This window comes from Auraticoccus cholistanensis (genome assembly GCF_009742705.1).
Lineage (GTDB): Bacteria > Actinomycetota > Actinomycetes > Propionibacteriales > Propionibacteriaceae > Auraticoccus > Auraticoccus cholistanensis.
Genome location: NZ_WPCU01000003.1, coordinates 194933 through 251947, shown reverse-complemented (window position 1 = coordinate 251947; position 57015 = coordinate 194933). Strand labels below are relative to the sequence as shown.

General features: G+C 74.2%; 49 protein-coding genes, 1 tRNA gene and 1 riboswitch (1 of these 51 running past the window's edge). Of the genes, 21 read left to right on the top strand and 29 right to left on the bottom strand.

Annotated features, from left to right (window positions below):
- On the bottom strand, positions 1-1433 hold the 5' portion of the coding sequence (locus tag GC722_RS02140; protein WP_156607497.1) for an ABC transporter ATP-binding protein. The gene continues 526 nt to the left of window position 1, outside the view; the window shows 1433 of its 1959 coding nt (coding positions 1-1433); its start codon is at positions 1431-1433; its stop codon lies off the left edge, out of view.
- Positions 1426-3288, bottom strand: coding sequence for an ABC transporter ATP-binding protein (locus GC722_RS02135; protein ID WP_156607495.1), 1863 nt, complete (start codon positions 3286-3288; stop codon positions 1426-1428). The genes GC722_RS02140 and GC722_RS02135 overlap by 8 nt, the downstream gene beginning before the upstream one ends.
- 119 nt (positions 3289-3407) lie before the next feature.
- On the opposite strand from GC722_RS02135, the gene GC722_RS02130 reads away from it, so the two are divergent.
- The gene (locus tag GC722_RS02130; RefSeq protein WP_331714305.1) at positions 3408-3980 is read left to right on the top strand and encodes a GNAT family N-acetyltransferase; all 573 of its coding nucleotides are present in this window, start codon (positions 3408-3410) and stop codon (positions 3978-3980) included.
- A gap of 12 nt (positions 3981-3992) precedes the next feature.
- Here the strand turns inward: GC722_RS02130 and GC722_RS02125 are convergent, their stop codons facing one another.
- Together GC722_RS02125 and GC722_RS02120 are read right to left on the bottom strand one after the other, a co-directional pair.
- A complete protein-coding gene (locus GC722_RS02125) occupies positions 3993-4454 on the bottom strand; it encodes an AAA family ATPase (protein ID WP_197429699.1) in 462 nt (153 codons plus the stop codon).
- Between the two features lie 53 nt (positions 4455-4507).
- Positions 4508-5032, bottom strand: a complete 525-nt coding sequence (locus GC722_RS02120) for a 2'-5' RNA ligase family protein (RefSeq protein ID WP_197429698.1) — start codon at positions 5030-5032, stop codon at positions 4508-4510.
- Between the two features lie 42 nt (positions 5033-5074).
- Between GC722_RS02120 and GC722_RS02115 the strand changes: the two genes are divergently transcribed.
- Positions 5075-5689, top strand: a complete 615-nt coding sequence (locus tag GC722_RS02115; RefSeq protein WP_197429697.1) for a bacterial proteasome activator family protein — start codon at positions 5075-5077, stop codon at positions 5687-5689.
- Between the two features lie 351 nt (positions 5690-6040).
- The gene (locus GC722_RS02110; protein ID WP_197429696.1) at positions 6041-6607 is read left to right on the top strand and encodes a sigma factor-like helix-turn-helix DNA-binding protein; all 567 of its coding nucleotides are present in this window, start codon (positions 6041-6043) and stop codon (positions 6605-6607) included.
- Positions 6608-6694: 87 nt separating this feature from the next.
- Here GC722_RS02110 and GC722_RS02105 read toward each other — a convergent pair whose 3' ends face one another.
- From GC722_RS02105 to serS, 3 genes are read right to left on the bottom strand one after another with little or no spacing between them, the layout of a single operon-like run.
- Positions 6695-7969 (bottom strand): uracil-xanthine permease family protein, encoded by a 1275-nt coding sequence (locus GC722_RS02105; protein ID WP_331714304.1) that lies wholly within the window; start codon positions 7967-7969, stop codon positions 6695-6697.
- A gap of 36 nt (positions 7970-8005) precedes the next feature.
- Entirely contained in the window at positions 8006-8770 is a 765-nt protein-coding gene (locus GC722_RS02100; protein ID WP_156607704.1) for an HAD family hydrolase, read from the bottom strand.
- 26 nt (positions 8771-8796) lie between these two features.
- A complete protein-coding gene (serS, locus tag GC722_RS02095) occupies positions 8797-10074 on the bottom strand; it encodes a serine--tRNA ligase (RefSeq protein WP_331714303.1) in 1278 nt (425 codons plus the stop codon).
- An 81-nt stretch (positions 10075-10155) separates the two neighbouring features.
- Between serS and GC722_RS02090 the strand changes: the two genes are divergently transcribed.
- Complete coding sequence (locus tag GC722_RS02090; RefSeq protein ID WP_156607491.1) at positions 10156-11856, top strand: diacylglycerol kinase family protein; 1701 nt, start codon at positions 10156-10158, stop codon at positions 11854-11856.
- On the opposite strand, the gene pheA is transcribed toward GC722_RS02090, so the two are convergent.
- From pheA to GC722_RS02075, 3 genes are read right to left on the bottom strand one after another with little or no spacing between them, the layout of a single operon-like run.
- Positions 11805-12734: a prephenate dehydratase gene (gene pheA / locus GC722_RS02085; protein WP_331714302.1), complete on the bottom strand. Its 930-nt coding sequence runs from the start codon at positions 12732-12734 to the stop codon at positions 11805-11807. The genes GC722_RS02090 and pheA overlap by 52 nt on opposite strands.
- Positions 12735-12755: 21 nt before the next feature.
- Positions 12756-13595, bottom strand: a complete 840-nt coding sequence (locus tag GC722_RS02080) for a DUF2510 domain-containing protein (protein ID WP_156607489.1) — start codon at positions 13593-13595, stop codon at positions 12756-12758.
- A complete protein-coding gene (locus tag GC722_RS02075) occupies positions 13595-15157 on the bottom strand; it encodes a hypothetical protein (protein WP_156607487.1) in 1563 nt (520 codons plus the stop codon). The genes GC722_RS02080 and GC722_RS02075 overlap by 1 nt, the downstream gene beginning before the upstream one ends.
- Before the next feature lie 280 nt (positions 15158-15437).
- Between GC722_RS02075 and GC722_RS02070 the strand changes: the two genes are divergently transcribed.
- Positions 15438-16637, top strand: a complete 1200-nt coding sequence (locus GC722_RS02070; protein ID WP_156607485.1) for an arginine deiminase — start codon at positions 15438-15440, stop codon at positions 16635-16637.
- A gap of 299 nt (positions 16638-16936) precedes the next feature.
- On the opposite strand, the gene GC722_RS02065 is transcribed toward GC722_RS02070, so the two are convergent.
- Both GC722_RS02065 and GC722_RS02060 read right to left on the bottom strand, forming a co-directional pair.
- A complete protein-coding gene (locus GC722_RS02065; RefSeq protein WP_156607483.1) occupies positions 16937-17740 on the bottom strand; it encodes a glycerophosphodiester phosphodiesterase in 804 nt (267 codons plus the stop codon).
- 40 nt (positions 17741-17780) lie between these two features.
- Positions 17781-19118 carry a purine-cytosine permease family protein gene (locus tag GC722_RS02060; RefSeq protein ID WP_156607481.1) on the bottom strand — a complete coding sequence of 446 codons (1338 nt, stop codon included), beginning with the start codon at positions 19116-19118 and terminating at the stop codon, positions 17781-17783.
- A riboswitch (TPP riboswitch) is annotated at positions 19108-19235 on the bottom strand. (Overlaps the previous gene by 11 nt.)
- A 60-nt stretch (positions 19236-19295) precedes the next feature.
- On the opposite strand from GC722_RS02060, the gene GC722_RS02055 reads away from it, so the two are divergent.
- Positions 19296-20609: a S8 family serine peptidase gene (locus GC722_RS02055; RefSeq protein ID WP_156607478.1), complete on the top strand. Its 1314-nt coding sequence runs from the start codon at positions 19296-19298 to the stop codon at positions 20607-20609.
- Positions 20610-20692: 83 nt separating this feature from the next.
- On the opposite strand, the gene eccCa is transcribed toward GC722_RS02055, so the two are convergent.
- On the bottom strand, positions 20693-24763 hold the full coding sequence (gene eccCa / locus GC722_RS02050; protein ID WP_156607476.1) for a type VII secretion protein EccCa: 4071 nt from the start codon (positions 24761-24763) through the stop codon (positions 20693-20695).
- 193 nt (positions 24764-24956) lie between these two features.
- Between eccCa and eccD the strand changes: the two genes are divergently transcribed.
- Both eccD and GC722_RS19105 read left to right on the top strand, forming a co-directional pair.
- Positions 24957-26333 (top strand): type VII secretion integral membrane protein EccD, encoded by a 1377-nt coding sequence (gene eccD / locus GC722_RS02045; protein WP_156607473.1) that lies wholly within the window; start codon positions 24957-24959, stop codon positions 26331-26333.
- Between the two features lie 241 nt (positions 26334-26574).
- Positions 26575-28128, top strand: coding sequence for a helix-turn-helix transcriptional regulator (locus GC722_RS19105; protein WP_156607471.1), 1554 nt, complete (start codon positions 26575-26577; stop codon positions 28126-28128).
- A 31-nt stretch (positions 28129-28159) separates the two neighbouring features.
- On the opposite strand, the gene GC722_RS02035 is transcribed toward GC722_RS19105, so the two are convergent.
- Together GC722_RS02035 and eccE are read right to left on the bottom strand one after the other, a co-directional pair.
- The gene (locus GC722_RS02035) at positions 28160-28876 is read right to left on the bottom strand and encodes a hypothetical protein (protein ID WP_156607469.1); all 717 of its coding nucleotides are present in this window, start codon (positions 28874-28876) and stop codon (positions 28160-28162) included.
- A complete protein-coding gene (gene eccE / locus GC722_RS02030; protein ID WP_156607467.1) occupies positions 28873-30048 on the bottom strand; it encodes a type VII secretion protein EccE in 1176 nt (391 codons plus the stop codon). The genes GC722_RS02035 and eccE overlap by 4 nt, the downstream gene beginning before the upstream one ends.
- Positions 30049-30194: 146 nt before the next feature.
- Here eccE and eccB point away from each other — a divergent pair, with 146 nt between their 5' ends.
- From eccB to GC722_RS02005, 5 genes are all read left to right on the top strand, one after another.
- Positions 30195-31544 carry a type VII secretion protein EccB gene (gene eccB / locus GC722_RS02025; RefSeq protein WP_156607465.1) on the top strand — a complete coding sequence of 450 codons (1350 nt, stop codon included), beginning with the start codon at positions 30195-30197 and terminating at the stop codon, positions 31542-31544.
- Positions 31545-31703: 159 nt separating this feature from the next.
- The gene (locus GC722_RS02020) at positions 31704-32021 is read left to right on the top strand and encodes a WXG100 family type VII secretion target (RefSeq protein ID WP_156607463.1); all 318 of its coding nucleotides are present in this window, start codon (positions 31704-31706) and stop codon (positions 32019-32021) included.
- 37 nt (positions 32022-32058) lie between these two features.
- Entirely contained in the window at positions 32059-32349 is a 291-nt protein-coding gene (locus tag GC722_RS02015) for a WXG100 family type VII secretion target (protein WP_156607461.1), read from the top strand.
- Positions 32350-32525: 176 nt separating this feature from the next.
- Complete coding sequence (locus tag GC722_RS02010) at positions 32526-32873, top strand: hypothetical protein (protein ID WP_156607460.1); 348 nt, start codon at positions 32526-32528, stop codon at positions 32871-32873.
- Between the two features lie 18 nt (positions 32874-32891).
- On the top strand, positions 32892-34523 hold the full coding sequence (locus GC722_RS02005) for a WXG100 family type VII secretion target (protein ID WP_156607458.1): 1632 nt from the start codon (positions 32892-32894) through the stop codon (positions 34521-34523).
- A 109-nt stretch (positions 34524-34632) separates the two neighbouring features.
- Here the strand turns inward: GC722_RS02005 and GC722_RS02000 are convergent, their stop codons facing one another.
- Positions 34633-36180: a sulfatase-like hydrolase/transferase gene (locus GC722_RS02000; protein WP_331714301.1), complete on the bottom strand. Its 1548-nt coding sequence runs from the start codon at positions 36178-36180 to the stop codon at positions 34633-34635.
- A gap of 100 nt (positions 36181-36280) precedes the next feature.
- Positions 36281-36868, bottom strand: a complete 588-nt coding sequence (locus tag GC722_RS01995; RefSeq protein ID WP_197429695.1) for a hypothetical protein — start codon at positions 36866-36868, stop codon at positions 36281-36283.
- A gap of 97 nt (positions 36869-36965) precedes the next feature.
- Here GC722_RS01995 and GC722_RS01990 point away from each other — a divergent pair, with 97 nt between their 5' ends.
- Both GC722_RS01990 and GC722_RS01985 read left to right on the top strand, forming a co-directional pair.
- Positions 36966-37508 carry a TetR/AcrR family transcriptional regulator gene (locus tag GC722_RS01990; RefSeq protein ID WP_197429694.1) on the top strand — a complete coding sequence of 181 codons (543 nt, stop codon included), beginning with the start codon at positions 36966-36968 and terminating at the stop codon, positions 37506-37508.
- Positions 37505-38683, top strand: a complete 1179-nt coding sequence (locus tag GC722_RS01985) for an FAD-dependent oxidoreductase (protein ID WP_156607454.1) — start codon at positions 37505-37507, stop codon at positions 38681-38683. The genes GC722_RS01990 and GC722_RS01985 overlap by 4 nt, the downstream gene beginning before the upstream one ends.
- A gap of 27 nt (positions 38684-38710) precedes the next feature.
- On the opposite strand, the gene GC722_RS01980 is transcribed toward GC722_RS01985, so the two are convergent.
- Both GC722_RS01980 and aat read right to left on the bottom strand, forming a co-directional pair.
- Positions 38711-39574 (bottom strand): Fpg/Nei family DNA glycosylase, encoded by an 864-nt coding sequence (locus tag GC722_RS01980; protein ID WP_156607451.1) that lies wholly within the window; start codon positions 39572-39574, stop codon positions 38711-38713.
- 15 nt (positions 39575-39589) lie between these two features.
- Positions 39590-40249, bottom strand: a complete 660-nt coding sequence (gene aat / locus GC722_RS01975) for a leucyl/phenylalanyl-tRNA--protein transferase (protein WP_156607449.1) — start codon at positions 40247-40249, stop codon at positions 39590-39592.
- A 127-nt stretch (positions 40250-40376) separates the two neighbouring features.
- Between aat and GC722_RS01970 the strand changes: the two genes are divergently transcribed.
- A complete protein-coding gene (locus tag GC722_RS01970) occupies positions 40377-41069 on the top strand; it encodes an EcsC family protein (RefSeq protein WP_331714300.1) in 693 nt (230 codons plus the stop codon).
- Between the two features lie 27 nt (positions 41070-41096).
- Here the strand turns inward: GC722_RS01970 and GC722_RS01965 are convergent, their stop codons facing one another.
- The 5 genes from GC722_RS01965 to GC722_RS01945 all read right to left on the bottom strand — a co-directional run bounded on the left by GC722_RS01965 (position 41097) and on the right by GC722_RS01945 (position 47098).
- Positions 41097-41885, bottom strand: a complete 789-nt coding sequence (locus tag GC722_RS01965; protein ID WP_156607447.1) for an aldo/keto reductase — start codon at positions 41883-41885, stop codon at positions 41097-41099.
- Between the two features lie 196 nt (positions 41886-42081).
- Positions 42082-44301: an NADP-dependent isocitrate dehydrogenase gene (locus GC722_RS01960; RefSeq protein WP_156607445.1), complete on the bottom strand. Its 2220-nt coding sequence runs from the start codon at positions 44299-44301 to the stop codon at positions 42082-42084.
- Between the two features lie 437 nt (positions 44302-44738).
- Entirely contained in the window at positions 44739-44900 is a 162-nt protein-coding gene (locus tag GC722_RS01955) for a hypothetical protein (RefSeq protein WP_156607443.1), read from the bottom strand.
- A gap of 23 nt (positions 44901-44923) precedes the next feature.
- Entirely contained in the window at positions 44924-45616 is a 693-nt protein-coding gene (tenA, locus tag GC722_RS01950) for a thiaminase II (RefSeq protein ID WP_331714299.1), read from the bottom strand.
- A 33-nt stretch (positions 45617-45649) separates the two neighbouring features.
- A complete protein-coding gene (locus tag GC722_RS01945; protein WP_156607441.1) occupies positions 45650-47098 on the bottom strand; it encodes an NAD-dependent succinate-semialdehyde dehydrogenase in 1449 nt (482 codons plus the stop codon).
- A 119-nt stretch (positions 47099-47217) separates the two neighbouring features.
- On the opposite strand from GC722_RS01945, the gene GC722_RS01940 reads away from it, so the two are divergent.
- Both GC722_RS01940 and GC722_RS01935 read left to right on the top strand, forming a co-directional pair.
- Positions 47218-47784: a hypothetical protein gene (locus GC722_RS01940; protein WP_156607439.1), complete on the top strand. Its 567-nt coding sequence runs from the start codon at positions 47218-47220 to the stop codon at positions 47782-47784.
- A 43-nt stretch (positions 47785-47827) separates the two neighbouring features.
- Positions 47828-48793, top strand: coding sequence for an ATP-grasp domain-containing protein (locus tag GC722_RS01935; protein ID WP_197429693.1), 966 nt, complete (start codon positions 47828-47830; stop codon positions 48791-48793).
- Between the two features lie 15 nt (positions 48794-48808).
- Here GC722_RS01935 and GC722_RS01930 read toward each other — a convergent pair whose 3' ends face one another.
- On the bottom strand, positions 48809-49708 hold the full coding sequence (locus tag GC722_RS01930) for a LysR family transcriptional regulator ArgP (protein ID WP_331714298.1): 900 nt from the start codon (positions 49706-49708) through the stop codon (positions 48809-48811).
- An 86-nt stretch (positions 49709-49794) separates the two neighbouring features.
- On the opposite strand from GC722_RS01930, the gene GC722_RS01925 reads away from it, so the two are divergent.
- A complete protein-coding gene (locus tag GC722_RS01925) occupies positions 49795-50400 on the top strand; it encodes a LysE/ArgO family amino acid transporter (RefSeq protein WP_331714297.1) in 606 nt (201 codons plus the stop codon).
- 20 nt (positions 50401-50420) lie between these two features.
- Here GC722_RS01925 and GC722_RS01920 read toward each other — a convergent pair whose 3' ends face one another.
- A complete protein-coding gene (locus GC722_RS01920) occupies positions 50421-51857 on the bottom strand; it encodes an APC family permease (protein WP_156607435.1) in 1437 nt (478 codons plus the stop codon).
- A 153-nt stretch (positions 51858-52010) separates the two neighbouring features.
- Here GC722_RS01920 and GC722_RS01915 point away from each other — a divergent pair, with 153 nt between their 5' ends.
- Both GC722_RS01915 and GC722_RS01910 read left to right on the top strand, forming a co-directional pair.
- On the top strand, positions 52011-54218 hold the full coding sequence (locus tag GC722_RS01915) for a RecQ family ATP-dependent DNA helicase (RefSeq protein ID WP_156607687.1): 2208 nt from the start codon (positions 52011-52013) through the stop codon (positions 54216-54218).
- Between the two features lie 149 nt (positions 54219-54367).
- Positions 54368-54751: a DUF4870 domain-containing protein gene (locus tag GC722_RS01910; RefSeq protein ID WP_156607433.1), complete on the top strand. Its 384-nt coding sequence runs from the start codon at positions 54368-54370 to the stop codon at positions 54749-54751.
- A gap of 52 nt (positions 54752-54803) precedes the next feature.
- Here GC722_RS01910 and GC722_RS01905 read toward each other — a convergent pair whose 3' ends face one another.
- The 3 genes from GC722_RS01905 to GC722_RS01895 all read right to left on the bottom strand — a co-directional run bounded on the left by GC722_RS01905 (position 54804) and on the right by GC722_RS01895 (position 56988).
- On the bottom strand, positions 54804-55235 hold the full coding sequence (locus GC722_RS01905) for a VOC family protein (RefSeq protein ID WP_156607431.1): 432 nt from the start codon (positions 55233-55235) through the stop codon (positions 54804-54806).
- Between the two features lie 93 nt (positions 55236-55328).
- The gene (locus GC722_RS01900; protein ID WP_156607429.1) at positions 55329-56732 is read right to left on the bottom strand and encodes an MFS transporter; all 1404 of its coding nucleotides are present in this window, start codon (positions 56730-56732) and stop codon (positions 55329-55331) included.
- A gap of 173 nt (positions 56733-56905) precedes the next feature.
- Positions 56906-56988 (bottom strand) — tRNA-Leu (locus GC722_RS01895).
- Positions 56989-57015 lie beyond the last annotated feature (27 nt).

The following is a 57015-nucleotide window of genomic DNA, read 5'->3' as shown; positions in this document are numbered from 1 at the left end:
TCCACCCCGCCGACGGTGACCGACCCGGTCCGCGGGCCGTTGATGCCGGCCAGCAGCCGTCCCAGCGTCGACTTGCCCGACCCGCTGGGCCCGACCACGGCGAGCCGCTCACGCGGACGCAGCGCGAGGTCCACCCCGTGCAGCACGTCGCGACCCTCGCGGTAGGCGAAGCGCAGGTCGCGGCCGACCAGGTCCACCCCGTCCGGGCGCTCCTCCCCCGGTGTCCGGTCCTGCGGGACCTGCCGGATGCCGAGCAGCCGGGTGGTCGAGGCGATGCCCACCTGCAGCCGGTCGACGTTGGCGATCAGCCGGTCGACCGGCTCCACCAGGGCCTGCACGTACAGGGTGGCGGTGGTGATCTCGCCCAGCGTCACCCAGCCCCGCGAGTAGCCGTAGGTGCCGAGCAGCAGCACGGCCACCAGCGGCGTGTTGTAGGCCAGGTCGATCCAGCCGAACATCAGGTTGCGCAGCGACATCGTGTAGCGCTCGGCCTGCGCGGACTCGGCCACGTCGTCGTCCCCGGCGGCGATCCGCTGGCGCTGCAGGTCGAGGGCCTCCACCGTGCGGGCGCCCTCGACGGTCTCGGTGAAGGTGGTGTTGATGCGGGAGTAGGTGCCGCCCTCGGTGATGTAGCCCCGGGGTGCGGCGCGCAGGTAGCGGCGCACCGGCACCGACACCAGCACCAGCGCCACCAGCGACGGCACCGCGAGCAGCGGGCTGTTCAGCACCAGCGCCACGATGGTCAGCACCGTGGTGGCGGCGGCGATCACGGCCTGCGGCAGGGCGTACTGCACCGAGTTGCTCATCGCCGACACGTCGCGCGTCACCCGGGTCACCAGGTCGCCGGAGCTGGCGCTCTCGACCCTGCCCAGCGGCAGCGACAGCACGGTCTCGACCACGTCCTCGCGGGCCGAGGCCAGCACGTCCTGACCCACCACGGTGGAGGAGAACCGGGCGCCGAACACCAGCAGCGCCTGCAGCACCACCACGCCCACCACGGCCAGCGCCAGGGCGTTCAGCCCCGCCAGCACCGTGTCGCCGGCCGAGACCCGGTCGACCAGCGAGCCCAGCATCCGCGGGACCACCAGACCGGCCACGGCCGCGGCGACGTTGAGGGCGAGCAGCAGCACCACCCGGCTGCGGCGACGCCGCAGCAGCCCCGAGACGAACCCGACCACCGCGGTCGCGGGGGCCACCGGGAGCCCCCGCTCGGGTGCCCGGGTGGAGTGGTAGTAGCTGTCGGCCCGCTCGGCGCGGATCCGGTGCCGGCGCCGCCAGGCGCGCAGCCGCTCGCGCGGCCCGGCGTGCTCGGGCGGCACCAGCTCGGCCGGCACGCGGGGCAGGGCGTCGGTGTCGTGCACCCAGGTGCGGGCGGAGTCCTCACGCCAGTCCGGCTCCAGCGGCAGCACGGCCGTGCCGTTCGTCTCAGACATCGCTCACCTCCATCCCCCGGGCCACCACGTCGCGGTAGCCGCGCTCGGCCAGCAGGTCGGTGTGGCTGCCCTGACCGGCCAGCCGTCCGTCCTCGAGCCAGATCACCTCGTCGGCGTGGTGCAGCCACAGCGGCGAGACGGTCATCACCACGGTCGTGCGTCCCCGGCGCAGCTCCGGCACCCGGGCCGCGATCCGGGCCTCGGTGTGCGCGTCGACGGCCGAGGTGGGCTCCACCAGCACCAGCACCGGCGGGTCGGCCAGCAGCGCGCGGGCCAGCACCAGCCGCTGCCGCTGGCCGCCGGAGAGACCGCGGCCCCGCTCGTCCAGCACGCCCTGCCAGCCGCCGGGCAGGGCCGTGTAGACGTCCTCGCCGGAGGCGGCGTCCAGCGCCCGCTCGGCCTGCTCGCGGGTGGCGCGGCGGTGCGGGTCGACGGCCTGCTGCAGGGTGCCCGCGAACACGGCGCTGGCCGCGTCGCTGACCAGCACGTGCCGGCGCAGCTCGGCCACCGGCAGCTGGGACAGGTCGACGCCGCCGAGGGTGACCCCCCACCGGGCACGGGCGCGGACCTCGTCCTCGACCGCCCGCTCACGGCGGAGCCGCTGCATCTCGGCCTTGGCCTCGCGGCGGGCCCGGCCCTTCAGCGACTCGTCCACGTCCAGGCTCGGCGGGGTGCCGGTGTCGGGCAGGTAGCGGCCGAGCCGGTCGGCCAGCGCCGCGGAGTCGTCGGGGACGCCGCTGACCACCACGACCAGACGTCCGGCGGGGATGCGCACCCCCGACCGCTCGTCCACCAGCTCGGCTCCGGCGGGGATGGCCGCCGGGGACTCCGGCTCCTGCCACGGCGGCTGCAGGCCGAGCACGGCCGTGGCCTTGCGCGCCGACACCAGACCCTGCACCCAGGCCCGGACGGCCTCGAAGAAGAGCTGGATCGGCAGCACCACGAAGACGGCGTAGCCGAAGAAGCTGATCAGCTGCCCGATCGAGATCCGCCCGGCCACCAGCTCGCGCGCTCCCAGCCAGGTGAGCGTGACCAGGAACAGGCCCGACAGCAGCACGCCCAGGGCGTCCACGGCCGCCTGCCAGCGCCCGGCCCGCACACCGGCCTGGCGGGCACGCTGGGACTGCTGGGTGTAGTTGCGCCCGAAGGTGGCCTCACCGCCGATGCCGCGCAGGATCCGCAGCCCGGCCACGATGTCGGTGGCCATCGAGGTCAGCTCGGAGATCCGGTTCCGCTCGACGGCCTGGGCCCGGTGCAGCGGGCGCAGCAGGGGGGCGGCCGCCCCGACCAGCACGGGGCCGGCCAGCAGCACCACCAGCCCCAGCGGCACCGACGTGCTGAGCACCAGCGCGGCCACGACCAGGAAGGCGAGGGCGCCGCTGGTGGCGCGGGCCACCACGTTGAGGGTGGCGCCGAAGGTGTCGGAGTCGCTGGCGGAGACGCTCAGCACCTCACCGGTCGGGGTCCGTCGCGGCAGCACGTGACCCATCTGCACGCTCTTGCGGGTGACCCGCATGACGGTGCCGTAGAGGGCGACCAGCCAGGAGGCGACCTCCAGGCTGTGCCCGACGATGCCGGCGACCACGCCGAGCACCAGCACACCCAGCAGCGCCGACGACCACATCACCACCGCGGACCAGTCGCCGCTGGAGACGCCGGAGTCGATGGCGCGGCCGAGGAAGTAGGGGCCGACGGCGCCGGGCAGGAACCACAGCACCCCGATCCCGACCATGGCGAGGTAGATCCGCCACTGGGAGCGGATCATCCAGAGCAGGAACGCCGAGGGGCTGCGGGTGTCCGGGAACTCGGTGGCGTCCTCGGCGTAGGCGCGCACCCTCGGCGGGAAGAGAGGCATGACGGAGTCAGCCTAGGGAGCCCCACCGACAGTGACGACCCCTTTACGATGACGCCCCTCTACGATGACGCCCCCCCTTACGATGACGGCACCGGTGCACCTGGGCGGAGGAGGTCGGCGTGCCGCGAGACGTGCGTCCCGCGAGGGTGTTCGAGGACGTGGCGGCTGTGCTCGGGCCGCGGGACCCGCAGGCCTCGGTGTGCTGGTGCCTGAGCCACCGGCTGGACTCGCGGACCAACCGCTCGCTGGTCGGGCCGGCCCGCGCCGAGTACGTCCGCGAGCTGTGCCGGCGCCCGGTCGCACCGGGGGTGCTGGCCTACGAGGACGGCGAGGTCGTCGGCTGGGCGGCGGTCGCGCCGCGCTCGGAGCTGCCCTTCGCCCGCTCGCGCAAGATCCCCCACGTCGACGACCAGCCGGTGTGGTCGCTGTGGTGCGTCAAGGTGCGCGCCGGCCACCGCGGTCGCGGCGTCGCGGTCGACCTCCTCGCCGGCGCGGTCGGGTACGCCCGCAGCGAGGGTGCTCCCGCGGTGGAGGGCTACCCGGTGGACAACCAGGGGCAGAAGGTCGACCTGACCATGGCCTACGTGGGCACCCGCGCCCTGTTCGAGCGGGTCGGCTTCACCCTGGCCGCCCCGACCGACTCCGTCTCCGGCGGCTTCCCCCGGGTGCTGATGCGGCTGCAGCTGCGCTGACCACCTCGCACCTCATGCGCCGCGGGCGATGCGCTCGACGGCGAGGACCACCTCCGGCAGCGGTGCCGACGTGTCGACCACGTGGGTTGCGCCCGCCCGCAGCAGCGGTTCGACGTCGCGGAGGTCCTGCTCGATCCGCGCGAGCTCAGCCGGTGCCTTGCCGTAGGAGTTCGTGGTGCGGGACCGGATCCGCTGCAGCACGACGGCGCGGGGAGCCGTCAGGAGCACGACCGCGTCGAAGCGGTGGTAGAGGGCACCCTGGTTGGCGACCGTGCCCTGCACCACCACCGGGCGATCCCGTGGCCGGTCGAGCAGGCTGGTGACCCGTGGCAGCCGCCACAGCGGCTCGCCGTCGACCACCTCGATCCAGCCCGGGTCGTCGGTGTCGACGACCTCCAGCCCCCGCAGGCCCAGCTCACGCAGCACGGTGGACTTCCCGACACCAGACATCCCGGTCACCAGCAGCGCCCGCACCCGGCCAGTCTGGCAGCCGGACGTCCCCCCGCCGCCGGCGGCGGGTGCGCGTCTCAGCGGGGCACGTCGGTGACCTGCTGCCGGGCGGAGTCCCACAGCCGCGCCCGCTCCCACACCGCGCCGGCGAGCTCCACCGGCTGCAGGACCTCCAGCGCCGCGGCGACCTGGGCGGCGTCCAGGCGTCGGGCGATGGTCGTGTGGGGCACCCACTCCCCCGGAGCCAGGTGCGGCACGCAGGGGCGTCCCATCACCGACTGCACGCGGGCGTGGAGGTCGAGCAGCGCCGGGGTCACCACCAGCGTGCGCACCAGGACCCACGGCCCGGTGCCGAAGACCGAGACCGCCGCGGGCGCGAGCGGCAGCGGCAGCGTCGACGTGGCTCGGCGGAGGTCCGGCAGCAGCGGCGCGACACCTGCGGCGGCCACCTCGTCGGCGGAGATGGTCACCGTGAGGTGCGGCCGGTTCGAGTCCCGCCGGTGCCGCGACAGGTTGGGCAGACCCCGCTCCTCCAGTCGCGCCCAGTCCTGCCGCAGCCGCAGCTCGGTGGCCGGGTCGGGGAGCAGCTCCAGGTGCAGCACCGGTTCAGTATCGCCTCCGGGGCCCGGCCTAGACTCGCTCGCATGACCGAGAACCAGCCGGAGAGCGCACGCGCACAGCAGGCCCCCATCTACGCCGGGCAGACCGAGGACGGTCGCACGGTCGTGGTGACCCCCAACGGGATGGCTGTCCAGCAGGCCCCGGACGGCGGCTCCCAGGGTCAGGACGTGGTGGACTCCGAGGTCGTCGAGGAGGGCGGGTCCCGCGACGGGCAGGACTCCGTGACCGACATGGTCGAGCAGCCGGCCAAGGTGATGCGGATCGGCACGATGATCCGCACCCTGCTCGAGGAGGTGAAGTCCGCCCCGCTGGACGACCCGAGCCGGACCCGGCTCCGCGACATCCACGCGGGCGCGGTCGAGGAGCTGAAGTCGGGGCTGTCGGAGGAGCTGGCCGAGGAGCTGGAGCGGCTCAGCGAGCCGTTCACCAGCGACGAGGTGCCCTCCGACGCCGAGCTGCGCATCGCCCAGGCCCAGCTGGTCGGCTGGCTGGAGGGTCTGTTCCAGGGCATCCAGACCGCCCTCTTCGCCCAGCAGATGGCCGCCCGGGCCCAGCTGGAGCAGATGCGTCGGGCGCTGCCCGGCGCGGACCGCGCGGCCGCCCAGGCGCCCCAGCGCGGCAGCGGCATGTACCTCTGAGCCACGCCCGTGAGCACGTCCGGACGCCTCCCCGCCGCACCGGCGCGGGAGGCGTCCGTTCACGCGCCCGACACCGCCGGTGAACCCGGCCGTGCAATTCCCGACAGGTGCCTGGAATAGGGGCCCAGAAGCCCGTACGAATGACTCCTCCGCATCTGAGTACACGTACTCACCGCCTTCTGGGTGATCGCCCCAGAACAGTCAGGTAGGTCTTCCCACATCTGGCCCTGTCCCACCGGGCCGTGTTCTGCCACGATGATTCGCGGCACAGTGGAGGGAACCGGAAACACCGGACGCGACGTCAGACCCTCCGGAAACGCCAGCGAACGAGATCCGTGGGGGAAATACGCAATGACTTCTGCCAGCGCACGCAAGCGACCCAGCTGCGTCGATTTCGCCGACCTCTTCCAGCACCCGGTGATGGACGAGGGGCTACCGGCCGGCGCAGGCCCCGACGAACGCCGCCAGGCCGCCATGATGGTGCGCAAGGCGCAGAACCTGTGCGAGAGCTGCCCGCTGCTGAAGAGCTGCCTCTACGACGCGGTGGTCAAGCACGACGTCTCCGGCTACGTGGCCCAGACCACCCAGCGCCAGCGCGCCGAGATCCGCCGCCGGCTGGGTGTCACCGTGACCCCGGAGGACTTCGACACGCTGGCCGGCGTCACCTCCCCCAACCGCCAGGTGGACCACGAGGAGGTGCTCCGGCTCCGCCGCGCGAACCCCGACGAGAGCCTGGAGACCCTGGCGCACCGGCTGGGCTGCTCCCTCTCCACCGTCAAGCGCCACCTGCGCCGGGCCCGCACCGAGGCCTCGACGCCCCGCCCCGCCCCGGCCCGCCGCCCCAGCCCGGAGCAGGTCGCCGCGGTGGCCCAGGACGTGGTCAGCGGCACCGGCCGGCGGCCGCGGGTCGCCGCCTGACCCGCTCGACCTGCCCGGTCACGGGGGACGCCGCTGCGGCGGGCGTCCCCCGTGCTGGAGTCCCCGGCCCACTCCCGCCCGGGCGGCTCACTCGTGCACGGGCGAGGCGCCGCCTCCGCCGCGCAGCCGCTCCAGCGTCGTCATCAGGTGGTAGATCACGATGGCGGCCAGGGTGCCCAGCGCGATCCCGTTGAAGCTGAGCCCGTCGAGGTCGAAGGTGAAGTTGGCCACCCCGACCACCAGCGCGGTGGCGGCGGTGAACTGGTTCGCCGGGCGGGAGAAGTCCACCCGGTTGTCGACCCAGATCTTCACCCCGATGATGCCGATGAGCCCGTACAGGGCCGTCGTGACGCCGCCCAGCACCCCGGGCGGGATCGTGTTGACCAGCGCCCCGAACTTGGGGCTGAAGCCCAGCAGCACCGCGAACAGCGCGGCCACCCAGTAGGCGGCGGTGGAGTACACCCGGGTGGCGGCCATCACGCCGATGTTCTCGCCGTAGGTGGTGGTGCCCGAGCCGCCGACGGAGCCGGCCAGCGTGGTCGCCAGGCCGTCGGCCAGCAGCGCCCGGCCGGTGAGCCGGTTGAGCCCCGGGTCGGTCAGGTGGGCCACCGAGCGGACGTGGCCCACGTTCTCGGCCACCAGCACCAGCACCACGGGCAGGAACGCCGGCAGCGCCCACCAGGCCATCGTGGGGGTGGCGAAGTCCGGCAGCCCGAACCAGGCGGCCTGGCGGACGCCGCTGAAGTCCACCTGGCCCGACAGCACCGCCGCCAGGTAGCCGACCACGACCCCCAGCACGATGGACATCCGGCCCAGCAGCCCCCGCAGCAGCACCGTGCACAGGATGACCGCGGTCAGCGTGACCAGGGCCACCAGCGGCGCGGCGACGAAGTTGTCCCGGGCGGTGGGCGCCAGGTTCAGCCCGATCAGGGCCACGATCGCCCCGGCCACGACCGGCGGCATCAGGGCGTCGATCCAGCCGGTGCCGGTGCGCACCACCACCAGGCCCACCAGGGCCAGCACGATGCCGACCACGACCACGCCGAACAGGGCCGCGCCGATCCCGCCGCCGGCGCTGGCGGCGGTGATCGGGGCGATGAAGGCGAACGACGACCCCAGGTAGCTGGGCAGCCGGTTGCCGGTCACCAGCAGGAACACGATGGTGCCGATGCCGGAGAACAGCACCGTGGTCGTCGGCGGGAAGCCGGTCAGCAGGGGCACCAGGAAGGTCGCCCCGAACATCGCCACCACGTGCTGCAGACCCAGCCCGACGGTCGCCGGCCAGGACAGCCGTTCGCGCGGGTGCACCACCTCCCCGGAGCCGATCGAGCGTCCGTCACCGTGCAGCTTCCAGGGCAGCACCTGGGTCTCCTTCCTCGGGCGCCGCGGGGCGGGCGCTCAGAACCAGCGGGACAGCTCCTCGACGGTGCCGCCGTCGACGAAGCGGCTAGTGACGTGGTCGGCCACCGCCTGGACCTCCGCGGCCGCCTCCCCCAGGGCCACGCCGCGGCCGGCCCAGGTCAGCATCTCGATGTCGTTGCGGCCGTCGCCGAGGGCCAGCACCGCCGAGCTGTCGACCCCCAGGGCGGCGCACACCTCGGCCAGCGCCGAGGCCTTGCTGACCCCCTCGGGGACGATGTCGAGCCAGGCGCTGGTGCCGACGAAGTAGGAGACGCCGTGCAGGCCCAGGGCCTCGGCCATGGCCAGGAAGTCCTCGTCGGTGGCCGACGGGTTGCGGATCACCACCCGGGTCACGGGCTGCGACACCAGCGTCTCGACGTCCTCGACCCGGGCGTCGCCGCCGAGCTCGCCCTCGGGGAAGGGCCGGCTGACCCGGAACCCGAGACCGACCTCCTCGACCGCGATCAGCACGTCCGGGGAGTGGGCCAGCGCCCCCTCGACCACCGGGCGGGGGTCGAAGGTGACCTCGCGGACCACCTCGGTGGGGGCGTGCCGCAGCGTCACCGCGCCGTTGGAGCAGACCACCCAGCCGGTCGGCAGCTGCAGCGCCTCGAAGACCTCGCGGGTGTTGTGCCAGCCGCGGCCGGTCGCGAGCACCACCGGCACCCCGGCCTCGACCACGCGCCGGACCGCGGCACGCACCTCCGCCGGGATCTCGCCGTCGGCGTGCAGCAGCGTGCCGTCGATGTCCAGGGCGACCATCTCGGGTCGCCAGCCGTCGGTCGCGCTCACCGGGCGACCGGCGTCAGCAGCTCACGGCCGCCCAGGTAGGGGCGCAGGGCCTCGGGCACCCGCACGGTCCCGTCGGCCTGCTGGTGGTTCTCCAGCAGGGCGATGATCGTCCGCGGCACCGCGCACAGCGTGCCGTTGAGGGTGGCGACGGGGGCCGTGCCGCCCTCGAAGCGGGCCCGGATGTTGAGCCGGCGGGCCTGGAAGTCGGTGCAGTTGGAGGTGGAGGTCACCTCCCGGTAGCGCTGCTGGCTGGGGAACCAGGCGTAGCAGTCGTACTTGCGGGCCGCGCTCATGCCGAGGTCGCCGGCGGCCAGCTCCAGCACCTGGTAGGGCAGCTCGAGGGCCTCGATGAACTCCCGCTCGAACCCGAGCAGCGCCCGGTGCTGGGCCTCGGCGTCCTCGGGGGCGCAGAAGACGAACATCTCGACCTTGTCGAACCAGTGCACCCGGAAGATGCCGCGGGTGTCCTTGCCGTAGGAGCCGGCCTCGCGGCGGAACGAGGGGCTGTAGCCGGCGTAGCGCAGCGGCAGCCGGTCCACGTCGAGGATCTCCTCGCTGTGGTAGGCCGCCAGCGGCACCTCGGCGGTGCCGACCAGGTACAGGTCGTCGGCCTCCAGCCGGTAGACGTCCTGGGCCGCCTGACCGAGGAAGCCGGTGCCCTCCATCGCCGACGGCTTGACCAGCGCGGGCGGCAGCACCGGGGTGAAGCCCCACGACAGCGCCTTGGCCATGGCCAGGTTCACCAGGGCCATCTCCAGCTCGGCGCCCTGCCCGGTCAGGAAGTAGAACCGCGAGCCGGAGACCTTGGCGCCGCGCTCGGTGTCGATGGCGGCGAGCCGCTGGCCGATCTCGAGGTGGTCCTGGGGCTCGAACCCCTCGGCGGTGAAGTCGCGCGGGGTGCCGACGGTCTCCAGCACCACGTAGTCGTCCTCGCCGCCGGGCGGGACGTCGGGCAGCAGCAGGTTCGGCACCCGGGCCAGCAGCTCGTCGAAGCGGGCGCCGGCCTGGTCGGACTGGGCCTGCAGCGACTTCACCTCGGCGGCGAGCTCGCGGGTGCGGCTCAGCAGCGCGGCCTTCTCCTCGCCCTGGGCCCGGGCGACCTCCTTGCCCAGCCCCTTCTGCTCGGCCCGGCGGGCCTCGTACCCGGCGATGGCGGCGCGGCGCTGCTCGTCGGCGGCCAGCAGCTCGTCCACCAGGGAGGCGTCCTCCCCGCGGGCGCGCAGCGAGTCCCGCACGCGGTCGGGGTCGGTCCGGAGCAGCTTGGGGTCGATCACGGCCGTCAGCCTACCGACGCCCGGACCCCGTCTCGACCGGCAGCGGGCCAGCTGGCGGCGCACCACCTACGCTTGCCGACCATGACCCCCCGGCGGCTCCCCTCGACCCTCTCCTGGGTCATCGCGCTGGGGACGCTGCTGGCCTTCCTGACGCTCAGCGCGGTGGTCGCCAGCGGCGCCCTGGACGGCTTCGACCGGGCCACCGCGGCCCCGCCGCTGGTGCCGGGGTCCCCGGCGGAGGAGATCTTCTCGGCCGTGGCGCTGCTGACGATGCCGGTCGTGGTCTACACGGTCGTGCTCGGCTTCGGCATCTGGTGCGCCCGGCACCGGCTGCGAAACCTGTCGGTGGCGGTGATCACGGCGATCCCGCTGGCCTGGCTGGGCAACACCGCCTGGAAGCACCTGCTGGAGCGGCCCCGGCCGCCGTCGCCGCACGACCTGATCAGCGCCACCGGCTACAGCTTCCCCTCCGGGCACGCCACCGCCGTCGCGGTGCTGGTGGTGACGGTGAGCGCCACCCTGATCCACACCCGGCAGGCGCGGCGCGTGACGGCCTCCTGGCGGCTGCTCGGCACCTTCCTGGTGCTGCTGGTCGCGGTGGACCGCTGGATCATGAGCGCGCACTGGGTCACCGACGTGCTCGGCGGGCTGCTGTGGGGGGTGACGGCCACCTCGCTGACGCTGCTCGCGGCCCGGGTCCGGGTGATCCCGCCCGAGCTGGACCGGCTGATCCGACCCCCGACCGAGAGCGTCACCGCCCCCCGCCGCAGCTGCGCGGTGGTCTACAACCCCACCAAGGTCACCGACTGGCCCAGCTTCCGCCGCCGGGTGGGCTACGAGCTGCAGCGGCGCGGCTACGACGTGCTCTGGCTGGAGACCACCCCGGCCGACCCGGGACGGGCGATGACCGCGCGGGCGGTCCGCGAGGAGGTCGACCTGGTGCTGGGCGCCGGGGGCGACGGCACCATCCGGGTGGTCTGCGACGGGCTGGCCGGCACCGGCATCCCCTTCGGCGTCATCCCGGCCGGCACCGGCAACCTGCTGGCCAAGAACCTGGGCATCCCGCTGGACGAGACCACCGCCCTGCGGCTGGCCCTGGACGGCGTCGACACCCCTGTCGACCTGGTGCAGCTCACCGTCGACGGCCAGCCCCGCGGCGAGCACTTCACGGTGATGGCCGGGGTGGGCGTGGACGCGGTCATCATGGCCGCCACCAACCCCGAGCTGAAGCGGGCGGTGGGGTCGGCGGCCTACTTCGTCGCCGCGGCCCGCCACGCGGCCCACCCGCCGGTGCAGGCCACCATCCGCGTCGACGACGGTCCCGTGCTGCGGCGCCGGGCCAGCGTCATCGTGATCGGCAACGTGGGCTTCCTGCAGGGCGGCATCCCGCTGATCCCCGACGCCCGCGCCAACGACGGGCTGCTCGACCTGCTGGTGGCCTCCCCCGCCGGGGTGCGGGACTGGGCCCGGCTCGTCACGCGGGTGCTGACCCGGGCCGAGCGCGACGACGCCCAGCTGGACCGCATCACCGGCCGCCGGGTGACGATCCGGATCGAGCGCAGCGAGTTCTACCAGATGGACGGCGACACCGTCGGGCAGTGCACGACGATGGTGGCCGAGGTGAACCCGGGGGCGCTGCTGCTGCGGCTGCCGCCGAACCACCGGCACGGCCTGGTGGACGAGCAGGCGGCGGTGCTGCGGCAGGCGCAGACCGCGCTGCCCGCGGCCCGTCAGCGGGCGGGGTCGCGGAGCCGTGCCAGCCAGGCGGCCGCCTCGGCGTAGTCGTCGTCGGCGTGCCCGGCCGCCACCGACGGCAGCACGGCGTCGGCCCGGGGGTAGGAGCCCAGGAAGACCACGTCCTGGCAGATCCGGTGCAGCCCCATCAGCGCCTCGGCGATCCGGGCGTCGTCGAGGTGGCCCTCGGCGTCGATGGAGAAGCAGTAGTTGCCAAGCGTGGTGCGGGTGGGGCGCGACTCGATCCGGCACAGGTTCACCCCGCGGCTGGCGAACTGCTCCAGGATCTCCAGCAGCGCCCCGGAGCGGTCGACCCGCATGAAGCAGACCAGCGTCGTCTTGTCCGCGCCGGTGCGTGGCGGCACCGGCGCCGGCCGGGACACGAGCACGAAGCGGGTCTGGGCGTCGGGGTTGTCGGCGATGCCGACCGCCGCGGCCACCAGCCCCTGCGACCGTCCGGCCACCGGTGCGCAGATGGCGGCGTCGAAGCCGCTGGCCGGGTCGGCGACCGCGACCGCGGCGGCGGCGGTGGAGCCGCGCTCGGTCACCGACGCGCCGGGCAGGTGGGCGTCGAGCCAGCCGCGGCACTGGGCGGCGGCGTGCGGGTGGGTGATGACCTCCCGGACGTCCTCCAGCGCCGTGCCGGGGCGGACGTAGAGGTCGAACTGCACGTCGATCACCACCTCGCGGGTGATGGTCAGCGGCTCGCCGTGGGTGAGGGCGTCCAGGGTGGCGCTGACGCCGCCCTCCACGGAGTTCTCGATCGGCACCAGCACCGCCTCCACCTCCCCGCTGCGGACGGCGTGCAGCGCCGCCGGCACGGAGGGGAAGGGTCGGGCCTCCCCCGGCAGGTCACCGAGGGTGAGCAGGGCCTGGTGGGTAAAGGTGCCGGCCGGACCGAGGTAGCCGTGGGTGGGAGGCGTCACCGGGCCACCATAGGCACCCGGTCAGGCCAGCACCGGGCTCGTCCAGAACGCCTCGACCGCGGCCCGCAGGTCCTCGGGGGTGTCGTCGGTGGTGGTGGCGAGCATGACGACCTGCTGGCCGCCGTCCAGCCGGACGGCGCCCACCTGCAGCGTCTCGGTCCGGCTGGGGACGTCCACCCCCACGAGCTCGACGTCGACGCTCCAGCTGGCCGCCCGGTCGGCGGGCAGCTCGCCCAGCGGACCGGTCCGGGGCTCTCCCGCCCGGACGGTGCCGGGGTAGGAGCTGCTGAGGAAGGACTCGCCGATCGCCGCCGCGGTGGCGGCCGGGGTCACCTGCACCGCGCTCTCCTGCGGCAGCCCGACCCAGGCGCTGACGTACCAGTCGGGGTGGATCTCGGTGTTGGACGCGGCCGCGTCGGCGAACGGGCCGGCGGTCCCCTGCACGGGCGCCTCGGCCGGTTCACCGGGCAGCTGCACCGTCAGCTCGCCGAACAGCTCGGCGGTCCGTGGGCCGGGGTGGAGCACCAGCGGCGCCGCCCGCACCGACGGCGAGCCGTAGGCGGTGGGCGAGGTGGAGGAGCCGGGCAGCGGGCTGGCCCGGCGCTGGGCGGAGCCCATCACCGCCACGGCGGCCAGCAGGGCCAGCACCACGGCCACCGCGAGCAGCACGATCCGCAGCGTGTGGCGCTGCTCCCGGTCGGCCGCCGGCACCACGGTCGCCACCGTGCGGGGGTCGCCGCCGTAGGGCGGCGGCTCCGCGTCGGCGGACTCCGCGCGCCAGGGGGTCCAGCCGATCCCGTTCCACCACCGGACGGTGCTCGGCTCCTGCGGGTCGGGGTACCAGCCGGGAGCGGTGGCCATCAGGTGGCCGACCCCGGAGAGCTGGCCGAGCGGGAGCCGACCCCGGACGGGGTCCCCGGCGAGGCGGGCAGCAGCGCGCTGCCCTGCGGCCGGGCCAGCCCGCCCATCGCCTTCAGCTCGCGCCGGGGCAGCAGCCACATCCGCCGCCACCACAGCACGATCATCACCAGCACCCCGATCTGGACGGCCGGGGAGAAGGTGTCGCGCATCCGCGAGCTGAGCAGGTCCAGGGCCGGGCCGACCTCGAGCGCCCGGCCGGGGACGAAGGCCATCGACAGCAGCGCACCGCGCCACAGGAACAGCCGGTCCAGCTGGGTGGCGCCGATGACGGCCAGCGGCACCCAGGCGATCAGGTCGTACCAGCTCAGCGTGTAGATCGAGGTGACCAGCCAGCCCACCGACAGCAGCAGGGCCGTCCGCAGCGCCACGGTGATCGGGTCGGTCATCGGGTCCGTGCCGGGACGCAGCCCGGGCGCCGCCCGCCAGGGCAGCACCCGCGAGAGCATCCAGGCGATCACCACCAGCAGGCACAGCGCCACCCCGTTGAGCACCACCTTGGAGCTGTTGGTGGTCATCCCCAGCCACTGCGTCATCAACCCGTAGACCGGGGACACCCAGGAGCCGGAGGAGACGTAGGTGGTGTTGCGCAGCACCTGGAACAGCGCCGTGGGCTGCCACACCCCGTAGGCCAGCCCGATCGGGACCAGGGCGCCCAGGCAGAGCGCCAGCGCCTTGCGGGGCTCGCGCCGGTAGGCCCACAGCATCGCCAGCCCGTAGAGGCCGATCGACAGCTTGGCGCAGCCGGCCAGCCCGATCGCGACCCCGGCCCCGAACGGCGTCTTGCGCATCAGCATGATGCCGAAGACGGCGAACATCACCGACTGCGCCTCGTTGTGGGCGCACGCCACCACCGCCCAGATGAGCAGCGGGTTGCACACGCTCAGCAGCGCCGCGCGGGCCTGCAGCCGCGGGTCGCCGTGGGCCAGCCAGACGACCCCGGCGCAGGCGACCAGGAAGGGCACCAGGCAGAAGACCTGCAGCCAGAACACGACGTCGTGCATGTTCTCCCCGCCCAGCACGTTGGCGAACCACTGCGTCCACGACGTGATGGGGCCGTACACGCTGGGGGTGTCCTGCCACGGCTCCTCGGTCCAGCGCAGCACGGGGTCGTACTGGCTGCGGAAGATCTCGGCGGGGGTGATCTCGTAGGGGTTGCGCCCGATCACCTGCAGGCGTCCGTAGCCGGCGTACATCAGCACGTCGGCGGAGGTGACCGGGGGCACCAGGATCGTGGCGGTGCTCAGCGACGAGCCGAGCACGAAGAGCCGCCGGTGGTGCGGCCGCCAGCCGTCGGCCATGGCCCGCAGGCAGATCCACACCCCCACCGCGCCGAGCGCCAGCCCGACGACGACCGCCAGCGAGACGGCGAGCTCGTGGGGCGTCCCGAGCAGGTCCGCGGGCAGGTACCAGGGCGGCAGCAGGCCGCGACGGGGACCGAGGTCGAGGGTGATGGCCGAGGGGCCCAGGAAGGCGACGACGAGGGTGATCAGCGGGCTGCTCACGACCAGGCCCATGCCGACGCGGTGGTCGCGGTGCCACCGCTTCGGCCGTGGCGGGGCGGGGTGCAGACCGTCCGCCCGCCGGGGCGTCAACCGGTTCCGCACGCGAGCCTCCCTGACGTCCGCACTTCCTGGCCGGACACCGCCCGGACCCGACGACGCCAGAGCAAGGCTAACGGGTCGCACCCCCCGCGACGGCACTCGTCCCGGCATGGCGACCCCGCTCCCGCGGCGGCCGGTACGGGACTCCGGCGCGCGCCGCGGGAGGTCCTAGAGTCACGCCATGACGACGAGCCACCCGCTGGGCGTGCACTCCGAGGTGGGACGGCTGCGCACCGTGCTGCTGCACCGGCCCGGGAACGAGCTGCGGCGGCTGACGCCACGCAACAACGACGCCCTGCTCTTCGACGGCATCCCGTGGGTGGACCGCGCGCAGGAGGAGCACGACGCCTTCGCCCAGCTGCTGGTCGGGCGCGGGGTCGAGGTGCTGCTGCTGGCCGACCTGCTGGCCGAGACGCTGCAGCTGCCCGCGGCCCGGGAGCAGGCGGTCGAGCTGACCTGCCGCGACCTCCGGCTGGGCGAGCAGCTGCGGGGCTGGCTGCGCCGGCACCTGGCCGACCTGGCGGCCGAGGAGCTGGCCGAGGTGCTGGTCGCCGGCCTGCGCAACGACGAGACGGCCGGTCAGCGGACGCTGGTGACGGCGCTGATGGCCGAGGACGACTTCGTCATCGACCCGCTGCCCAACCTGCTGTTCACCCGCGACTCCAGCGTCTGGATCGGCGAGCGGCCGGTGGTCACCTCGCTGGCGATGCCGGCCCGCAGCCGGGAGACCCAGCTGACGGAGCTGATCTACACCTTCCACCCGCGCTTCGCCGGCACCGACCCCCTCTACGGCTGGGACCGCGAGCGGGTGGAGGGCGGCGACGTGCTGGCGCTGGCCGACGGCGTGCTGGCCATCGGCGTCGGGCAGCGGACCACACCCGCGGGCGCGGAGCGGCTGGCGCGGACCGTGTTCGACCAGGACCTGGCCCACACCCTGGTGGTCGTCCCGGTTGACCAGGAGCGGGCGACCATGCACCTGGACACCGTGGTGACGATGGTCGACGTCGACGCGGTGGTGATGTACCCCAACATCGCCCACCGGCTGTCGGCCCGGGTCGTGCGCGCCGGGGCCGGCGGCCTGGACGTCGGCGAGCCGCTGCACTTCCTCGACGCGGCCGCCGAGGCGATGGGCATCCCCGAGCTGCGGGTGATCGACACCGGGCTGGACCCGGTCACCGCCGAGCGGGAGCAGTGGGACGACGGCAACAACACCCTGGCGCTGGCGCCGAAGGTCGCCGTGGCCTACGAGCGCAACACCGAGACCAACGCGCGGCTGGAGGCGTCCGGCATCGAGGTGCTGGCCATCCGCGGCTCCGAGCTGGGCTCCGGCCGCGGCGGGCCCCGGTGCATGTCCTGCCCGATCGCCCGCGACCCGCTCTGACGCCCGGCCCTCCCGCGGCTCCACCGCGCAACCTGCGCCTGGACGCACCTCCACAGCCGAAAACCTGCGCCTCACAGCCGCTGCAGCGGCTGTGAACCCCCCCGCACGGCTGTGAAGCGGTCCGCAGACGCCCACCACGACCGCCCAGCCGCAGCTTCACAGCCACAACCCGCGCCCCACAGCCGCTGCAGCGGCTGTGAACCCCACCGGACGGCTGTGAAGCGGGGCAGAGGACGGGCCGGCCACCCCACCCGGACGCACCCCCTCAGCCGGGACGTGCGACTCAGGGCCGGGCTGCGTCAGAGGACGTGGCCGCCGCCGTGCACCACGGCCAGGGCGCGGTCGGGGTGGTCGGTGGTCAGGCCGGTGGCGCCGCGGTCCAGCCAGTACGCCATCTCGTCGGCGTCGTTGACGGTCCACAGGTGCAGGTGGTGGCCGCGGGACAGCAGCCGGTCCACCCAGTCCAGGTTGCGGCGGGCCAGCCGGTGGTCCACGCCGACGGTGTCGACCCCGTCGGGCAGGTGGCCGTCGGACCACACGCCGAGCTCCTTCTCCACCAGCAGCGACCGCCGCAGCCCCGGCGCCAGGGTCCCGACCAGGGTCACCGCGTCGGGGTTGAAGCTGATCATCCGCACCGGTGAGCCGGGCTCTGTCCAGCCCAGCTCGGCCAGCTGCTGCAGCGCCCGCCGGTCCACCTCGGTGCCCCGCCGGGTGGGGTGCTTGGTCTCCACGGCGAGCCCCACCGGCACGCCCTCGTCCCGGGCCTCCACCACCATCTCCAGCAGCTCGGCGAAGGTGATGAGCTCGCGCTGCTCCGGGGTGGCCACGCTGACCTTCCAGCGTCCGAAGTCGACCTTCTTCAGCTGCGCCACCGTCAGCGTCTCGGCCAGGTCAGGACGTCCGCCGGTGCGGCGCAGGCCCAGGTCGTGCAGCACCACCAGCTGGTCGTCGGCGCTGAAGTGGACGTCGGCCTCCAGCTCGACCGGGTGCCGGGTCCGCCGGGCCAGCTCGATCGCGGCGCGGTAGGCGGCGCGGGTGGACTCGGGGTGCAGGGCGGAGAAGCCACGGTGCGCGATGACCTCGATGTCGGACGTCCGCGTCATGGCCAGCAGTCTGACAGAACCCCGGGGCGAGGGCGACGGTTCAGCGCAGCCGACGCAGCCGCTGCCCCGCGCGACCCAGCACCCACATCGCCACCACCCCGACGAGGATCGCCGCCACCGACGAGCCGAGCCAGCTGGGGGCGGAGAAGCCGACGGCCGCGGCGAGCGCCGCCCACGCCGTCGACCACCCCGGCACGGTGCCCGGGGCGATCAGCTGGTAGGTGACGAACCCGCACAGCCACGCGAGCAGCGGGGCCAGCCGCAGCCGGGCGGAGGCCGACACGTCCCAGCGGCCTCGCGAGACCAGGAAGAAGTCGGCGGCGGCCACGGCGAACAGCGGCACGAAGACCGAGCCGATCAGGTACAGGAACGACTGGTAGCGGCTGAGGTCGAGCAGGCAGGCGACCAGCGTGGCCAGCCCGCCGACCCCGAGCGCCACCCAGCGCCGGTCCAGGTCGGGGAAGAGGTTCTGCACCGACATGGTGGTGGAGTAGACGTTGGCGAAGGCCTCGTCGACCTCGTCCACCAGCAGCACGGTCAGCGCGATCCAGCCGGCCGGCAGGGCGATCAGCGCGGCGATGAGGTCGTCCCCGCCGACCCGGGAGATGGCCACCACGCCGAGGCTGTAGTAGGCCACCGCGGCCAGCCCGTAGCCCAGGCCGGCGCCGAGGAAGGCGTCACGGCCGGAGCGGGAGTGGCGGGAGTAGTCGGCGGCGAGCGGGGCGAAGGAGACCACCCCGGCGACGGCGATGTCGACCGCCGGCCAGAAGCCGAGCACCCCGGACTGGTCGATAGGTCGGCTCGGCTGCAGCAGCACCTGGACGTAGAGCAGCACCGAGGCCGCCAGCACCAGCCACACCATCACCTTGCGCAGCAGCCGGACGCTGCCCAGCGGGCGGACCGCCATCCAGGTGGCGGCCGCACCGGCCAGCACGGCCACCGGCACCCGCCAGCCGTCGCCGAGCACGAGCGCCGCCGCGGTCGAGATGACGATGATCTCCATCGTGGCCCAGCCCACGTTCTGCCCGATGTTGAGCACCGTGGGCGCCACCGAGCCCCGCCGGCCGAACAGCCCCCGCAGCGCCACCATCGCCGGGGCGCCGGTGCGGGAGCCGAACACGGCCGCGCAGGCGAGCAGGGCGCTGCCGAGCACGCACCCGACCACGACCGCGAGCAGACCGCTGGCCACCGAGCCGGTGGTGGCGACGACCAGCGCGCCGGTCAGCGGGCCGAACAGCGAGATGCCGAGGTTGGCCCAGGTGGCGAACTGGTCCCAGAAGCCGAGCGGTCGCGGCGGCTCGGTGGTGAGCACCAGGGGGGCCTCGACGCGCCCCGGAGAGGTGGTGGCAGGGCTGGAGGGGTGCGTGGACGTGCTCATGGATCCTCCCTACGCCGGCATTACCCGGTCAGGTTCAGTCGGTCGGGGACCCGGCGACGTCGTCGCCACTCCGCCCTCTCAGCCCGCCACAGGGTGCGAGCTCCCGAAGATGTCGTCCCGAGCATAGCCCCCCGGCGGCACCGGTCGCCCGCCCCCGCCGGGCCGTAGTCTGTGCCCGTGCCGATCCCCGTGCCCGCCTCCGGCGACCGTCCCGGGAGACGCCGCACGGTCCGCGCCGGCACCGCCGCGCTCGCGCTCGGGTCCGCGCTGGGGCTGCTGTCCCCCGCCGCCCTGCCGGCCGGGGCGGTCGGCGACGGGGAGGTGTTCGACAGCTCGGAGTGCCAGAACTTCCAGGCCACCCCGGCGGTGGACTCCTGGGCGGCGCAGCGGCTGGGGCTGGACGAGGCCGCCGAGCTGGCCACCGGGCGCGGGGTCAGGATCGCCGTCATCGACACCGGCGCCGACACCGAGGTGCCCGCCCTGGACGGCGCCGACGTCAGCGTCGTCAACTACACCGGCTTCGAGGCCACCGTGGAGCCCGGCACCGACCTGCGCGACTGCCGCCACGGCACCCAGGTCACCTCCCTCATCGTGGGCCAGCCCGGGGCGGAGGGCACCGACTTCACCGGCGTCGCGCCCGAGGCCAGCGTGGTCGTGATGCGCTCCCTGGAGCGGGGACCCGCCCTGCCGCAGGACGGCCAGCCCCCGCAGCAGCAGCAGCGCGAGCCGATCGCCCCCGTGGTGGAGGCCGTCCGCGCGGCCACCGCCGAGGGGGTCGACATCATCAACATCTCCCAGACCTCCAGCTACGACCCCGACTACGAGGACGCCGTGGCCGACGCCATCGCCGCCGGCATCGTGGTGGTCGCCGCCGCCGGCAACGGCCAGCCGGGCGCCCCGACCCCCTACCCCGCGGCCTGGCCGGGGGTCATCGCGGTGGGGGCGACCACCCGCACCGACGCCCCTGCCGCGTTCTCCCAGTCCAGCGAGGGGCTGCAGGTCACCGTGTCCGCGCCCGGGGAGCAGGTGCTGACCGCCTCGCCCTCGCAGCACGGCGAGGTCTCGTGGGCGACGGTGGAGGGCACCTCCTTCGCCGCCCCGCAGGTGAGCGGGGTGGTGGCCCTGCTGCTCGAGCGGGAGCCGGACCTGACCCCGGCCCAGGTGGCGCGGCGGCTGCGCCGGACCGCCGACCCGATCCCCCGCTCCGTGCCCGACGCCCAGGCCGGCTGGGGCGTGGTCAACCCGGTGGCCGCCCTCACCGAGGTGGTCGGCGCCCAGACGCCCGCGCCCGGACCGGTGGCCAGCCCGACCCCGGCCGAGGACTACCGCGACCGCCCGCCGCCGGACCACCGCGCCCGCGACCGGGCGCTGCTGCTGGCCGGTGGCGCGGTGGTGCTGGTGGTGGCGGCCGCGGTGGTCGCCGCCTCGCTGCCCGCCGGTCGCCGGCGGGGCTGGACGCCCTCGCGCGGCGACCGTCCCGACCCGCGCTGACCACCGCGCCGGGGCGCCCGCCCACACAGGCACCCCCCTCAGAGGCGCCCCCTCAGAGGCGCCCCCTCGGGAGCGTCCGGCTCTCAGAGCTCCTTGGGCGGCGTGTGGGCGGTCTGCACCAGCACCTTGCCGGCGCGGGTGACCAGGGTGCCCCGGCCGGGCGGCAGCGGCTGCGGACGGACGTCGCCCAGCAGCACGCCCTCGTCGCGGGTGCCGCTCATGACGATCCCCGGGTTCTGCGCGTCCTTGGCCCGGGCGATGATCTGGTCGGAGAACACCGCCCGGCCGGCGCCGCCCATGCCGCGGGCCAGGATGATGTGCAGACCGATGTCGGCCGCCTGGCTGACCAGGTCGAAGAACGGCTGCATGGCGTGTCCCATGCTGGTGCCGACCAGCTCGTAGTCGTCGATGACGATGAACAGGTCCGAGCCCTTCCACCAGCTGCGGTCCCGCAGCTGCTGCTGGGTGACGTCCGGACCGGGCAGCCGGGAGCGGACCGCGGCCGCGGCGTCCTTCATCAGCTGGGTGGCCGCTGCCGCCGAGGCGGCGTAGCCGGCCATGTGGTCGCCCTCGACCGCACCCAGCAGGGAGCGCCGGTAGTCGAGGATCATCACCTTGGCCTCCTTCGGCGTGTACCGGGTGGTGATGCCGTTGAGGATCGTGCGCAGCAGCGTCGACTTGCCGCACTCGGGGGCGCCGAAGATGACCATGTGCGGGTCGGCCAGCGGGTCCAGCCCCACCGGGGCCAGCTCCAGCTCGTCGATGCCGAACCACAGCGTGCGGTCGCGGGTGTCGTGCTCCATCCGCGGCAGCGCGGTGACCGGCAGGTCGTCGGGCAGCATCCGCACCGGCGCGACACCGGGACCGGGCCAGGCCGCGCGGACCCGCTGCACCATCGCCCGTGACCCCTCGGAGAGGTCGTCGGTGCTCATCACCGAGTCGATCCGCGGCAGCGCGGTCAGCATGTGCAGGGCGTCGGCGGAGAGCCCGCGCCCGGGACGCCCGGCCGGGACCAGGTTGGCCCGCTTGCGGTCGATCTCGGACTCGAAGGAGTCGCCCAGCTTCAGCTCCACCCGGCTCTGCAGCAGGTCGCGGATGTTGATCCGGAACTCCGACCACTTGTTGGAGGTGGCCACCACGTGGATGCCGAACCCGAGCCCGCGGGCCGCCAGGGCGGTGACCGAGGCCTCCATCGCCTCGAACTCCTGCCGCAGCGTCATCCAGCCGTCGACGACCAGGAAGACGTCGGTCGGGAAGCGGTCCCGCTCCACCGTGCCGTTGCGCCGGCCGCGGCGGTAGCTGCTCATGCCGTCGATGCCGAGCTCGGCGAAGGCGACCTCACGGGCCTGCAGCAGCGAGGTCATCTCGGCCACCGTCCGCCGGACCCGGTCGGTGTCCAGCCGCGAGCACACCGAGCCGACGTGCGGCAGGTCGCGCAGCGAGGCCAGCGACCCGCCGCCGAAGTCGAGGCAGTAGAAGCCGACCTCGTCGGGGGTGTGGGTGAGCGCCATCGAGGCGATCATGGTGCGGATCGCGGTGCTCTTGCCCGCCTGCGGACCGCCGACCACGGCCATGTTGCCGCCGGAGCCGGAGAAGTCCAGCCACATCGGGTCCCGGCGCTGCTGGCGGGGACGGTCCACCAGCGCCACGGGGGCGCCGAGGCGTCCGTGCAGCCGGCTGTCGGCGGTGGTCAGCCCCCGGCCCTCCACCTCGACCAGGTCGCTGCGGAGCAGCTGGTCGACCGTCGGCGGCTCGTCCAGCGGCGGCAGCCAGACCCGGTGGGCGGGCCAGCCCTTCCCGCGGAGCTTGTCCACCACGATGGACAGCAGGGTCTCCTCCTCGTCCTCCTGCTCGGCGGGCTCGGCGCTGGCGGGCACCTCGTCGAGGGTGGCGGGGAGCGCCGGTGCGGGGTCCTCCCGCGGCGGCACCACCACCGGGACGTGCCGGGCGCTGAACTCCAGCACGGGCGGCACCCAGCTGCGCCGCTGCAGCGGGTCGCCGCCGCCCTCCGCCTCGGGCACCGGGCCGCGGTCGGCGCTGCCGTGCCACGGGCCGGAGACGTAGGCGGCCTTGAAGCGCACCATCGAGACGGTGTCGAACTTGAGGTAGCCGTTGCCCGGCGGGGTGGGCAGCTCGTAGGCGTCGGGCACCCCGATGACCACCCGCGACTCGGCCGGGGAGAACGTCCGCAGCGCGATCCGGTAGGACAGGAAGGTGTCCAGCCCGCGCAGCTTGCTCTCCTCCAGCCGCTGCGAGGCCAGCAGCAGGTGCACCCCGATGGAGCGCCCGATCCGACCGATCTGGATGAACAGGTCGATGAACTCCGGCCGGGCGGCCAGCAGCTCGGAGAACTCGTCCACCACCATGAACAGGCTGGGCATCGGCGGCAGGTCGGCGCCCTCCTGACGGGCCTGCTCGTAGTCCTCGCGGTTCTTGAAGTTGCCGGCGGCGCGCAGCACCTCCATCCGCCGCTCCATCTCACCGGCGATGGCGTCCTGCATCCGGTCGACCAGCGTCAGCTCGCCCTCGAGGTTGGTGATGACCGCGCTGACGTGCGGCAGCTCGTCCAGGCCGAGGAAGGTCGCACCGCCCTTGAAGTCGACCAGCACGTAGTTGAGCTGCTCCGAGGAGTGCGTCATGGCCAGGCCGAGCACCAGGGTGCGCAGGAACTCCGACTTGCCCGACCCGGTGGCGCCGATGCAGAGCCCGTGCGGGCCCATGCCGCCCAGCGCGGCCTCCTTGATGTCGAGCTCGACCGGGCGGCCGTCCTCGCCGGTGCCGATCGGCACCCGCAGCCGCTTGTGCATCGGCCGCTGCTTCCAGGTGACGCGGGTGTCCAGCGTCAGCGGGTCGCCGACCCCCAGCTGGGCGGGGTAGTCCTTGGGCGCCTCGAACACCACCTCGGGCGTCTCGTCGCCCTCGTCGGCGTCGTCGCTGCGGACCTCCGGCATCCGGTAGGGCGCCAGCGCCCGGGCCAGCAGCTCGGCCTGCACCATCGGCAGCTGGTCGGGGCGGCCGAGCGGGGTGGAGGCCACCTGCCCCGAGCCCTGCCGGCGGTGCAGCGTGAGCTCGGTGGGCGAGACCTCCAGCACCGCGACCGCGGGCTCGATCCGGCGGGGACGCTCCCGCTGCGGGGTCAGCTGCAGGGTGGTGACGCGGGTGGCGGGGCTGGCCAGCATCTCGGCGCTGGCCCCCGGCACCCCGTCGGTGACGACGACCAGGTGAGCCGGCGGCCGGTCCTGCCCGCCCATACCCTCCGCCAGCTGGGCGAGCTCGTTGGCCGAGGTGGTGATCATCCGCAGCGACCCGGCCCCGTCGGTGCGGGTGGGGTGCTGGACGTGGGGCAGCCACTTGGCCCACTCCCACGCCCCCACCGCGTCGGGGGCGGCGCAGACGGCGAGGACGAGGTCGTCGGGGCTGTGCCAGGCCGCCATCTGGGCCACCATGGCGTAGGCCAGCCGGCGCTGGGCGTCGGGGTCGCCCACCATGGTGATGGTGGTGAACCCCTTGAGGCTGACCGCCAGCGGGACGCTGGGGACCGTCCGGTGGGTGCGGATGAAGCGGCGCAGCGCCCCGGTGGTCAGCGGCTCGAGGTCCTCGATCGGCTTGGACTCCGGCGGCGTGATCCGCTGCGCGAACTGCTGCGGCCCCACGGAGATGCGGATGGAGCCGAAGTCGTCGTCGTCGACCCGCCGCTCCCACATCCGGCGGTCCCCCGCCACCGCCCACAGGTCCTCCGGGGCGGGGTGGCGCCACATCACGAACCGGCGCTGGGCCTCGGCGGTCGCGCGGACCTTGCGCCGGGTCTGGGCGAGGTAGCGGAAGTAGTCGCGGCGGGAGGCGTCGAGCTGCTGGGCCTGGTCGTCGTTGGAGCGCCCGGTCTGGGTGATCATCATGCCGAGCATCGACAGCCCGTACATGCCGCCCATCACGGCGCCCATCACGCCACGGCCGCCTCCGCCGCCCATGGAGGAGGTCATCATCATGGCCATCGCGCCGGCACCGGCCAGCATGGGCAGCATCCGCAGGATGGCCCCGAAGTTCCGCGCGGTCGCCGGCGGCGGGATCTCGGGCGGGGACTCCAGCAGCAGGTCGCCGCGCGGCAGGGCCGGAGCACTGGCCCGCTTGCCGCGGGTGAAGATGCTGACCGCCATCTGTGCTGCGTCCTCCTCGGGCGTCGGGGCGGCCCGGCGGCCGCCCTGTACCGGGCACATCATGCCCTGCCAGGGGGACACCCGGGCCGCTGCGCGGGGACACCTCGACCGCTGCGCGGGGGACACCCGGGTCGCTGCGCGGGGGGCCTGTCCGTCCCGCTGCCGGTGGACCGTCACCCAGTAGGGTGCCGCCGTGAGCACAGGCGTTGGAGAGGACCTCGCGCGCGTCACGGTCATCTCGCCGACCCGGCGGATCGACCTGGCCCTGCCGGGCAGCGCCACCATCGGCGAGGTGCTGCCCCACGTCGTCCGCTTCTCCGGCCACGAGGGGTCCACCACCGGCGACCCGGTCCACAGCTGGGTGCTGCAGCGGCTGGGCGAGGACCCCTTCGACCCGACCCGGCTGGTGTCGGCGCTCGGCATCCGCGACGGCGAGGTGCTGCACCTGCGGCAGCGCCAGGCCGCGATGCCCGACGCCGCCTTCGACGACGTGGTCGACGCCGTGGCCACCTCCACCAACACCCAGCCGTCCTGGCGCCCGGCCCACAGCCGGCGGATGGCGCTGGCCGTGCTCGGGCTTGTGCTGATCGGGACGCCGCTGGTGATCGTCCTGCACCGTCCCGAGCTGCCGGTCAGCCTGGCGGCGCTGGGGCTGGCGGTGGCGTCCGGGCTGGCCTCGATCCTGCTCTCCCGGGCCTTCGACCGGGCCGTGGTGGCGCACGCGCTGGCCTGGTTCGCCGTCGGGCTGAGCGCGCTGGCCGGCTGGTTCCTGCTCGGCAGCGAGGACGTGGGGCTGCGCGCGCTGGTCGCCTGCGCGCTGGTGCTGGTGGCCGCGGGCACGATGGCGGTCGGCACCGGGGTGCGGTCCCACGTCTTCGCGGCGGTGGCCGTGACGGCCCTGGTGCTGATCCTGGTGGCGATGGCCGTGGTGCTGCTGCCGGGACGTCCGGTGGAGGTCTGCGCGGTCGCCGTGGCCGTGCTGCTGGGGGTGACCCCCTGGCTGCCGGGGCTCTGCTACCGGCTGGCCCGGGTCGCGATGCCCAACCTGCCCACCTCGGCCGAGGAGCTGGCCCGCGACGACCAGCCGGTGCAGTCCGACATCGTGGCCCGCGCCGTGGCCGCGGACCGCCTGCTGGCGGGGCTGCTGTTCGCCACCTGCGCCGGCGCCACCGTGCTCTCGCTGGTGCTCGTGCTCGACGGACGCTGGTCGGCGCTGGCCCTCACCGGCGCCTGCGGGCTGGCCCTGCTGCTGCGGGCCCGCGCCTTCGTCGGGCTCGCGCAGCGGCTGGTGGTGCTGCTCAGCGGTCTGGCGGTGACGGCGATGACCCTCGTCCGGCTGGCGCTGGGCGTCGAGGACGGCGTGCTGCTGCTGGCCGTCGGCATGGTGCTGGTGGTGGCGCTGGCCGTGGCCCTGGGCTACTACGCCGCCCAGGCCTACAACCGCTTCGTCTCCCCCGTCTGGGGCCGCACCGGCGACATCCTGGAGTGGCTGGCCGTGATGGCGGTCGTGCCGCTGGTGCTGGCCGTGCTCGACCTCTACGACCTGGTCCGCGGGCTCGGCGGCGCCTGAGACGTCCGCGCGGGCACCTTCCTCGCGCTTTCTCCGTGGTTCTCCCCTGCATTCTGGCCGCCTTTCCCGCGCCGGCCCCGGCTTTCCTCCTTAGCCCCTTCTTTAGCCCCCTGGGCGGGAATTCTTGGCCCTGCTCGTAGCCCTCCGGCACCCCGGCCTGCTAACGTCCGCAGCGACGTACGCGGTGGACCGGGGAACACCTCGACAGGTTTCGACGACGAGGAAGGACGGGCCTCCAGCGGTGAACGCCGAACGGGTCGTCGCCGAGCTCGAGAACGCCGTCTCCACCCACGACCACGCCACCGTGGCCGAGCGGGTGGAACGGCACTGGCCCTACGTGGTGCGGATCAGGCCCTCGCTGCTGGACACGGCCATCGCCCGGCTGCCGCAGGAGCACACCCGCCCCACCCACCACCTGGTGCGCGACCTGCTGCACCCCGACAGCTGGCGGGCGCCCGCCGTCCAGGACCGGCTCGTCGCCGAGACCCTGCAGGCGATGCCGGTCCCGGCCGCCGACGCCGAGCTCGTCGCGAGCACGGGGGCGGCGGTGCTGCACGCGCTGCGCCGGCGTGGCCGCTTCGCCGACGCGCTCGAGCTGGGCACGGAGCTGGTGGTCCCCGCCAGCACCCTGCAGGGCACCGACCTGAGCAGCCTCGCCGCCGGGCTGTACCTGCAGGTCGGCAACCTCCACCTGCTGCAGGGCGACCTCCGCCACGCCGAGCGCTGGCTGGAGACGGCCTTCCGGCAGCCGTCCGCCTTCACCAACCACGCGGCCGACGCCGCCGGCAGGCTGGCCCTGCTCTGCGCCCTGCGCGGCGAGACGGCGCGGGCGGAGGGCTGGCTGGAGCGGGCCGCCGCGGCCGACGCGGGGGCCAGCCCCTGGCCGCTGCGTGCGGCCGAGCGGGTCCCCCAGCTGTGCGCCCGGGCGCTGCTGGCCCTGGACAGGCTGGACTGGTCGGCCTACCACGAGCACGACGACCGGATCGACGCCGAGCGCATCGAGCAGGACGAGCAGTGGATGTACGTGCTGCACCACCGGGCACTGGCCTCGGTGCTGCGCGGCAACCAGCGGGCGGTGGCCGAGGAGATCGCGGACTACCGCGGCAGCCACCCGCAGTACCTCCTCGAGCCGTCCCTTCCCAGCGGGCTGCTCGAGTCGGCGGAGGCGGCGCTGATGGTGAGCCTGGGCCAGCTGCCCGAGGTGCGGGAGCGGCTGACCGCCTGGGGCGGCGACCGTGTCCACCTGGCGGCGAGCACCCACCTGCTGCTGGCCTGCGGGCGCGCGGACGAGGCGGCCGCCCTCTCCGACCCGCTGCGGTGGCCGCCCCGCACCACCCGCCGGGAGCAGATCCTGCTGCTGCTCGCCCAGTGCGGCGCCCGGCACCACCTCGGCCAGGTGGGCGCGGCGGCGGCCGCGCTGCGGCGGGCGGTCAACCTGACCGGGCACCGCGGCCTGGCCTGGCTGTACGCCTTCGCCTGCGTGGACCGTCCGATCCTCACCGACCTCGTGCGCAAGGTGCCGGAGGCGGCCCCGATCGTCGTCCGGCTGGAGGAGCTGGCCCCGACGGACCCCACCAGCCAGCCGGCGGAGCTGCAGCTGACCCCGCGCGAGATGCTGGTGCTGCAGCAGCTCGCCCGCGGTCTGAACATCCAGCAGATCAGCGAGCAGCTCTACGTCTCCCCGAGCACGGTGAAGAACCAGCGCAAGAGCATCTACCGCAAGCTCGGCGCGTCCTCCCGGGACGAGGCCCTCGCCGCGGCCGCCCGGCGGGGCCTCCTCGTGCAGACGGTGTGACGGGCCCGGCCGGGGCGCCCGGCACCTCCGCTCAGGCGCGGAAGAGGACGCCGTACTCGGTCGGGGTGGGTGGCACCTGCACCCGCAGCAGCCGGCGCGGCATGGCCAGCACCACCTCGTCCTGGCCGAGCGCGGTGCAGTCGCGGACCTGGCGCGGGCCGAGCGCGTAGGCCCGGCGCAGGTTCTCGGTGACCCGGGCGTCGCACGGACCGACCACCGCCATGTCGCAGGAACGCAGCTGGAAGACCGCTCCCGAGGCGGCCGCGTTCTCGTTGACCAGCACGGCCTGCCACGGCCCCAGCGCCGCCTGGCTGCCGTCGTAGTGCGCCACGTCGTCCAGCACCAGCGAGGGCCGGTAGGGCCGCCCCGACCCGGGCGGGGTGCCGTCGGGCCCGAGCAGGTCGACGCTGCCGCCGCTGTCGGTGACGGCGCGGACCAGCCGGCCCCAGCGGCGGGGGTCGCCGGTCAGCACGGTCAGGTGGGCGCCGAGGGCGACGCAGCGGAAGGCCAGCACCCAGCTGACGTACTCGGGGACGGCGAGGAACACGCGGGTGGGCCGGTTGCGGAACAGCCGGACGGCCAGGCTGCTGGTCTCGCCGCGCTCGTTGCGCGTGGTGCCGAGCAGCAGCCCGCTGGGCCCGGTGCGCACCACCGAGCGGGTGCCGCCGGCCATCGGCGCGGGCATCACCCAGTCCTCGGCCGCCGGCGCCGACGGCGCCCCCTCGGCCGGCAGCTGCCACCCGCTCACGCCGCCACCCCCCGGCCCAGCGGCACGGTGGCCAGCATGGTCGGCACCTGGCTGCCGCCCGGTGCGGCCAGGCGGACCTCGCGGCCGAGCGCGCCCCCCACGGCCTGCACCGCCGTGCGCGCCAGCTGCTCGTTCGGGGACACCAGCCGGATGCCGCCGGTCGCGGGCCGTCCGGGGGTCAGCACGTAGGAGGTGACGGCGAACAGCACCGGCGCCTGCGCCACCGCCTGCAGCAGCCGGCCGTAGCCCAGGGAGTGGGAGGTCCCCCAGCTGCGCACGGCCCGGCCGCTGTGCAGCAGGCCGTCGCACTCCCAGTGCTGCCAGCTCTCGCGGCTGCGCACCTCACCGCCGTCCGGGCCCGAGCCGGCGGTGAGCGCGAGCACCTCGTGGATCTCCAGCGGGGTCAGCGCCCGGGTCTCGATCCCCTGCCGCTTCAGCACCGACTGCACCCGGTGCAGCCCGAAGCGGAGGGTGGCGTAGATGCCGTCGTTGTCGAGGCCGCGGCGGGCCACGGCCTCCAGGCACAGCCTCGGGTCCAGCCGGACGCACAACCAGGTCCGCTGCACCGTGGGGGGCACGCCGTCGGCGACCTCCAGGTAGGCGCGGGCGGCGGCGGAGCCCTCGGCGAGCAGCAGCCGCGCCGGGGCGGGCACCGTGTAGGTGACCACCTGCACCCCGGCGAAGACCACGTCGTCCTGCACGGTCAGGTCGGCCAGCTCGCGCAGGCTCAGCTCCTCGCCGCTGTCGGCGACCAGCTCGTCGTCGGCGTCCAGGGCCAGCACGGCCGTCCAGGCGCTGCCGTCGGTGATCACCCCGACCTCCTCGCCCCGCCCGGTGACGGTCTGGCTGACCGACAGACCCGGCACCCACTGCGCCAGCGGGACGAGGTCGTAGGGCACGTCCGCGTCCAGCGCGGGGGCGGGACGACGGCGCAGGTAGGCCAGCCGCAGCCGCAGCCGGCGCAGCAGCGAGCGCCCGCCGAAAGGCACCAGCAGCACCACGGTCACCACCACGAGCACAGCGGCCACCACGTAGCCGGGCACGGTGCCGGTCAACCCCGACAGCAGCGCGGCCAGCAGCAGCAGCTCGGCCACGACCAGCGGCCGCAGCCCCGTCAGCGCCCCGGTGCGGCGCGGCGCCAACGCGGCGGTGTCCGACGTCGCTCGCGCCATCTGCCGACCCTGCCTCTCCTCGAGCTGCCCTCGTCCGCGTGCGCGGGCCGCTGCACCGTCCCTGCACTGCTCCGCCGTTACTGTAGGGCCCGCCGGTCCGACCTCGGACGAGGCGGAGGAACCACCAGCCGCGGAGGAGGAGGGGCATGGCCACCCGCAGGGACCTGCTCAAGGCGCACAAGTTCACCAGCCAGCGCCTGGTCTCGGCCCTCGTGGACCGCAACCCCGACGAGCTGGAGCCGCCGTTGCGCCGGGTCGCCACCGGGACGTTCGTCAGCGTCATGATCTCGGTGCTGGTGCTGGCCGGGTTCGGGGTGGTCGGGCTGGTCCTGGGCGGCGGCAGCAAGGACTGGCGGCAGGACCGCACCGTGGTGATCGACACCTCCTCGGGGGTGGTGTTCGCGGTGCTCGGCACCCAGCTGCACCCGACCACGAACATCACCTCGGCCCGGCTGGCCACCGGCGGCGGGCCGGAGGTGCGGGTGAAGTCGGCGACCCTGCGCGGGGAGCCGCAGGCCGGCCGGATCGGCATCCCGGACGCGCCGGCGCAGCTGCCGGCGCCGGAGGACATCGACCCCTGGCCGATGCGGGTGTGCAGCACCAGCCCCGACGGCGACGGCGTGCGCTACACCACCCTGCAGGTCGGCACCGGCCCGGCACCGGGCGGACCCAGCACGGCGGTGGTCCGCGACAGCGCCGGCACCCACTACCTGCTGGCCGACGGCCGCGCCTACCCGGTCCCCGGGAAGGGCTCCGGCGTGCCGCCGCTGCTGGTCAACCTCGGCTTCACCGACGCGGGCACCCCCGCCGACGCCATGATCAACACCATCCCCCGCGGTCCCGCGCTGGCTCCGCTCGAGATCCCCGGCGACGGCGGGCGGGCCCGCGTCACCGTGGGCACGCTGAGCGAGGTGGGGCAGCTGGCCAGCGTGTCGGGGACCGTCGACTCCTACTACGTGCTGCTCACCGACGGGCTGGCCGAGATCTCCGAGCTGGAGCACCGGGTCATGATGGTGGCCGGCCGCGAGAACACCGAGCTGACGCCCGGCGAGGTCGGCGGCAGTCTCAGCGCCACCAGCGTGCGCCAGCCGGACATGCCCGACTTCGTCCCCACCTCCGAGCAGTCCCGGCCCGACCAGGCCACCAGCTCGCTGTGCCTGACCTGGGGCGAGGAGGGGGCCGAGCCGGTGCTGCAGCTGGGCGTCCCGACGCCGCAGCCGGCCGGCGCCTCGCCGGTCCCCGGCACCGCCGACCTGGTGGAGACCGCACCCCTGCAGGGGGCGCTGCTGCGGGCCGAGCGGACACCGGAGGGCGGGCCGGCCTTCCTGGTGGTGGCCGGCCGCCGCTACGGGATCCCCGACGCCGAGTCGCGGGCCGCCCTGGGCTACGGCCAGACCCCGGCGCAGGCCGTCCCCGCGGCCCTGCTGAAGCTGGTCCCCGACGGTCTCCCCCGCGGCCAGGAGCTGTCGGTCGACGCGGCCCGCCAGCCGGCCTGACGCACCCGGACCGGCCGCCCGGACGGAATTCGCGGGGGCCCCGGTGCGGGGAGTGACCCCCTCTCCTCCTACTGTCGAAGGCAGGACGGACGCCCCGGTCCCAGGGGCCCACAGACCACCCGGGCGGCGCCCGGCAAGCAACCCACTTGGAGGAATGGCATGTCTGGACAGAGCAGTGTCGACAGGGCTGCGATGCAGCAGGCCGCCGGCCAGATCGAGGAGAAGGCCGGCGCGATCGACGGCGTGCAGCGCAACCTGCAGGGCCAGATCAACGGCCTGATCGGCAGCGGCTGGCAGGGCAACGCCGCGCAGGCCTTCCTGCGTGCGTTCACCGACTTCGACGCCCAGTTCGCCAAGGTGCAGCAGGCCCTCGTCGACATCCACGGCAAGCTCGTGGACACCCAGATGAAGTACACGACCACCGAGGAAGAGCAGGCCCAGAGCACCAACGCCATCAGCGCCCTGCTCAACGGCTGACCCTCCACCCGCGACCACCAGAACCCAGGAGCACCCAATGTCTGACTACACCTCGGTCAACTCCGCCGCGATGGCGGAGGGGATCTCGGACCTCACCAACGCCCACAAGCAGCTGTCCGACCACCTCGACACCCTGGAGAGCCAGCTCAGCGGCTCGCTGGCCCAGTGGGACGGCGCGGCCCGGCAGGCCTACACCCAGGCCAAGGCCGAGTGGGACGCCGCGGCGGCGCACATGGCGTCGGTGATCCAGAAGATGCAGACCACCATGGGCCAGATCAGCGAGAACTACGACGCGAACGAGAAGCAGATCGAGGGCCAGTGGGCCTGAGCCGCCCCCGGCGGTGACCACCACCCCACGGCCCGCCCGGCTCTTCCCGGGCGGGCCGTCCGCATCTGAGCCCTTCATCAGCCCGAGCGCGCACCCGCCTGGGCTCGCACCCGCCTGAAGGTCACACCAGCCAGAAGGTCACACCAGCCCGAAGGTCACACAAGGAGCACGCACCGATGACCGATCCCAGCAACATCACCGTGGACCCGGGGGCCATCCGCGACTTCGCCCGGTTCCTGGACGCCCAGGGCCGCCGGCTGGAGCGGATCAGGGCACGGATGAGCGAGAGCGAACGGCGCAGGCCCGACTTCGGCGCCCACCCCTCCGCGGCGGCCGCCGAGCGCCAGCACGCACGCGCCGTCTCCTCCGCCGTCGAGGCGAGCACCCGGCTGGCCGTGCGCCACGAGGAGCTCGTCGCCGGCACCGAGGAGCTCGCCAAGCAGTACGCGGACCTGTCCGAGCTCAACCGGGCGGCGTCCGACGAGATCACCGCAGTCATGGAGCAGGGCGCCGAGCGCGCCTGACGAGGGGGACGGATTCTCATGCACATCGCAGACGGCGGTGGCGGCGGCAGCCAGTACAGCCGCGGCACCCAGCGGGAGAACATGGCCTACATCGCCTCCACCCAGCTGAGCGACCTCGAGCGGGCCCAGCGCGACTGGGAGCGGACGGCCGAGCAGGCCACCGACGTCGCGGACGTGGTGGTGCGGCGGCTGGACCAGCTCACCGCCCCGGAGGGGTGGACGGGCACCGGCGCCGAGGCCTACCGCTCGATGATCCTGCACGACCTGGTGCAGCCGCTGCGCGACTACGCCGAGGTCGCCCGGCGCAACGCCCAGGCGTACCAGCCGCTGATCGAGGCGGTCACCTCCGCCCACGCCACGGCCGTGCACAACAACATCCCCTGGGACGTCGACACCAAGTGGTTCGTCAGCCGCAAGGAGGTCGAGCAGGGCCTCTTCTCCAAGATCGAGGAGGCGGTCCAGGGCGAGGACGAGGACTACGAGAAGGCCAAGGCCAACGCGCCGTACGAGATCAAGCGCGGCAACCAGGCGCTGGTGAAGTCGGTGCCGAAGGAGCAGTGGCAGCTCAACGAGACGATCAACCCGCTGACCGCCCCGCCGAGCGTGTTCGGGCGGGTGGGCACCGCCGTCACCGCCGAGCAGCACCGCTTCGACCGGATGATGGAGACCGAGCAGCTCAACACCTCGGTGCGCAGCAACGTCCGCAGCGCCGCCGCAGGCATCGACACCGAGCTCGCGTCCTTCGAGCCCGCACCCGTGCAGCAGCCGGCCTTCCGCGGTGGTCGCTACAAGGCGCCCACGCCCGGCGGTGACACCCCCGGCGGTCCCGGGTCGGGTCCGTCGGGTCCGGGCAGCGGTCCCGGCGGCGCGTACCCGCAGGGTCCCGGCCCGAGCGGTCCGGGTGGGGACGGTCCGGGTGGCGGCGACGGTCCGCAGCTGCAGGGTCCGCGCGGACCCGAGGTGCCCGGCCCCGGTTCGCACACCCCCGTCGGCAGCGGACCCGACGCCCCGACCGGTCCGGACGGCCCGGTGCCGGGTGCTCCCGGCCCGGGGACCGGGCCCGGGGCGGGCCCGGGTGGCGGCGCCCCCGGCGGCCCGTCGCTGACCAGCCCTCCCGACGCCGGACCCGGCGGCATCGGCGGCCCGCAGGGCTCGCCCGGTGCGGTGCCGGCGGCGGAGGGGACCTCGGCCGCAGGGGTGACCGCCATCGGTGCCCCCGCCCCCGCCGCCCCGGCGGCGGGCAGCCTGCCCCCGGTGACGACCGGTGCGCCCTCGGGGGCCAGCGGCGTCGGCGGGCTGGGCGCCCTGCCGATGGCCACCCCGGGCGGTGGCGCGCCGGGCACCAGCTTCTCGGTCGGGCCCGGCGGCAAGCCCCTGCTCTCGGCGGGCAGCCACGGCAGCCTCCCCGGCTCGGCCGGGCCCGGCGGTCCGGGCGGTCCGGGTGCCGCCGGTGGTCCGGGTGGCGGGTCCTCCGCCACGGGCGCTGCCGGCTCCGGCGCAGCCGGCGGCCCCGGTGGCGTCGCCCCCGTGGCCCGGCGCTCCCACGACGGCGAGGAGGAGCAGGAGACCGAGCTGGAGGGCACCTGGCTCGAGGAGGAGGAGAGCGTCTGGGGCGCCCGCAGCTCCGCTCCCCCTCCCGAGATCCGCTGACCTGCGGGTCTTCCTGGACACGACGGGCGGGTGGCACCGGACGGTGCCACCCGCCTGCCACGTCAGCGGCCGGTGGCCGCCGTGCTCTCGCGGGCCACCAGCCGTGGCCTCATCGAGGCGGTGCCGCACCGTAGGCCGGGCCGACGAGTTCGGCCAGGCCGGGCGGGGCGTGCTCGGCCCAGCGCCAGTTGTGCGGCACGCGCTTGGGCCGGTAGGCGCCGGTGGGGAGCTCGTCGCCGGTGCGGATCATCCAGGCGGCGAGCAGGCGGGTCAGGGTGAGCAGCCGGTCGGCGTGCTCGCCGTCCTCGGAGAGGTCGCACAGCTCGGCCGGGTCGTCGCCGAGGTGGTACAGCTCGCTGCGGCCCTCGTCGTCGACCACGAGCTTCCAGTCGCCGGCCCGCACCATGCGCTGGCCACCGCTCATGGTGACGGAGTTGAGCTCGTCGTAGGTGGTTCCGGCGTAGTCGAAGTGCAGCGGCGGGTGCTCGTCGACGCGGTACCGCGCGCCGCCGAAGCCCACCTCGGCGTAGATGCTGGCGAACTCCCCCACCGGTACGTCCTCCCCCGCGAGCAGGGGCGCGAGACTGCGGCCCTGGACGCCGGCCGGGACGTCGAGGCCGAGCAGCTCGCAGAGGGTGGGCAGCAGGTCCACCAGCGAGACCAGCTCGTCGCGCTGCTGCGCCACCACGCCGGGGCCGGCGACCACCAGCGGGATCCGGGTCAGGAAGTCGGACAGGCCGGCGCCCTTGCGCTGCAGCCCGTACTCCCCGACGTAGTCGCCGTGGTCGCTGAGGAGGACCACCACGGTGTCGCGGCCGCGCTGGCCCACGGCGTCCACCAGCCGCTCGAGCTGGTCGTCGACCAGCCGCAGCATGCCCAGGTAGCTGGCCGCGTAGCGCCGCCACCGCTCGTCGTAGCCGGGTCGCTTCGACTCGATCAGCCGGCGCATCCACAGGTGGTCCCCGCCCTTGCGCTCGGCCGCCTCCGGACCGCTGGCGCGCTCGGGGACGTCCTCCTCGGCGAAGAGCGAGAAGTACGGCTCGGGCACCTGGTAGGGGTTGTGCGGCTCGGGGAAGGAGACCCAGAAGAAGCCCGGCTGCCCGGTCGGGGCCTCGTCCAGCTGGGCGATCGCGTCGTCGACGATCCGGTACGGCAGCTGGACCTCAAGCGGGAAGGGCGTCGCGGTCTCGCTCGGGCCGTGGTCGAGGGCGTGCAGCCAGGCGTCGAAGCGCCGCTGCTCCTCGCTGCGCTGCGGTCCGGAGGTGTGCCAGTAGGGCCCGGCCCAGGCGTCGAAGTCCTCGGGCCCCCGGTGGATGTGCGGCTTGCCGGCGAAGTGCAGGCGGTAGCCGGCGTCGCGCAGGACGTCGAGCAGGTCCCGTTCGTAGCAGGCGTGGCGCGCGGTGCTGTTCTGCCGGACGCGGTGGGCCGAGGGGAAGCGTCCGGTCAGCAGGCTGGTGCGGGCCGGGACGCAGGTCGGGTTCGCCGTGTGGGCCCGGGTGAAGTCGGTGCCGGTGGCCGCCAGCCGGTCGGTGAACGGCATGGTGTCGAGCGGGTAGCCGGAGCGCCGGGTGAGCCCGGCCCGGTGCTGGTCGGTCATCACCACCAGCACGTCGGGCAGCGGGTCGGTCGCTGCGGGGGTGGCAGGGTCGGGGTCCACGCTGCTCCTCACGTCGTCGTGCGGAGCGAGTGTAGGCAGCGGTTGACACCGGTGTACACGGCCTGCCGTCGACCAGCTCGCGGCCGTTCGGTGCGCCGCCTCAGCCGCCGTCGACGGCGTCGAGGTGGCGCAGCAGGGCCTCGCCCCGCGGCGACAGGCGGTAGCCCACGTCCAGGCTGATGGTGAGCCCGAGGGCCTTGAGCCGGCGGATGTCGGCCTTGAGGGCGTACCGCTCGCGACCCAGGTGCTCGGCCAGCTCGGTGGACACCACCCCGGGGTGCTGGGCCACCCAGCGCAGCGTCGGCACCGCCCAGGCCCCGTGACGTCCGGCGTCCATCCGCGCCAGCCGCCTGCTCAGCGCCTCCAGCTCCGCGGGGCCGGGCAGCTGCTCGCGCAGCGCGACCCGCGGGTCGGGTCCGGCGAAGCTCACCTCGATCCGGTGGATCCGCCCGGGCCGCCGGTCGAGCAGCGCGCGCAGCTCGTCGCGGTCGCGCAGCCCCGCCGCGGCGAGCTCGGACTCGGTGATGTCGTCGACGTCGGGCACCTCCACCACGCGGTCGAAGGAGACCACGCCCGCCGACGTGACCTGGCTGCCCCCCGTGCGCACCCGCGGCGCCTCCCAGCGACGGAAGAGCAGCGTGATGGAGCCGTCGGCGATGCCGGCCGCCGTGCGGGCGTTGATCAGCACGGACCCAGGCTAACCACGGCGTTTCTTGGACGATCGTCCAAATCCGTGTCACAGTGGGGACGTGGGCAACGGACGCGGGCGAAGCACGCGGGCTGCGGTGCTGCAGGCGGCAGGCGAGCTGATCGCCGAGCTCGGCTGGGGACGGGTCAGCACCCGGCTGGTCGCCGAGCGCGCCGGGGTGCGTCCCGGGGTGGTGCACTACCACTTCGCCTCCCAGCAGCAGCTGCTCACCGAGGCGGCCACGGCGGTGCTGTCCGGGTTCGTCTCGCAGGCCCTCGTCGCCCTGTCCGAGCTGGACGACGTCCGCTCCGGGCTGGCTGGCCTGGTCGGCTCGCTGGCCGGGCTGGGACCCGGGCAGCCGGCCCACCTGCTGTTCACCGAGACCTACCTGGCGGCGTCCCGCGACGAGGCGGTGGCCGCGGCGCTGAGCGGCGTGCTGGCGGACTTCCGCACCGAGCTGACGCGGTGGCTGCGGGCCGGCGGCGTCCCAGCCGCCGAGGCCGGCGACCTGGCCGCGCTGCTGGGGGCGGCGCTGGACGGCATCGCGCTGCACCGCGTCCTCGACCCGGCGCTGCCGCTGCACCGGCTCGCCGACCTGCTCGGACGGCTGGTCCCCGACGACCAAGGAGGAGCACCATGAGGGTCCTGATCAGCGGCGCCGGCATCGCCGGCCTCTCCTGCGCCCTGGCACTGAGCCGGCTGGGGTGGGACGTCACCGTGGTGGAGTGCGCGCCGGCACCCCGGCGCGGCGGGTACATGATCGACTTCTTCGGGCCGGGGTGGCGGGCCGCCGACCGGCTGGGCGTGCTGGAACCGCTGCGCCGGCACGGCCGGCTGTACGCGGCGGCCCGCTACGTCGACCTGGCCGGGCGCACCACCGGGAGGCTGCGGCTCGACTCGTTCCTGCGGGCGGCCCGCGGCCGCTACTTCTCGGTGCTGCGGCCCGAGATCGAGGACGTGCTCCGCGGTGCGCTGCCGCCGCAGGTCGAGCTGCGCCACGGCCGCACGATGACCGCGGTGGAGCAGCGGGCCGGGGCCGAGCCGGTCAGGGTCACCCTGGACGACGGCACCACCCTGTCCGGGGACCTGCTGCTGGCCGCCGACGGGCTGCACTCCGGCGTCCGCCGGCTGGTGGTCGGGCCCGAGGACGACGTGGTCCGCCCGCTGGGCTACACGGTGGCGGCCTTCACCTGCCCGGCGCCTGAGCTGGCCCGACGGCTCGGCGACGAGGTGCACCTCACCGACACCACCGGTGGCCAGGTCGGCCTGTTCGCCCTGGACGCGGGCCGCCCCGGACGGCCCGGGGACGGCAGCGGCCGGGTCTCGGCCTTCGTGGTGACCGCCGCCGACCGGCTGCCCGACGACCCGGTGGCGGCCACCCGCGCGGAGCTGCGGCGTCACGGCCGGGTGGCCGCGCCGCTGGTCGACCTGGTGCCGGCCGACCTGTACCTGGACTCGGTGGCCCAGACGGTCCTCCCCCGCTGGCGGTACGGCCGGGTGCTGCTGGTCGGCGACGCCGCCCACGCGGTCTCGCTGCTGGCCGGGCAGGGGGCGTCGCTGGCCGTGGCGGGGGCGACGGCGCTGGCCGACCAGCTGCGTCGCACCGACGACCTCGACAGCGCCCTGGCCGCGCACGAGACGTCCTGGCGGTCCGTGGTCGAGCCGGTGCAGCGGGCCGGCCGCCGGGCCGCTGCCGCGTTCGTGCCCCGCACCCGGTGGGACCAGCTGGCCCGGCGGACGGTGGTGGCCGCCTCGGGGCTGCCGCTGGTCAACGGGCGGCTGGCGGCCAGCCTGACCGGGGCGCCCACGCACTGACGCCGCGCCCCACCCGAGGTGGGCCGCTCACTTGAGCAGCCGCGACATCCGCCGGTCGGCCAGCTTCTTGCCCGCGGTCTGGCAGGTCGGGCAGTACTGCAACGAGCTGTCGGCGAAGCTGACCTCGGCCACCGTGTCCCCGCAGACCGGGCAGGGCTGGCCGGCCCGGCCGTGGACGGCCATGCCGGCGCGCTTCTGGTCCTTCAGCTCGGCGGCGGGGCGCCCGCGGGAGCGCTCGATCGCCTCGGCCAGCTCGCCCTTGATCGCGGCCAGCAGGGTGTCGCGCTCTGCGTCGTCGAGGGAGCTGGCCGCCTTGAACGGGCTCATCCGCGCGGCGTGCAGGATCTCGTCGGAGTAGGCGTTGCCGATCCCGGCCAGCACCCGCTGGTCGCGCAGCACCCCCTTGAGCTGGGCACGTCCGGCCGCGGTGAGGATCTCGTCCAGCTGCGGGCGCCCGAACTCCTCGCTGGTGGGGTCGGGGCCCAGCGTGGCGATCCCGGGCACCTGGTCGGGCGAGGTGACCACGTAGACGGCGAGCTTGCGCTGGGTGCCGGCCTCGGTCAGGTCGAACCCCGAGTCGTCGTCGAGCACCACGCGCAGCGCCAGCGGGCCCTTCCCCGGCCGGGCCGGGGTGGGCGGGATCTGCTCGCGCCAACGCAGCCAGCCCGCCCGGGCCAGGTGCACCACCAGCCACACGCCGTCGGCGTCGAGGGCGAGGAACTTGCCGAAGCGCCGGACCGCCGTCACCTCCAGCCCATGCAGCGCCGACAACGGCGGGTCGAAGGTCTTCAGCGCGCTGAACGCGGCCAGCTCGGCCCGGGCCACCACCCGCCCGACGCACCGACCCTCGAGGAACTCCCGCAGCGACTCCACCTCGGGCATCTCCGGCATGGCGCCATTATGGCCTCAGCCGTCGTCCCAGTCCGGCTCGGGCATCGCCAGCGCCTCGGCCAGCCGGCGCAGGTAGCGCGCCCGGTCCAGCCCCACCGCCCCCAGGGAGTCCAGGTGCGGGGTCCGCCACTGCACGTCCAGCAGCCGGTCGCGGCCGTCGGCGGACAGCAGCCGGACCAGCCGCATCAGCGCCACCTTGCTGGCGTCACGGCCGTGCTCGGGGTCGTGGAACATCGACTCCCCGGCGAACAACCCGCCCATCGAGACCCCGTAGAGCCCCCCGACCAGCCGGTCCTGCTCGTCCCAGACCTCGACCGAGTGCACCAGACCGCGCTCGTGCAGGCCGGTGTAGACCTCGATGATCCGGTCGTCGATCCAGCCGTAGGGGCGGGTGGGGTCGGCGCAGCGGTGCACCACGGCGTCGAAGTCCACGTCCACGGTGGTGCGGTAGCGCCGCTGGCTCTGCCGCATCGAGCGGGTCACCCGCAGCGAGGCCAGCGGCAGCACCCCGCGCTCCATCGGCGCGAACCAGCCGATGACGCCCTCCTCCAGCGGCATCGGGAAGACCCCGCAGGTGTAGGCCTCGACGACGAGCGTCTCGTCGAGCTCCGCCGACACCCCGATGAGGTCCTGCCTCGGCCAGACCTCGCTGTCGCCGAAGGCGGAGAGCTCCATGGGCTCATCTTGCACGAGCGCGGGCGGTCCGGGGCCGGGACGGGTCAGGGTCGGCTCAGGGCCCGCACCGTGGGTCGGCGAGCACCGGGCTGCGTAGGCTGGGCCCGCGCCGAGCAGAGGAGAACTGGTGGGAGTCAGCGAATTCGCCCGGGGGCTGGTCCCCGCGGCCCGGAAGGCCCCGAAGGCAGCCGGGGGCGTCATGCGGATGGTCCTCGAGCTCGGCATCGACGGCGTGGCCGGGATGCCCGGCGCCAAGGCCGCCGCGGTGAGCCAGCTGCAGAAGCACGGCTCGGTGGACGCCGCCATCGACGCGGTCGTCGTGCAGCACGTGGGCCTCTCCTCGGCCCAGGGGTTCATGGCCAACGTGGGCGGCGTGCTGGCCAGCGTGGTCTCGCTGCCGGGGAACCTGGCGGGGCTGGCGGTCGTGCAGATCCGGATGGTGGGCGCGATCGCGCACCTGCGCGGCTACGACATCGACGACCCGCGGGTCCGCACCGCGATGATGATGTGCCTGCTGGGCGGTGAGCAGCTGGTCAAGCTGATCGAGAAGGGCGTGCTGCCCACCACCCCGATGGCGGTGGCCACCGCCCCCGTGTTCGACCCCGACCTGGACCGCCGGGTGGCGGAGCGGGTCGTGCTCGAGATGGCCGCCCGCGTCGGTGGCACCAACGGGGCCCTGCTGCTGACCAAGCGGATCCCCATCGTGGGTGGCGGGGTCGGCGCCGTGGTGGACGGCGTGGCCACCCGCCAGATCGGCGTGTTCGCCGCCTCCGAGCTGCGTCGGCGCCGCAGCCTGAACCACGGCGCCCCGCCCGCCTGACCGACCGGCCTGAGGGCCGGCCGCGGCTCAGCCGGCGAGGCCGTCCAGGCGGATGACCTCCTCCGGCGTGAGGCGGACGCCCAGCGCCTCGGCGTTGGCCACCATCCGCTCGCGCCGGCTGGACTTGGGGATCACCACGAACTGGTGCGCCACGTGCCAGGCGATGATCACCTGCGCGGGGGTGACCTCGTGGGCCCGGGCGATCTCGGCCAGCACCGGGTGCTCGAGGTCGCTGGCGCGGAAGGGGCTGTAGCCCTCGAGCACGACCTGGCGCTCGGCCAGGCCCTGCACCACCTCGGCGTCGTACTGGGCCGGGCTCATCTTGATCTGGTCGACCGCCGGGGTGACTCCGGTGGCCCGCGTCAGCTCGTCGATCTGGGCCAGCGAGTAGTTGCTGACCCCGATGTGGGTGGCCAGCCCCTCCTCGCGGGCGGCCACGAACTGCTCCCAGGCCGAGGGGGTAGCCTCGCGGTTGGGCGGCCAGTGCACCAGCCACAGGTCGACGTGGTCGACGCCCAGCTTCTGCAGGCTCTCCTCCAGCGTCCGGCGCTCCCGGCCGACGTGGTCCGGCGGCATCTTGGTGGTCAGGAAGACCTCGTCGCGCGACAGGCCGCTGGCGGCCAGCGCGCGTCCGATGCCGGCCTCGTTGCCGTAGCCGGTGGCCGTGTCGACGTGGCGGTAGCCGACCTCGAAGGCGGTGCTGAGCACCGCCTCGGCCTCGTCGTCGGCGATCTGCCAGGTGCCGAAGCCCAGCAACGGCATGGCGGAGCGGCCGGGGGCCAGGTCGACGGCGGGTGCGGCGAGCTCGCTGCTCATGGGCGTCCTTCCTCGCGGGTGGTCGTCACCCTAGCGACGCCCCCGGACAGGACCCGGGCGGGGGTCGAGGGCCGCGCCGTCGGGTCCCCATGGCCGTCCTGCCCGCTGGGAGGCGGTCGGGGGAAGTGGGCCGCAGACGCGGACGAGCCGCCGGAGGAAGGTCCTCCGGCGGCTCGTCGGCGTGGTGCGGTGCGGGTCAGCGCAGCGAGTCGATCACCTGGTTGAAGGTGGCCGAGGGGCGCATCACCGCGGAGGCCTTGGCGTCGTCGGGGTGGTAGTACCCGCCGATGTCGGCCGGGGACCCCTGGGCGTCCAGCAGCTCCTGGGTGATCTGCTGCTCCTGGGCCGACAGCTGCTCGGCCACCGGGGCGAAGGTGGCGGCGAGCGCGGCGTCGTCGCTCTGGGCGGCCAGCGCCTGGGCCCAGTACAGCGCCAGGTAGAAGTGGCTGCCCCGGTTGTCGATCTGGCCGAGCCGGCGGGCCGGCGAGCGGCCCTCGGTCAGCACCCGCTCGGTGGCGGCGTCCAGGGTGGCGGCGAGCACCGCGGCGCGCGGGTTGTCGTCGGCCCGGGACAGGTGACGCAGGCTCTCGGCCAGCGCCAGGAACTCGCCCAGGCTGTCCCAGCGCAGGTAGTTCTGCTGCTGCAGCTGCTGCACGTGCTTGGGCGCCGAGCCGCCGGCGCCGGTCTCGAACAGCCCACCGCCGTTCATCAGCGGCACCACCGACAGCATCTTGGCGCTGGTGCCCAGCTCCAGGATCGGGAACAGGTCGGTGTTGTAGTCGCGCAGCACGTTGCCGGTCACCGAGATGGTGTCCTCGCCGCGGCGGATCCGCTCCAGCGAGTACCGGGTGGCCTCGACCGGGCTCATGATCTCGATCTGCAGGCCCTCGGTGTCGTGCTCGCCCAGGTACTGCTCGACCTTGGCGATCAGGTTCGCGTCGTGGGCGCGCTCGCGGTCGAGCCAGAACACGGCCGGCGTGCCGGACAGCCGGGCCCGCTCGACGGCCAGCCGCACCCAGTCGCGGATCGGGGCGTCCTTGGTCTGGCAGGCGCGCCAGATGTCACCGGGACGCACGGCGTGCTCCAGCAGCACCGCACCGGAGGAGTCGACCACCTGGACGGTGCCCTCGGCCTCGATCTCGAACGTCTTGTCGTGGCTGCCGTACTCCTCGGCCTTCTGCGCCATCAGGCCGACGTTGGGCACCGAGCCCATGGTGGTCGGGTCGAAGGCGCCGTTGGCCTTGCAGTCCTCGATCACCGCGGCGTAGATGCCGGCGTAGGAGTGGTCGGGGATGACGGCGAGGGTGTCGTCCTCCTCGCCCTTCGGACCCCAGAGCTTGCCGCCGTTGCGGATCATCGCCGGCATGGAGGCGTCGATGATGACGTCGCTGGGCACGTGCAGGTTGGTGATCCCCTTGTCGGAGTTCACCATCGACAGCCGCGGCAGCTCGGCCAGGCGGGCCTCGAACGCGGCCCGGACCTCGTCGCGGACGTCGGCGGGCAGGGCGTCCAGCCCGCTCAGGATGCCGCCCAGCCCGTTGTCGGCGCTCAGGCCGGCGGCGGCCAGCTGGTCGCCGTAGCGGGAGAAGACGTCGGCGAAGAAGACCTCGACGGCGTGGCCGAAGATGATCGGGTCCGAGACCTTCATCATCGTGGCCTTGAGGTGCAGCGAGAACAGCACGTCGGCCTCGGCGGCACGGCGCACCTGCTCGGCCAGGAAGGTCCGCAGCGCGGCGGCGTCCATGAAGGTGGCGTCCACCACCTCACCGGCCAGCACCGGCACCGACTGCTTGAGCACCGTGGTGGTGCCGTCGGCGCCGACCAGCTGGATGGTCAGGGTGTCGTCGGACTCCAGCACCACCGACTTCTCGTTGGAGGCGAAGTCGTCGGCGGACATGGTGGCGACCTCGGTGCGCGAGTCCGCCGACCACTCCCCCATGGAGTGGGGGAAGGCGCGGGCGTAGCCCTTGACCGCCGCGGGCGCCCGGCGGTCGGAGTTCCCCTCCCGCAGCACGGGGTTGACGGCGCTGCCCATCACGCGGCCGTAGCGGGCGCGGACCTCGCGCTCCTCGTCGGTCGACGGCGAGTCCGGGTAGTCCGGCAGGTCGTAGCCCTGGGACTGCAGCTCGGCGATCGCGGCCTTCAGCTGCGGCACGGAGGCGGAGATGTTGGGCAGCTTGATGATGTTGGCCTCGGGCGTCCGGGCCAGCTCACCGAGCTCGGCCAGCGCGTCGGGCAGCTGCTGCTCCGGCGTCAGCCGGTCCGGGAACTGGCTGATGATCCGTCCGGCCAGGGAGATGTCGCGGGTCTCGACCTGCACGCCGGCCGCCGAGGTGAAGGCCTCGATGATCGGCTTGAGGGAGTACGTCGCCAGCAGCGGCGCCTCGTCGGTCTTGGTGTAGATGATTGTGGCCATGGGCCAGCCCTGCCTCTCGTGCGGTTGGACGACGCGAGTGATCGCTCGGGGCGAGGCTACCGAACGCCGCCCCCGGTCACGGCACGGGCGAGCTCCCCGGCGCCCGGCAGGAGGCGCGGCGGGGTCGGCCCCGGGTCGACCGGCGGGCTCTCCCCCGTCGTGCTCCCCGCGGTCGTGCTCCCCTCAGTCGTGGTTGTGCGACTCCGCCTCGATCACGGTGGGCAGGATGGCCAGGGCGGCCACCAGCACGATGCCCAGGACGGCGCCGACGGTGAGGAGGATCTGTGTGATGTCCATGACCACCATGCTCGGCGCGCCGCCACGGCCCCGCATCGGTGCAGGGTCTGGTGCTGACCCCGACCGTGGTCTGGTCCGACCCTGACCGGGCACGACCGTCGCCGTAGGGGACGTCTCGGAGCCGCCCGGCGCGGCCGCCGTCAGAGCCCGCCGCCGGACGTGTCGGGGTTGGAGACGTCGGAGATCACGACCGGGTCGCGCTCGGCCTGGCAGCGCCGGCACACCTGGTAGCGCTGGTGCTCCTCGTTCCACCGGTCCTGCCAGCGGTGGAGACCCAGCCGGCACCGCAGCGGTCGCCCCATCCGGCGAGGCTACCCCCGCGGGTTCACACCGGCCAGGCCAGCCGCCGGGAGGCGGCGTCCCAGAACATCCACTCGTAGCGGGTCGTGACGGCGAAGTGCTCCAGGCAGCGGGCCTCCTCCGCCGCGGACACCTCGAGGGCGTCGGCGACCGCCACCACCTGGTCCACCACCGCGTCGAACTCGGGCGAGCCGTAGGTCTCGATCCAGCGGGCGTACAGCGGGTCGGGCGAGGAGCGCTCGAGCAGCGTGCGCCCCACCTCCCGGTACACCCAGTAGCAGGGCAGCACCGCGGCCACCCCCTCCGCCCAGCTGCCGGTGGCGCACACCGCGGTGAGGTAGGAGGTGTAGGCGGTGGTGGTGGGGCCGGCGCCGATCCGGTCGAGGTCGGCGGGGTCGATGCCCAGCTCGGGCAGCAGCGAGGCGTGCAGCTCGCGCTCGACGTCCACCGCGTTGGCGGCGTGCAACGCGAACATCCGCACCGGCTCCTCGGGCAGCGCCCGGGCCGACAGCAGGGACAGGCAGCGGGAGTAGGCCCGCAGGTAGTGGCTGTCCTGCACGACGAAGTAGCCGAACGACTCCCGCGGCAGGGTGCCCTCGGCCAGCCCGAGCAGGAACGGGTGCTGCAGGATGCGCTGGTAGGTCGGCTCGGCCCGCTGCCACATCCGCTGCGCGAGGGAACCGGTCCGGGTGGTCTGGGAGACGGTGTCGGTGCTCACGGCCGCCCAGTGTGCCGGGTGGCCGGTCCGGGTTCAGAGCGGGGTGAGGGTGTAGCGCAGCGACTGGTACTCCGCGATGCCCTCGGCGCCGCCCTCGCGGCCGAGGCCGGACTGCTTCACCCCGCCGAACGGGGCCGCGGCGTTGGAGAGCACCCCGAGGTTGATCCCCACCATCCCGACCTCGAGCTGGTCGACGACGCGGCGGGCCCGCACCATGTCGCCGGTGCACAGGTAGGACGTGAGCCCGAACTCGGTGTCGTTGGCCAGCGCCACCGCCTCCTCCTCGGTGTCGAAGACGGTGATGGGCAGCACCGGGCCGAACACCTCCTCCGCGCAGATCCGGGCGTCGGCCGGCACGTCGGTGAGCAGCGTGGGCTGCATGAAGTGCCCGGGCCCGTCGAGCGCCTCGCCGCCACGCACCAGGGTGGCACCGCGATCGACGGCGTCCCGCGTGAGCTCCAGGCACTTGGCCACGGCGTCGTCGTCCACCAGCGGCCCGATGGTGACGCCCTCGTCGGTGCCGCGACCCACCACGAGGGCGTCGATCTCGGCGGTCAGCCGCTCGACCAGCGCGTCCGCGATGCCGCGCTGCACCAGGAAACGGTTCGCCGCGGTGCAGGCCTGGCCGATGTTGCGGAACTTGGCCTGCATGGCGGCGGTGACCGTGGTGTCGAGGTCCGCGTCGTCGAAGACCAGGAAGGGGGCGTTGCCGCCCAGCTCCATCGACGTCCGCAGCACGGTCGGGGCGGCCTGCTCCAGCAGGATGCGGCCCACCTCGGTGGAGCCGGTGAAGCTGACCTTGCGCAGCCGCGGATCGGCCATCAGCGGCTTGGTCACCGCCGACGCCGAGGTGGTGGTGACCACGTTGACCACGCCGCGGGGCAGCCCGGCCTGCTCCAGCACCCGGACCGTGGCCAGCGTGGTGAGCGGGGTCAGGGTGGCCGGCTTGAGCACCGTGGTGCAGCCGGCCGCCAGGGCGGGGCCGAGCTTGCGGGTGGCCATGGCCAGCGGGAAGTTCCACGGCGTGATCAGCAGGCAGGGCCCGACCGGGTAGGGCCGCACCACCATGTCGGCGCCGCCCTCGGGCCGGGTGCCGTGGCGCCCCCCGATGCGGACCGCCTCCTCGCTGAACCACCGCAGGAACTCCGCGCCGTAGGTGACCTCCGCGCGGGACTCGGCCAACGGCTTGCCCATCTCGCAGGTCATCAGCCGCGCCATCTCCTCGGCGGAGTCCATGATGGCCTCGAAGGCCGCCCGCAGCAGGTCGGAGCGCTCCCGCGGCGCGGTGGCGGCCCACTCCCGCTGCGCGGCGCAGGCGGCGTCGAGGGCGGCGACGGCGTCCTCGGGACGGGCGTCGGCCACCCGGGCCAGCTCGCTGCCGTCGGCGGGGTCGGTGACGGCCACGGTCCCGCCACCGGTGGCCGGGCGCCACTCCCCGGCGATGAAGAGGTCGGTCGGCACGTCGATCGGCAGGCTGGTCATCTCGGTCCTCCTCGGGCACCGCGGTCGCAGGTGGTCTCCTCGAGTCTGGCACCCGGACGGCCGGCGGCTGACCCGGGCCGGGCCTAGCGTGGGCCTCCCGGCCTCGAGGAGGAGCAGCCATGAGCACCACGCCAGGTCCGCAGCACCCGCCGCGTCCGCAGCACCGGCCGCCCGGCGCGCCGGGGCCGGCCCCCGCCAGGCCGAGCTCGGTCCGCAACGCCGTCGCGCTGATCTGGGTCGGCGCCGGTCTCAGCCTGCTCGGCCTGGTCGCCGCGCTGGCGCAGCAGGGCCAGACGCGCGCCATGGTGGCCGAGGAGCTGGCCCGGCAGGGTCTGCAGGCCTCGCCCGAGCTCATCGACACGACGGTCACGCTGGGGCTGGTGACCGCCGTCGTCAGCGGCCTGGTGGTGACGGCGCTGTGGGCCCTCAACGCCGTGTTCTGCGGCCGGGGCGCGAACTGGTCGCGGATCCTGGCCACCGTGCTCGGCGGCCTCTACCTGGTGAGCGGGGTGCTGTCCCTGACCCAGCCCACCCCCTGGTTCAGCAAGGCGCTCGTCGTGGCCACGATGCTGGTCACCGTCGGCGCGCTCGTGCTGCTGTGGACGAGGTCCTCCAGCGAGTGGTTCCGCGCCGTCGGCGCCCGCCCGGGACCGACCCGCTACGGGCCCGCTCCCGGCCCGGCCTGACCGCCGCTGGAATAGCGGCCCCCGGCCGGCTCCTTGTGCCCACGTGAGCACACCGATGGTCTACGCCCTGCACGAGAACCCGGAGTGGTGGCCGCCCTTCGCCGACGCGTTCGCCGCGGAGGGGGTGCCGGTCACGGAGTGGCTGCTGACCGAGGGCACCCTGGACCTGACCGAGGCGCCGCCGGAGGGCATCTTCTGGTCCCGCCTCAGCGCCTCCTCCCACACCCGCGGGCACGGGCTCTCCAAGGACTACGCGCGCGCCGTGCTGTCCTGGCTGGAGTCGCACGGCCGTCGCACGGTCAACGGCCGCCGGGTGCTGGAGCTCGAGATGAGCAAGGTCGACCAGCTCACCGCGCTGCGCGCGGCCGGCATCGCGGTGCCGCGGACGGTGGCCGCGATCGGGCCCGAGCAGGTGCTGCGGGCGGCGCGGTCGGTGCCGGCGCCCTTCGTGACCAAGCACAACCAGGGCGGCAAGGGTCTGGGCGTCCACCGGTTCGACTCCGTGGAGGAGCTGGCCGAGCACCTCGCCGGCCCCGACGTCGAGCACCCGGTCGACGGCATCACCCTGGTGCAGGAGTACGTGCAGGCGGCGGAACCTCGGATCACCCGCGTCGAGATCGTCGCCGGCGAGCTGGTGTACGCCATCTCCGCCGACACCGCCCGCGGCGGGTTCCAGCTCTGCCCCGCCGACGCCTGCGCCCTCGACCCCGCGACCGGACGACCGGTGGTCCCGCCGGGGGCGACCCTCGCCCCCGACCCGGACCAGGAGCTGTTCACGCTGCGCGAGGACGTGGACCCGGCCCTGGTGCAGCAGTACCTGGCCTTCGCCGACCGGATGGGGCTGGAGGTGTGCGGCATCGAGTTCATCGAGGCCGCCGACGGCCGGGTGCTCACCTACGACGTCAACACCAACACCAACTACAACGCCTCCGTCGAGGCGGTCGCCCCCCGGTCGGGACCGCGGGCGCTGGCCCGCCACCTGGGCTCGCTGGCCGCCCGGCTCCCCTGATCGCGGGGCGGGTGCTCAGCCGGGTGGTCGCAGCACCTGCGCCGCCCGGTCCCGCACCGCCCGGGTCAGCGCGGTCGTGGTCGTCGACCCCAGCCGCCAGTGCTGCCAGTAGAGGGCGACGTCGAGGTGCCCGTCGCCGGGCCACAGCGCGACCAGCTCCCCCTCGGCGAGGGCGTCGCTGATCGTCGGCTCGGGCAGCATCCCCCAGCCGATCCCCAACCGGACCGCCCGCTCGAAGTCGGCGGAGGAGGGGACGCTGGTCACCGGCGGCACCGGTCCCTGCCAGCCCCGGGCGGCCAGCATGGCGTGCTGGGTCGAGTCGCGCCGGTCGAAGACGAGCATCGGGGCCCGGGCCAGGTCGACCTCGGAGCCGGCGCCCCACCGTCGCACCCAGCCGGGAGCCGCCACCGCGAGGTAGCGCAGCGAGCCCAGCGGCACCGTCCGGCAGCCCTGGATGGGCCGCGGGTCGGAGGTGACGGCGGCGATGACGCGTCCCTGGCGGAGCAGGTCGGCCGAGTGCCGCTCGTCGTCACGGAGCAGCTCGAGCACCACGTGCTGGCTCGCCTGGACGTCGGCCACCACGGGCAGGAACCAGGTGGCCAGGGAGTCGGCGTTCACCGCGACGGCCAGCTCCATGGGCGGCCCGTCCGGCTCGGACCCGGCGCGCAGCTCCGCGAGCGCCTCGGCCTGCAGCAGCTCGATCTGGGCGGCCAGCCGCAGCAGCACCTCGCCGCCCTCGGTGGGGCGGACCGGGCGGCTGCGCCGCACCAGCACCTGCCCGACACGGTTCTCCAGGGCCCGGAGCCGCTGGCTCACCGCCGACGGCGTCAGGTGCAGCTCGCGCGCCGCCGCCTCCAGGCTCCCCAGCCGCAGCACGGTGGCCAGCGTGGTGAGGGCGCCGGTGTCGAGGTCCACGGCGCCAACCCTAGATGAAGCAGCGCTTCAGCAACGTCAGGTTCTTTCGTTCGACTGCAGAGCAGGGCGGACCTAGCCTCGTCGCCGTGGACCTCCTCTCCGTCGTGCTGACCGGCTTCCTGAGCGGGGCGGCGCTGATCGTCGCGATCGGTGCGCAGAACGCCTTCGTGCTGCGCCAGGGCCTGCGTCGCGAGCACGTGCTGCCCGTGGTGCTGCTCTGCACCGGAGCGGACGTGGTGCTGATGAGCGCCGGCGCCGCCGGGCTCGGGGTGCTGGTCGAGGCGGCACCGTGGTTCGCGACGGCGGCCCGGGTGGCCGGCGGACTCTTCCTGCTGGGCTACGCCCTGCTCGCGCTGCGGCGGGCCGTGCGTCCCGGCGTCCTGGTGGCCCGCAGCGAGGGCGCCGGCTCCCGCCGGACCGCCCTGCTGACCGCCGCCGCCCTCACCTTCCTCAACCCCCACGTCTACCTCGACACCGTCGTGCTGCTCGGCGCGCTGGCCAACGGTCACGGGGACCGGAGGTGGTGGTTCGTGCTCGGGTCGGCGACCGCCAGCGCGGTCTGGTTCAGCGCGCTGGGCGCGGGGGCGCACCGGCTGAGCCGGTGGCTGGACCGGCCCCGGGCCTGGCGGGTGATCGACGTCGTGATCGGCGTGACCATGCTGGTGCTGGGCGTCACGCTGCTGCTCGGCTGACCCCGGCCCGGACGGCCGCCTCAGCGCCGCGGCGTCCTGGGGTCGATCTCGTGGCTGCCGATCTCGACCCGGCGGTGGAAGACGTACTTGTTGAGCAGCAGGGTGATCACGCCCAGCGCCACGCCGATCAGCATCAGCCAGCCGGCGACCTCGTAGTCGGCGGTGGAGCGGCCCGACAGCGGGCTGGCGAGGTAGGCGCACAGCAGCGCCCCCAGCACCGGGATCACCGCGGGCGTGCGGAAGTGCTGGTGCCCGACCTCGTCGCGGCGCAGCACCAGCACCGCGATGTTCACCACCGTGAACACGCACAGCAGGATCAGCGAGGTGGTGCCACCCAGGGCGGTCAGGTCGGCCAGCGAGATCAGCGCGAAGGCCAGCACGGTGGTGAACACGATGGCCACCACCGGGGTGCGCCGGCCCGGCAGCACGCGGCCCAGCCCGCGCGGCAGCACGTTCTCGCGCGCCATGCCGTAGAGCAGCCGGCTGGCCATCAGCATGTTGATCAGGGCCGAGTTCGCCACCGCGAACATGGAGATCCAGGCGAACAGCGCGATCGGGAACCCGGGGGCGCCGGCCTCCACCACCTTCAGCAGCGGGGTGGTGCCCTCACCCAGCTCCGCCGGGGAGACCAGGGCCACGGACGAGATCGCCACCAGCACGTAGATCACGCCCGTGATGACCAGGGCGAGGATCATGTACTTCGGGAAGACCCGGCTGGGGTTCTTCGTCTCCTCGGCCATGTTGACCGAGTCCTCGAAGCCGACCATGGCGAAGAAGGCCAGCGCCGTGGCCGCGGTGACCGCGCCGAAGGCGGTCTCACCCTCGGGCACGTTGAACTCGGTCAGCCGGGCCGTCTCGCCCACGCCGCGCAGCAGCGCCCAGGCGCCCACCGCGATGACGATCAGCAGACCGCTGAGCTCGATGCAGGTGAGCACCACGTTGGCCTTCACGCTCTCGCCCACACCGCGCAGGTTGATCAGCGCCACCCCCGTCATGAAGGCCAGCGCGGCGATCAGCAGCACCCACTCCCCCGGCTCGTCCACCCCGATCGCGGCGAACAGGTTGCCGGCGAAGGACTTCGCCGCGCTCGAGGCCGAGGTGAGCCCCGAGCACATCACCGCGAAGGTGACCAGGAAGGTGAGGAAGTGGATCTTGAAGGCCCGGTGCGTGTAGATCGCCGCACCGCCGGCCCGCGGGTACTTGGTGACCAGCTCCAGGTAGCTGAAGGCGGTGAGGAAGGCCACCACGAAGGCGGCCAGGAAGGGCAGCCACACCGCACCCCCCACCTCCGCGGCCACCCGGCCGGTGAGGGAGTAGATGCCCGTGCCGAGGATGTCGCCGACGATGAACAGCAGCAGCAGCCCGGGGCCGATCACCCGCCTGAGCTCGGTGGGCTCCTCCCCCGTGTGCGACGGGGTGTTCGGCTGGGCGGGCCTCGCCCCCACGTTGTCGGCCATCTCGCTCCTCCTCCGGTGTCGGACCAGTCGACCACAGCCCGCAGCCGCTGAACAGGTCCGGGGCCGGGGCGCGCCGTCGGCGCCGTCCACAGGGGCGGGGCGCCGTCCCCAGGGCCACCGCCGGCACGGGTCTGGTCGGTGGCAGCAGACATACTGCACAGCGTGAGCACCGACCAGTCCGAGGCGACGTCCACCGTGCGCGAGGAGGCCCTGGCCCGGCTGCGCGCCCTGACCTCGGCGTCGCGCCCCGGGGTCGAGGTCGACTTCCACCCGGGTCAGTTCGAGGCGGTCGAGGCGCTGGTGCAGGGGCGGCGCCGGGCACTGGTGGTCCAGCGCACCGGCTGGGGCAAGTCGGCGGTCTACTTCGTGGCCAGCATGCTGCTGCGGGCCCGAGGAGCCGGCCCGACGGTCATCGTCTCCCCGCTGCTGGCGCTGATGCGCGACCAGATCGCTGCCGCCGAACGGGCCGGGGTGCGGGCGGTGGCGATCAACTCCGCCAACCAGACCGAGTGGGAGGACGTCGAGCAGCAGCTGCGCGGGGACGCCGTCGACGTGCTGCTGATCAGCCCGGAGCGGCTGACCAACCCCCGCTTCCGCGAGTCGGTGCTGCCCACCCTGCTCGAGCGGCTGGGCCTGCTGGTGGTCGACGAGGCCCACTGCATCTCCGACTGGGGTCACGACTTCCGCCCCGACTACCGCCGGATCGCCGGGATCATCGCGCTCCTGCCGGAGGGGACGCCGGTGCTGGCGACGACGGCCACGGCCAACGAGCGGGTGATCGCCGACGTGGCCGAGCAGCTCGGCGCCCTGCCCGGGCCCGGTGGCGCTCCCCGGCCGGGGTCGGACGGGGTGTTCACCCTGCGGGGGCCGCTGACCCGCTCCTCGCTGCGGCTGGGGGTGCTGCAGCTGCAGAGCGCGCGGCAGCGGCTGGGGTGGCTGCTCACCCACCTGGAGTCGCTGCCCGGCAGCGGGATCGTCTACACCCTCACCGTCTCCGCCGCCGAGGACACCGCCCGCGTGCTGGCCGAGGCCGGCCACGCGGTCCGCGCCTACACCGGCCGGACGGACGCCGCCGAGCGCGAGCAGGCCGAGGGCGAGCTGAAGCGCAACGAGATCAAGGCGCTGGTGGCCACCACCGCGCTCGGCATGGGCTTCGACAAGCCCGACCTCGGCTTCGTGGTCCACCTCGGAGCGCCCTCGTCGCCGGTGGCCTACTACCAGCAGGTGGGCCGTGCCGGGCGGGCCACCGAGCGGGCGGACGTGCTGCTGCTGCCCGGTCCCGAGGACGCCGACATCTGGCACCACTTCGCCACCGCCACCATGCCGAGCCGCAGCAAGGCCGACGCGGTGCTGGCCGCGCTGGAGGAGGCCGGCGGGCCGCTGTCGGTGCCGGCGCTGGAGGCCCGGGTCGACCTGCGCCGCACCCCGCTGGAGCTGCTGCTGAAGGTGCTCTCGGTCGACGGGGCGGTCAGCAACGTGCGGGGCGGCTGGGTCAGCACCGGGCAGGGCTGGCACTACGACGAGGAGCGCTACCGCCGCATCGCCGAGGCGCGCCGGGCCGAGCAGCAGGCCATGCGGGAGTACCAGCAGACGGACCGCTGCCGGATGCAGTTCCTGGTCGAGCAGCTCGACGACCGCGACGCCGAGCCCTGCGGCCGCTGCGACTCCTGCCTGCGGGCCGCCGGTCAGCCGCCCTGGTACCCGACCGAGGTGCCGACGGACTGGGTGCAGCGGGCGGAGTCGGGGCTGAGCCGGGTCGGTGTGGTGATCGAGCCGCGAGCCCAGTGGCCGTCGGGGATGTCACGGCTGGGTCTGCAGCTGTCGGGCCGGATCGCTGCCGGCGAGCAGGCCGAGCCGGGACGGGCGGTGGCCCGGTTGACGGACCTGGGCTGGGGCCAGGCGCTGCGGGGACTGTTCCGCAGCGACGAGCAGGGTCGTCCGGTCGACGCGGAGGTGCCCGCATCGCTGGCGGGCGCCTGCGTGGAGGTGCTGCGGCAGTGGGGGTGGGAGCAGCGGCCGGTGGCCGTGGTCTCGGTCCCCTCGCTCTCACGACCCCGGCTGGTGGCCTCGCTGGCGCAGGGTCTGGCCACGGTGGGGCGGCTGGAGCAGCTGGGGTCCCTGGACCTCGTCGGGGAGCCGGTCAGCGGGCGGGGCGGCAACAGCGCCTACCGGGCGGCGGAGGTGCTGCGCCGCTTCGCCGTCGGCGAGGAGCTGGCCGGACGGCTCCAGCAGCTGGCCGGCCCGGTGCTGCTGGTGGACGACCTCTGCGACTCACGCTGGACGCTGACCGCCGCCGCCCGGCTGCTGCGCCAGCACGGGGCTCCCGCGGTGCTCCCCTTCACCCTCGCCCAGGCGGGCTGAGCGCCGGCCGGCGGCGTGGCCGTCCGGCGTCGGCTCGGGGGCGGTCCTGATCCGCGGCGCGGCCGGCCCTGACGCGACCCCCAGCCGGCGCCGGCGAGGACCCGAGGGGCGCTTCACTGGGAGCACCACGAACCCACACGGAGGGACCCATGACCACCAGCTACCCGCCCGCGACGGTGCGCGCCGACGAGCGCACCCCGGCGGTCCTCGCCCACCTCTCGGCCATCATCGCCATGGTGGTGAGCGCGGGCTGGCTCAGCTTCGTCGGCCCGCTGCTGGTCTGGCTGGTGTACCGCCACCGCAGCGACTTCGTCCGGCGCTCCGCCGCCGGCGCCTTCAACTTCAACCTGTGGGCGTGGCTGCTGTCGGTGCTGGGCTGGATCTGCGCCATCACGGTGATCGCGTTCCCGGTCGCCGTGGTGCTGTGGGTGGTGGCGGCGGTGATGACGGTGGTGTGCCACGTCCTCGGCGCGGTCCGGGCGAGCAACGGCGTGCTCTACACCTACCCCAAGCAGGTGCGGATCCTGCACTGACCCCGGTCGGCGGCGCGCGCCCGGCCGCTCGGGGCAGCGCGCACGTCGCCGCTCAGGGCTGCTCGGTGGACTCGGCCTGCTCGCCGGCGATGTTGACCATCCAGACGATGCCGAACCGGTCGACGCACTGGCCGAACTCGTCGCCCCACATCTGCATCTCCAGCGGCACCTGGATCTCGCCGTCGGCCGACAGCGCCGTCCAGTAGCCGCGCAGCGTCTCGGCATCGTCACCGCTGAGGCTGAGGGCCACGTTCGTGCCCGGCTGGTGCTCCATCCCCGGCGGGGTGTCGGCGGCCATCAGCACGAGGGTGTCCCCGGCCTCCAGCTGGGCGTGCATGACGCCGTCGGCGCCGGGCGCGTCGGGTTCGCCGAACTCGCCGAAGGTGCTGACGCTGAGCTCGCCGCCGAACACCCCCTGGTAGAACTCCATCGCCGCCCGGGCGTCGCCGGCGAAGCTGAGGTACGGGTTGAGTCGGACGGCCATGGTGCGCTCCCGGCGGTTCTGAGGGTCTGGCCCCGGCGTTTTCGAGGGTCCTGCTCGAACGCTAGCGGGGGCGGGTGGGGCCCACCAGGGTTTTCACCGCGTCCGGCTGGTGTAGTCCACGTCGCCGGTGTCGCGGCTCAGCAGCAGCGCCACCAGCGTGATCAGCGCGGTCGCGGTGAGGTAGGCGCCCACCCAGAAGACGCTGCCGTCGGCCGCCGCCCACAGCGCGACGAAGATGGTCGGGGCCACCGCCGCACCCAGGATGCTGGCCACGTTGTAGCTGATCGCGCTGCCGGTGTAGCGCACGCTGGTGGCGAACAGCTCCGGCAGCACGGCGCCCATCGGGCCGAAGGTCAGACCCATCAGCGACAGCCCGACCACCAGCCCGGCCATCACGCCGACGGTGCCGGCGTCGAAGAGGGTCGAGAACACCAGGCCGAAGACGGCGATGGCCGCGGTGACCCCGATCAGCAGCCGCCGGCGGCCGAGCCGCTCCGCCAGCGGGCCGGCGACCAGGGTGAAGACGCCGAAGAACACCACGCCGATGATGAGCATGGTGAGGAAGTCGGTCCGGCTGTAGCCCAGACCGGGCAGGAAGCCGGCGGGGTCGAAGGGACGTCCCGCCGCCTCCGCCGCCGCGCGGGCGGCGTCGACCGTGGCCGGCGTGGTGCCGTAGGTCATGGTGAAGGTGGTCATCATGTAGAAGAGCACGTAGGTGGCCAGCATGATGAAGGTCCCCAGCAGCATCGGCCGCCAGGCGGTGCGGAAGGCGCGGACGAGCGGAACCTGGGCCACCTCCCCGGCGTCGAGGACCTTCTGGAAGGCGGGGCTCTCGATCAGCTTGAACCGCACGTAGAGCCCGATCGCCACCAGCACGATGCTGATCAGGAACGGCACCCGCCAGCCCCACTGCTGGAACTGCGCGGGGCTCAGCGCGAGGCTGAGCACCACGAAGACCCCGTTGGCGAGGATGAAGCCGATGGGCGCACCGAGCTGGGGGAAGGTGCCGTAGACGGCCCGTCGGCCGGCGGGGGCGTTCTCGGTGGCCAGCAGCGCCGCCCCCGACCACTCCCCGCCCAGACCCAGGCCCTGGCAGAAGCGCATCACCACCAGCAGCGCCGGGGCCCAGAACTCCCAGCCGGGGGTGTGGGCGGTGGGCAGGCAGCCGATCAGGAAGGTGGCGATGCCCATCAGCAGCAGCGAGCCGACCAGCGTCCCCTTGCGCCCGATGCGGTCCCCGAAGTGGCCGAACAGGATGGAGCCGACCGGACGGGCCACGAACGCCACCCCGAACACGGCGAGGGAGGCGAGCAGCCGGGAGGTCTCGTCGGCGCCGGTGAAGAAGAGCGAGGGGAAGACCAGGACGGCCGCGGTGGCGTAGGCGTAGAAGTCGAAGAACTCGATCGAGGTGCCGATCAGGCTGGCCACGATCACCCGGCCCCGCGGGTTCGTGGGGCCGACGGTCTCGCTCGTCGGTGTGGTGTGCTCGGTGGCCATCGGTTCTCCTGCCTGCGCCCCGCGGTGGGACGTGCCGACCCAGGCTGCCACCTCCGGACACCGCCGGGCCCCACGTGGACACCGCCGGGCGCAGCACCGGCGGCATGCGAAGACCCCCGCCCGGATCGCTCCGGACGGGGGTCTTCGGGCTGCCGAACAGGCACCCCGTGGGGTGCGCGAGAGAGGATTTGAACCTCCACGTCCCTAAGGACACTGGCACCTGAAGCCAGCGCGTCTGCCGTTCCGCCACTCGCGCTCGATCCACAGCCCTGCGTGAACCGGC

What these genes read in the sequence shown, in the direction of transcription:
- GC722_RS02135 (WP_156607495.1), bottom strand. Translation starts at nt 3,288, where the DNA reads ATGCCTCTCTTCCCGCCGAGGGTGCGCGCCTACGCCGAGGACGCCACC.
- GC722_RS02115 (WP_197429697.1), top strand. Translation starts at nt 5,075, where the DNA reads ATGACCGAGAACCAGCCGGAGAGCGCACGCGCACAGCAGGCCCCCATC.
- GC722_RS02110 (WP_197429696.1), top strand. Translation starts at nt 6,041, where the DNA reads ATGACTTCTGCCAGCGCACGCAAGCGACCCAGCTGCGTCGATTTCGCC.
- GC722_RS02100 (WP_156607704.1), bottom strand. Translation starts at nt 8,770, where the DNA reads ATGGTCGCCCTGGACATCGACGGCACGCTGCTGCACGCCGACGGCGAG.
- GC722_RS02090 (WP_156607491.1), top strand. Translation starts at nt 10,156, where the DNA reads ATGACCCCCCGGCGGCTCCCCTCGACCCTCTCCTGGGTCATCGCGCTG.
- GC722_RS02080 (WP_156607489.1), bottom strand. Translation starts at nt 13,595, where the DNA reads ATGGCCACCGCTCCCGGCTGGTACCCCGACCCGCAGGAGCCGAGCACC.
- GC722_RS02070 (WP_156607485.1), top strand. Translation starts at nt 15,438, where the DNA reads ATGACGACGAGCCACCCGCTGGGCGTGCACTCCGAGGTGGGACGGCTG.
- GC722_RS02065 (WP_156607483.1), bottom strand. Translation starts at nt 17,740, where the DNA reads ATGACGCGGACGTCCGACATCGAGGTCATCGCGCACCGTGGCTTCTCC.
- GC722_RS02060 (WP_156607481.1), bottom strand. Translation starts at nt 19,118, where the DNA reads ATGAGCACGTCCACGCACCCCTCCAGCCCTGCCACCACCTCTCCGGGG.
- eccCa (WP_156607476.1), bottom strand. Translation starts at nt 24,763, where the DNA reads ATGGCGGTCAGCATCTTCACCCGCGGCAAGCGGGCCAGTGCTCCGGCC.
- eccE (WP_156607467.1), bottom strand. Translation starts at nt 30,048, where the DNA reads ATGGCGCGAGCGACGTCGGACACCGCCGCGTTGGCGCCGCGCCGCACC.
- eccB (WP_156607465.1), top strand. Translation starts at nt 30,195, where the DNA reads ATGGCCACCCGCAGGGACCTGCTCAAGGCGCACAAGTTCACCAGCCAG.
- GC722_RS02020 (WP_156607463.1), top strand. Translation starts at nt 31,704, where the DNA reads ATGTCTGGACAGAGCAGTGTCGACAGGGCTGCGATGCAGCAGGCCGCC.
- GC722_RS02015 (WP_156607461.1), top strand. Translation starts at nt 32,059, where the DNA reads ATGTCTGACTACACCTCGGTCAACTCCGCCGCGATGGCGGAGGGGATC.
- GC722_RS02010 (WP_156607460.1), top strand. Translation starts at nt 32,526, where the DNA reads ATGACCGATCCCAGCAACATCACCGTGGACCCGGGGGCCATCCGCGAC.
- GC722_RS02005 (WP_156607458.1), top strand. Translation starts at nt 32,892, where the DNA reads ATGCACATCGCAGACGGCGGTGGCGGCGGCAGCCAGTACAGCCGCGGC.
- GC722_RS01985 (WP_156607454.1), top strand. Translation starts at nt 37,505, where the DNA reads ATGAGGGTCCTGATCAGCGGCGCCGGCATCGCCGGCCTCTCCTGCGCC.
- GC722_RS01980 (WP_156607451.1), bottom strand. Translation starts at nt 39,574, where the DNA reads ATGCCGGAGATGCCCGAGGTGGAGTCGCTGCGGGAGTTCCTCGAGGGT.
- aat (WP_156607449.1), bottom strand. Translation starts at nt 40,249, where the DNA reads ATGGAGCTCTCCGCCTTCGGCGACAGCGAGGTCTGGCCGAGGCAGGAC.
- GC722_RS01965 (WP_156607447.1), bottom strand. Translation starts at nt 41,885, where the DNA reads ATGAGCAGCGAGCTCGCCGCACCCGCCGTCGACCTGGCCCCCGGCCGC.
- GC722_RS01960 (WP_156607445.1), bottom strand. Translation starts at nt 44,301, where the DNA reads ATGGCCACAATCATCTACACCAAGACCGACGAGGCGCCGCTGCTGGCG.
- GC722_RS01955 (WP_156607443.1), bottom strand. Translation starts at nt 44,900, where the DNA reads ATGGGGCGACCGCTGCGGTGCCGGCTGGGTCTCCACCGCTGGCAGGAC.
- GC722_RS01945 (WP_156607441.1), bottom strand. Translation starts at nt 47,098, where the DNA reads ATGACCAGCCTGCCGATCGACGTGCCGACCGACCTCTTCATCGCCGGG.
- GC722_RS01940 (WP_156607439.1), top strand. Translation starts at nt 47,218, where the DNA reads ATGAGCACCACGCCAGGTCCGCAGCACCCGCCGCGTCCGCAGCACCGG.
- GC722_RS01920 (WP_156607435.1), bottom strand. Translation starts at nt 51,857, where the DNA reads ATGGCCGACAACGTGGGGGCGAGGCCCGCCCAGCCGAACACCCCGTCG.
- GC722_RS01910 (WP_156607433.1), top strand. Translation starts at nt 54,368, where the DNA reads ATGACCACCAGCTACCCGCCCGCGACGGTGCGCGCCGACGAGCGCACC.
- GC722_RS01905 (WP_156607431.1), bottom strand. Translation starts at nt 55,235, where the DNA reads ATGGCCGTCCGACTCAACCCGTACCTCAGCTTCGCCGGCGACGCCCGG.
- GC722_RS01900 (WP_156607429.1), bottom strand. Translation starts at nt 56,732, where the DNA reads ATGGCCACCGAGCACACCACACCGACGAGCGAGACCGTCGGCCCCACG.